This is a genomic window from Pseudomonas sp. 86_A, from assembly GCF_017491705.1.
GTDB classification, from domain to species: Bacteria; Pseudomonadota; Gammaproteobacteria; order Pseudomonadales; family Pseudomonadaceae; genus Aquipseudomonas; species Aquipseudomonas koreensis.
Map to the genome: position 1 here is coordinate 94,501 of NZ_JAFGYS010000006.1, position 56,508 is coordinate 151,008.

The 56,508-nt window shown below is 61.1% G+C and carries 52 protein-coding genes, 3 tRNA genes and 2 riboswitches (1 of these 57 only partly in view); of the genes, 26 read left to right on the top strand and 29 right to left on the bottom strand.

Features of this window, described 5'->3' with window-relative positions:
* From cobM to J5M57_RS10850, 4 genes are all read right to left on the bottom strand, one after another.
* Positions 1-246: the 5' portion of a precorrin-4 C(11)-methyltransferase gene (cobM, locus tag J5M57_RS10835; protein WP_064587736.1), read on the bottom strand. It extends 501 nt beyond the left edge of the window; 246 of the gene's 747 nt are visible here — the first part of the coding sequence; its start codon is at positions 244-246; the stop codon falls past the left edge of the window.
* An 81-nt stretch (positions 247-327) separates the two neighbouring features.
* Positions 328-741, bottom strand: a complete 414-nt coding sequence (locus J5M57_RS10840; RefSeq protein ID WP_064587735.1) for a cobalamin biosynthesis protein — start codon at positions 739-741, stop codon at positions 328-330.
* A complete protein-coding gene (locus J5M57_RS10845) occupies positions 738-1,436 on the bottom strand; it encodes a CbtA family protein (RefSeq protein ID WP_064587734.1) in 699 nt (232 codons plus the stop codon). Before J5M57_RS10845 ends, J5M57_RS10840 begins: the two co-directional genes overlap by 4 nt.
* Before the next feature lie 11 nt (positions 1,437-1,447).
* Positions 1,448-1,645, bottom strand: coding sequence for a CbtB domain-containing protein (locus J5M57_RS10850; protein ID WP_064587733.1), 198 nt, complete (start codon positions 1,643-1,645; stop codon positions 1,448-1,450).
* 120 nt (positions 1,646-1,765) lie between these two features.
* Positions 1,766-1,988, bottom strand: a riboswitch (cobalamin riboswitch).
* Positions 1,989-2,893: 905 nt separating this feature from the next.
* A riboswitch (cobalamin riboswitch) is annotated at positions 2,894-3,106 on the top strand.
* A gap of 97 nt (positions 3,107-3,203) precedes the next feature.
* Between J5M57_RS10850 and cobW the strand changes: the two genes are divergently transcribed.
* The 6 genes from cobW (at position 3,204) to J5M57_RS10880 (ending at position 13,608) form a co-directional block, all read left to right on the top strand.
* Positions 3,204-4,274 carry a cobalamin biosynthesis protein CobW gene (gene cobW, locus J5M57_RS10855; protein WP_083368951.1) on the top strand — a complete coding sequence of 357 codons (1,071 nt, stop codon included), beginning with the start codon at positions 3,204-3,206 and terminating at the stop codon, positions 4,272-4,274.
* A 3-nt stretch (positions 4,275-4,277) separates the two neighbouring features.
* Positions 4,278-8,126, top strand: coding sequence for a cobaltochelatase subunit CobN (gene cobN, locus J5M57_RS10860; RefSeq protein ID WP_207848553.1), 3,849 nt, complete (start codon positions 4,278-4,280; stop codon positions 8,124-8,126).
* 141 nt (positions 8,127-8,267) lie between these two features.
* A complete protein-coding gene (locus J5M57_RS10865) occupies positions 8,268-9,266 on the top strand; it encodes an AAA family ATPase (RefSeq protein ID WP_207848552.1) in 999 nt (332 codons plus the stop codon).
* 5 nt (positions 9,267-9,271) lie between these two features.
* Complete coding sequence (locus J5M57_RS10870; RefSeq protein ID WP_347709559.1) at positions 9,272-9,925, top strand: VWA domain-containing protein; 654 nt, start codon at positions 9,272-9,274, stop codon at positions 9,923-9,925.
* 100 nt (positions 9,926-10,025) lie between these two features.
* Positions 10,026-11,672 (top strand): phospholipase D-like domain-containing protein, encoded by a 1,647-nt coding sequence (locus J5M57_RS10875; RefSeq protein ID WP_207848551.1) that lies wholly within the window; start codon positions 10,026-10,028, stop codon positions 11,670-11,672.
* A gap of 376 nt (positions 11,673-12,048) precedes the next feature.
* Positions 12,049-13,608, top strand: coding sequence for a TerC family protein (locus tag J5M57_RS10880; protein WP_207848550.1), 1,560 nt, complete (start codon positions 12,049-12,051; stop codon positions 13,606-13,608).
* A gap of 89 nt (positions 13,609-13,697) precedes the next feature.
* Here J5M57_RS10880 and J5M57_RS10885 read toward each other — a convergent pair whose 3' ends face one another.
* Positions 13,698-14,141 carry a thioredoxin family protein gene (locus J5M57_RS10885; RefSeq protein WP_207848549.1) on the bottom strand — a complete coding sequence of 148 codons (444 nt, stop codon included), beginning with the start codon at positions 14,139-14,141 and terminating at the stop codon, positions 13,698-13,700.
* 277 nt (positions 14,142-14,418) lie between these two features.
* Here J5M57_RS10885 and J5M57_RS10890 point away from each other — a divergent pair, with 277 nt between their 5' ends.
* From J5M57_RS10890 to J5M57_RS10935, 10 genes are all read left to right on the top strand, one after another.
* Positions 14,419-14,667, top strand: a complete 249-nt coding sequence (locus J5M57_RS10890; protein ID WP_207848548.1) for a type II toxin-antitoxin system Phd/YefM family antitoxin — start codon at positions 14,419-14,421, stop codon at positions 14,665-14,667.
* The gene (locus J5M57_RS10895; RefSeq protein WP_207848547.1) at positions 14,657-14,938 is read left to right on the top strand and encodes a type II toxin-antitoxin system RelE/ParE family toxin; all 282 of its coding nucleotides are present in this window, start codon (positions 14,657-14,659) and stop codon (positions 14,936-14,938) included. Before J5M57_RS10890 ends, J5M57_RS10895 begins: the two co-directional genes overlap by 11 nt.
* A gap of 288 nt (positions 14,939-15,226) precedes the next feature.
* Positions 15,227-16,075, top strand: coding sequence for a transporter substrate-binding domain-containing protein (locus tag J5M57_RS10900; RefSeq protein WP_207848546.1), 849 nt, complete (start codon positions 15,227-15,229; stop codon positions 16,073-16,075).
* A gap of 50 nt (positions 16,076-16,125) precedes the next feature.
* Entirely contained in the window at positions 16,126-16,788 is a 663-nt protein-coding gene (locus tag J5M57_RS10905; protein WP_003225455.1) for an amino acid ABC transporter permease, read from the top strand.
* Positions 16,789-16,797: 9 nt separating this feature from the next.
* Positions 16,798-17,460 (top strand): amino acid ABC transporter permease, encoded by a 663-nt coding sequence (locus J5M57_RS10910; RefSeq protein ID WP_064587725.1) that lies wholly within the window; start codon positions 16,798-16,800, stop codon positions 17,458-17,460.
* Complete coding sequence (locus J5M57_RS10915; protein ID WP_169841547.1) at positions 17,457-18,254, top strand: amino acid ABC transporter ATP-binding protein; 798 nt, start codon at positions 17,457-17,459, stop codon at positions 18,252-18,254. Before J5M57_RS10910 ends, J5M57_RS10915 begins: the two co-directional genes overlap by 4 nt.
* A 29-nt stretch (positions 18,255-18,283) precedes the next feature.
* Entirely contained in the window at positions 18,284-18,673 is a 390-nt protein-coding gene (locus J5M57_RS10920) for a RidA family protein (protein WP_007912330.1), read from the top strand.
* Between the two features lie 130 nt (positions 18,674-18,803).
* Positions 18,804-19,568 (top strand): IclR family transcriptional regulator, encoded by a 765-nt coding sequence (locus tag J5M57_RS10925; RefSeq protein WP_047598577.1) that lies wholly within the window; start codon positions 18,804-18,806, stop codon positions 19,566-19,568.
* Between the two features lie 40 nt (positions 19,569-19,608).
* Positions 19,609-20,823, top strand: coding sequence for an amino acid deaminase (locus J5M57_RS10930; protein WP_207848545.1), 1,215 nt, complete (start codon positions 19,609-19,611; stop codon positions 20,821-20,823).
* 130 nt (positions 20,824-20,953) lie between these two features.
* The gene (locus J5M57_RS10935) at positions 20,954-21,889 is read left to right on the top strand and encodes a sugar kinase (RefSeq protein WP_207848544.1); all 936 of its coding nucleotides are present in this window, start codon (positions 20,954-20,956) and stop codon (positions 21,887-21,889) included.
* Positions 21,890-22,012: 123 nt separating this feature from the next.
* Here the strand turns inward: J5M57_RS10935 and J5M57_RS10940 are convergent, their stop codons facing one another.
* Together J5M57_RS10940 and J5M57_RS10945 are read right to left on the bottom strand one after the other, a co-directional pair.
* On the bottom strand, positions 22,013-22,288 hold the full coding sequence (locus J5M57_RS10940; RefSeq protein ID WP_003225447.1) for a peptidylprolyl isomerase: 276 nt from the start codon (positions 22,286-22,288) through the stop codon (positions 22,013-22,015).
* 39 nt (positions 22,289-22,327) lie between these two features.
* Complete coding sequence (locus tag J5M57_RS10945) at positions 22,328-24,877, bottom strand: PAS domain S-box protein (protein ID WP_207848543.1); 2,550 nt, start codon at positions 24,875-24,877, stop codon at positions 22,328-22,330.
* 133 nt (positions 24,878-25,010) lie between these two features.
* Between J5M57_RS10945 and J5M57_RS10950 the strand changes: the two genes are divergently transcribed.
* Positions 25,011-26,123, top strand: coding sequence for a PilT/PilU family type 4a pilus ATPase (locus tag J5M57_RS10950; RefSeq protein ID WP_064587720.1), 1,113 nt, complete (start codon positions 25,011-25,013; stop codon positions 26,121-26,123).
* 47 nt (positions 26,124-26,170) lie between these two features.
* Here the strand turns inward: J5M57_RS10950 and J5M57_RS10955 are convergent, their stop codons facing one another.
* From J5M57_RS10955 to J5M57_RS11000, 10 genes are all read right to left on the bottom strand, one after another.
* Complete coding sequence (locus J5M57_RS10955; RefSeq protein WP_207848542.1) at positions 26,171-28,126, bottom strand: acetoacetate--CoA ligase; 1,956 nt, start codon at positions 28,124-28,126, stop codon at positions 26,171-26,173.
* A 182-nt stretch (positions 28,127-28,308) separates the two neighbouring features.
* Positions 28,309-29,082 (bottom strand): 3-hydroxybutyrate dehydrogenase, encoded by a 774-nt coding sequence (hbdH, locus tag J5M57_RS10960; protein WP_027612662.1) that lies wholly within the window; start codon positions 29,080-29,082, stop codon positions 28,309-28,311.
* A 7-nt stretch (positions 29,083-29,089) separates the two neighbouring features.
* On the bottom strand, positions 29,090-30,481 hold the full coding sequence (locus tag J5M57_RS10965; protein WP_064587717.1) for a GntP family permease: 1,392 nt from the start codon (positions 30,479-30,481) through the stop codon (positions 29,090-29,092).
* A 275-nt stretch (positions 30,482-30,756) separates the two neighbouring features.
* On the bottom strand, positions 30,757-32,175 hold the full coding sequence (locus J5M57_RS10970) for a sigma 54-interacting transcriptional regulator (protein WP_207848541.1): 1,419 nt from the start codon (positions 32,173-32,175) through the stop codon (positions 30,757-30,759).
* A 141-nt stretch (positions 32,176-32,316) separates the two neighbouring features.
* Positions 32,317-33,891 carry an ABC transporter ATP-binding protein gene (locus J5M57_RS10975; RefSeq protein ID WP_207848540.1) on the bottom strand — a complete coding sequence of 525 codons (1,575 nt, stop codon included), beginning with the start codon at positions 33,889-33,891 and terminating at the stop codon, positions 32,317-32,319.
* Positions 33,892-33,900: 9 nt separating this feature from the next.
* The gene (locus tag J5M57_RS10980; protein WP_207848539.1) at positions 33,901-34,923 is read right to left on the bottom strand and encodes an ABC transporter permease; all 1,023 of its coding nucleotides are present in this window, start codon (positions 34,921-34,923) and stop codon (positions 33,901-33,903) included.
* Positions 34,923-35,984 (bottom strand): microcin C ABC transporter permease YejB, encoded by a 1,062-nt coding sequence (locus J5M57_RS10985; RefSeq protein WP_064587713.1) that lies wholly within the window; start codon positions 35,982-35,984, stop codon positions 34,923-34,925. The genes J5M57_RS10980 and J5M57_RS10985 overlap by 1 nt, the downstream gene beginning before the upstream one ends.
* The gene (locus J5M57_RS10990; RefSeq protein WP_207848538.1) at positions 35,984-37,852 is read right to left on the bottom strand and encodes an extracellular solute-binding protein; all 1,869 of its coding nucleotides are present in this window, start codon (positions 37,850-37,852) and stop codon (positions 35,984-35,986) included. Before J5M57_RS10990 ends, J5M57_RS10985 begins: the two co-directional genes overlap by 1 nt.
* A gap of 135 nt (positions 37,853-37,987) precedes the next feature.
* The gene (locus J5M57_RS10995; protein WP_007912303.1) at positions 37,988-38,269 is read right to left on the bottom strand and encodes a peptidylprolyl isomerase; all 282 of its coding nucleotides are present in this window, start codon (positions 38,267-38,269) and stop codon (positions 37,988-37,990) included.
* Positions 38,270-38,365: 96 nt separating this feature from the next.
* Positions 38,366-39,235, bottom strand: coding sequence for a triacylglycerol lipase (locus J5M57_RS11000; RefSeq protein ID WP_207848537.1), 870 nt, complete (start codon positions 39,233-39,235; stop codon positions 38,366-38,368).
* 337 nt (positions 39,236-39,572) lie between these two features.
* Here J5M57_RS11000 and J5M57_RS11005 point away from each other — a divergent pair, with 337 nt between their 5' ends.
* Positions 39,573-40,742 carry a hypothetical protein gene (locus J5M57_RS11005; RefSeq protein WP_207848536.1) on the top strand — a complete coding sequence of 390 codons (1,170 nt, stop codon included), beginning with the start codon at positions 39,573-39,575 and terminating at the stop codon, positions 40,740-40,742.
* Between the two features lie 72 nt (positions 40,743-40,814).
* On the opposite strand, the gene J5M57_RS11010 is transcribed toward J5M57_RS11005, so the two are convergent.
* A complete protein-coding gene (locus J5M57_RS11010; protein WP_207848535.1) occupies positions 40,815-41,879 on the bottom strand; it encodes a 3-deoxy-7-phosphoheptulonate synthase in 1,065 nt (354 codons plus the stop codon).
* A 620-nt stretch (positions 41,880-42,499) separates the two neighbouring features.
* On the opposite strand from J5M57_RS11010, the gene J5M57_RS11015 reads away from it, so the two are divergent.
* The 8 genes from J5M57_RS11015 to J5M57_RS11050 all read left to right on the top strand — a co-directional run bounded on the left by J5M57_RS11015 (position 42,500) and on the right by J5M57_RS11050 (position 47,426).
* On the top strand, positions 42,500-43,258 hold the full coding sequence (locus J5M57_RS11015) for a carbon-nitrogen hydrolase family protein (RefSeq protein WP_207848534.1): 759 nt from the start codon (positions 42,500-42,502) through the stop codon (positions 43,256-43,258).
* Positions 43,258-43,701 (top strand): GNAT family N-acetyltransferase, encoded by a 444-nt coding sequence (locus tag J5M57_RS11020; RefSeq protein WP_169841560.1) that lies wholly within the window; start codon positions 43,258-43,260, stop codon positions 43,699-43,701. Before J5M57_RS11015 ends, J5M57_RS11020 begins: the two co-directional genes overlap by 1 nt.
* 127 nt (positions 43,702-43,828) lie before the next feature.
* Entirely contained in the window at positions 43,829-44,470 is a 642-nt protein-coding gene (gene uvrY, locus J5M57_RS11025; RefSeq protein WP_024012761.1) for a UvrY/SirA/GacA family response regulator transcription factor, read from the top strand.
* A gap of 2 nt (positions 44,471-44,472) precedes the next feature.
* The gene (gene uvrC / locus J5M57_RS11030; RefSeq protein WP_207848533.1) at positions 44,473-46,296 is read left to right on the top strand and encodes an excinuclease ABC subunit UvrC; all 1,824 of its coding nucleotides are present in this window, start codon (positions 44,473-44,475) and stop codon (positions 46,294-46,296) included.
* Positions 46,297-46,328: 32 nt separating this feature from the next.
* Positions 46,329-46,889, top strand: a complete 561-nt coding sequence (gene pgsA, locus J5M57_RS11035; RefSeq protein WP_007965084.1) for a CDP-diacylglycerol--glycerol-3-phosphate 3-phosphatidyltransferase — start codon at positions 46,329-46,331, stop codon at positions 46,887-46,889.
* Between the two features lie 60 nt (positions 46,890-46,949).
* Positions 46,950-47,025: transfer RNA gene (locus J5M57_RS11040), tRNA-Gly, on the top strand.
* A 46-nt stretch (positions 47,026-47,071) separates the two neighbouring features.
* Positions 47,072-47,145, top strand: a tRNA-Cys gene (locus J5M57_RS11045).
* Positions 47,146-47,339: 194 nt separating this feature from the next.
* Positions 47,340-47,426, top strand: a tRNA-Leu gene (locus J5M57_RS11050).
* A 209-nt stretch (positions 47,427-47,635) separates the two neighbouring features.
* On the opposite strand, the gene J5M57_RS11055 is transcribed toward J5M57_RS11050, so the two are convergent.
* From J5M57_RS11055 to J5M57_RS11105, 11 genes are all read right to left on the bottom strand, one after another.
* Entirely contained in the window at positions 47,636-47,797 is a 162-nt protein-coding gene (locus tag J5M57_RS11055) for a hypothetical protein (RefSeq protein WP_169841590.1), read from the bottom strand.
* 263 nt (positions 47,798-48,060) lie between these two features.
* Positions 48,061-48,567, bottom strand: coding sequence for a peptide-methionine (S)-S-oxide reductase MsrA (msrA, locus tag J5M57_RS11060; RefSeq protein ID WP_064587705.1), 507 nt, complete (start codon positions 48,565-48,567; stop codon positions 48,061-48,063).
* A 199-nt stretch (positions 48,568-48,766) separates the two neighbouring features.
* Positions 48,767-49,051, bottom strand: coding sequence for a hypothetical protein (locus tag J5M57_RS11065; protein WP_083369001.1), 285 nt, complete (start codon positions 49,049-49,051; stop codon positions 48,767-48,769).
* 107 nt (positions 49,052-49,158) lie between these two features.
* Positions 49,159-49,389, bottom strand: coding sequence for a hypothetical protein (locus tag J5M57_RS11070; RefSeq protein ID WP_007964939.1), 231 nt, complete (start codon positions 49,387-49,389; stop codon positions 49,159-49,161).
* 123 nt (positions 49,390-49,512) lie between these two features.
* The gene (locus tag J5M57_RS11075; RefSeq protein ID WP_207848532.1) at positions 49,513-49,743 is read right to left on the bottom strand and encodes a hypothetical protein; all 231 of its coding nucleotides are present in this window, start codon (positions 49,741-49,743) and stop codon (positions 49,513-49,515) included.
* Between the two features lie 70 nt (positions 49,744-49,813).
* Positions 49,814-51,439: an ABC-F family ATP-binding cassette domain-containing protein gene (locus J5M57_RS11080; RefSeq protein WP_207848531.1), complete on the bottom strand. Its 1,626-nt coding sequence runs from the start codon at positions 51,437-51,439 to the stop codon at positions 49,814-49,816.
* A 146-nt stretch (positions 51,440-51,585) separates the two neighbouring features.
* The gene (locus tag J5M57_RS11085) at positions 51,586-52,614 is read right to left on the bottom strand and encodes a DNA topoisomerase IB (protein WP_083369004.1); all 1,029 of its coding nucleotides are present in this window, start codon (positions 52,612-52,614) and stop codon (positions 51,586-51,588) included.
* 69 nt (positions 52,615-52,683) lie between these two features.
* Entirely contained in the window at positions 52,684-53,763 is a 1,080-nt protein-coding gene (modC, locus tag J5M57_RS11090) for a molybdenum ABC transporter ATP-binding protein (protein ID WP_207848530.1), read from the bottom strand.
* 3 nt (positions 53,764-53,766) lie between these two features.
* Positions 53,767-54,447 (bottom strand): molybdate ABC transporter permease subunit, encoded by a 681-nt coding sequence (gene modB, locus J5M57_RS11095; protein ID WP_207848529.1) that lies wholly within the window; start codon positions 54,445-54,447, stop codon positions 53,767-53,769.
* A complete protein-coding gene (modA, locus tag J5M57_RS11100; protein WP_207848528.1) occupies positions 54,448-55,215 on the bottom strand; it encodes a molybdate ABC transporter substrate-binding protein in 768 nt (255 codons plus the stop codon).
* Between the two features lie 167 nt (positions 55,216-55,382).
* Complete coding sequence (locus tag J5M57_RS11105; RefSeq protein WP_207848527.1) at positions 55,383-56,447, bottom strand: nitronate monooxygenase; 1,065 nt, start codon at positions 56,445-56,447, stop codon at positions 55,383-55,385.
* Between the last annotated feature and the right edge of the window lie 61 nt (positions 56,448-56,508).

Below are 56,508 nucleotides of genomic sequence, written 5' to 3' on the forward strand. Positions count from 1 at the left end.
ATCCCCCGAATGCACCCGCGCCACATCCTGGCCCTTGGCATGGGCGGTCTTGATCAGATCGATGATCTGCTCCAGGTGCAACTCGGCACTGTTGACCACGGTGTCGGCCTGATGCCCCTCCAGCACCGCGGCCGGGACCAGCGAGCCTGCGTAGATGATCAGCGGGCAGCTGCGAATCAGCCGCTGGCCTTTGACAGTGATCAATTCCGGGTCCCCGGGGCCGGCGCCGATGAAGTAGACGGTCATGCAGACATCCTGTGAAAAAAGGGGCAGGGCAAGGCTTCAGATGAAGATTGCTCATGATCAAAGAGGGGGATTATCGGGATTTTACGCAGCACCGGCCAATGCCAACGTGGCCTGAGCGTATTTCTGCCGGGAAATCAGCAGTTTTGCCGGTGCCTGGATCAGTTGTTCAGCGAGGGCCAGCGCGGCACTTTCCGCCACACCGTAGCAGCCAGTGCGCTCATAGGCGATCTGTGAATGATGGCTTAGCCGCTGCTGGTAATTGGCCAATTCGTCGCTGCTGAAATACAACAGCGGCAAGGCCAGTTGGGCGGCCAGTTCCTGCAACCCCGGCTCATCGCGTTTCAAATCGATGCTGGCCAACGCCTTGACCGCTTCCAGCTCGATACGATGCGCCTGTAATGCCTGATCGAGTAACGCGCGCAGCGTACTGGCCGGGCAGCCGCGCTGGCAGCCCAGGCCGACCACGAAGGTCGGCGCTGCGCTGTCAGCGGTCATGCGTGGTATTGACCATCGCTTTTGCGGCGGAACAACCAGGCGCTGATCAGGCCCAGGGCCAGCCAGAACGCCACGTTGGTCAACTGCGAAGCGATTTTGAATTGAGCTTCCAACGCTTGCGGAGCGAGCATCGAATGCACTTCCGGTTGTGGCGCACCGATCACGTGCGGCACGGCGAGGATCGCCACGCCCAGCAGCTTCATCAGCCAGTGACGGCTGAACACGATCAGGGCCAGGCCGACCGCGGTAGAGGCGGCAGTGCCGATCCACCACGTCTGCCGCGAAGCCAGATCGGCCGCAGCAGTGCCAGGCAGCTCCGGCGGCAGGCCCAAGGTTGGCGCGAGGACGAACGTCGCGTAACCGGCCAGGCCCCAGAGCAGACCCTGCGAGGTTTTGGTCGGAGCACGCAGGGTGTACAGGCCGGCGAGCATCAGGGCGAACCCGACCGCCACCACCAGATTGCCACCGGTCGTCGAAAGCACACGCTGCCAGCCATCTTCCGGCTCCCAGGCTTCGGCGTCGTGGGTGTGCGCAGCCACGCCAGCGGCGTGTTCGTGAACCGCAACCGGCTCGGATTTCTCAAAGGTTTCGGCCTGCAGAATCAGCGGCGAGACCCAGAAGCTTTGCAGCAACGTCAGCAGCAGGGCGGCCAGCAGGCCGGTAAAACCTGCGGTTTGCGCGATACGCTTGATCATGTCGGCAGGTCTCAGTGGCACGGGAACGCGGCGCTGTGGCGAGTGTCGTGGGCGGCGTTGTGCACCGCTTCGATGTGCGAGAAACCGGCGAAGTAAACGAGGCTGGCACCGAGGATCGAGGCGAAGATCGCCGCCGTCAGGCGTTGGCTCAACGTGGCGGTGCTGGAGATTTTGTCGGTGGTGTTGCCGGTGCTGCTGATGATCGACATGGCGCTTCCCTCTGGAGTGTCAGCGGGTGAATAGAGCGCATGAAAACCCCTGCGAGTCAGGCACGCAGAGGTTCGAACAGCGCCCGCCCACCGCGGGTTTGTTATGTTCAGCGACGCAAATGCGCGCTGTGTGTTGCGGGCCGGTCTCCGGGCTCACGAGGGGTTGGCGCCAGGCCGACCTGCAAGCATCACCTTCCCATGCCGTACTGGCACAGTGGATCTGACGCTTCGCTCGCTTACCGTTGCGGGGGCAGCACCGGACTGACATGGCTTTGAGTAAAGCACATGATTCACCGGTTTCCCGTTTCACCCTGTGAAGGGCACCCGTAACAAGGTGTGTAGGAGAGCATGGGTTGGGGAATGTAGTCAATTTTGTGGGTGGATCCGTTGCTGCGGTAACGGCCACTTAGGGTTCCGCCCTTACGGCGGGTCACTTTTGGCAAACGCCCCAAAAGTAACCAAAGGTCTATGCCCTGACGTTCGGCCCTCGCCTAGGCTCGGGTTCCTTCGCTCCGGGATTCATCCGGGGGGCAGCGCCTACGGTTTGCTTCGCTGCACCTCCTCTCGCTGTGTTTGGCTGCGCCAAACGGTCGCTGCGCTCCCACCCCCGGATAAACCCCTCTACTCAGCCTGCCGACGGGCCCTGAGATCGAAAGCTTTACTCGAGCTAACGCTCATTGTGTTGAGTGGGGCGGCTGCGCCGCATGGGGCTGTACGCAATCTAAACTGTAGGAGCCGGCCTGCTGGCGATGGCGGCCTGACAGCCGACCAATCTCTAACTGAATACACCCACTCCCGTGTAGGAGCTGCCAAAGGCTGCGATCTTTTGATCTGCTTTGGCTTTGGCTTTGGCTTTGGCTTTGGCTTTGGCTTTGGCTTTGGCTTTGGCTTTGGCTTTTGATGTGGCTTTTGATCTTCAGCCCCTTCGGCAGGCCGAGCGTAGGTGTTCATCCGGGGGTTAGGCGCGCAGCGCCATGCGGCGAAGCCGCATACATCGAGAGGAGGTGCAGCGAAGCAAACCGGAGGCGATGCCCCCGGATGGACACCGTAGCGAGGGAACACTGAGCCTAAGCGAAGTGCCGTACGCCGGGGCAAAGCCTTTTGGGTTACCTTTTCGCTGGGCCGGCATTCCGGCGTTTGGAAAAGGTGACTCGCTGTAAGAGCGAAACCGCCAGCGGCGGCAACCGAACCAATGGATATGCTCACATAACCAAAACCCAACCCCATTGACCCATAACCACCCGATGCGTAGCCTTGCGCTTTCGAGGTTCTTCGGCCCACGCCGAAGCTAAGAAGGGAACGCGGTCAAAGCCGCGGCTGCCCCCGCAACTGTGAACGGTGATGTTCGCTGCCACGCCACTGCCAGCCCTGCCAAGGTGCCAGCGGGAAGGCGCAGCGAATGCCGGGCCCAAGGCCTGAACACCGTCAGCCAGGAGACCTGCCTCGTGACAGATTTCTCACTACAACCGGGCGGGGTGATCCGGTGGCGAATTCTTCCGCGCGCACGCTCGCAGCGGATCTCGTCCCGTATGCCCGCCACCTTGCCAAAGGGCATCCGATGAAAACACTGGCCAAACTCCCCGTCACCATCGTCACCGGTTTCCTCGGCTCGGGCAAAACCACCTTGCTGCGGCACATGCTCGACAACGCTCAGGGTCGTCGCATCGCGGTAATCGTCAACGAGTTTGGCGAGCTGGGCATCGACGGTGAAATCCTCAAGCAATGCACCATCGGCTGCACCGAAGAAGAAGCCAGCGGCCGCGTCTATGAACTGGCCAACGGCTGCCTGTGCTGCACGGTTCAGGAAGAATTCTTCCCGGTGATGCGCGAACTGGTCGCCCGTCGCGGCGATCTCGACCACATCCTCATCGAAACCTCTGGCCTGGCCCTGCCAAAACCACTGGTTCAAGCGTTCCAGTGGCCGGAAATCCGTAGCGCCTGCACCGTTGACGCGGTGATCACCGTGGTCGACAGCCCGGCCGTGGCCGCCGGCACCTTTGCCGCGTTCCCCGATCAGGTCGATGCCCAGCGCAAACTCGACCCGAACCTCGATCACGAATCGCCGCTGCACGAGCTGTTCGCCGATCAACTGGCCAGCGCCGACCTGGTGATCCTCAACAAGGCCGACCAGACCAGCGCCGAAGACCTGGCTCGGGTACGCGCTGAAGTCGCCGAAGAACTGCCGCCCGCCGTAAAAATCATCGAAGCCAGCAACGGTCGTCTGCCACTGGACGTGCTGATCGGTCTCGGCGCCGGTTCCGAAGAACACATCGACAGCCGCCACAGCCATCACGATCACCACCACGACGGTGATGACGATCACGATGACCACGATCACGACGCTTTCGATTCGATCTCCATCGAACTGCCGCAAGCCGACGAAAGCCTGCTGCTCGACGCCCTGACGCAACTGGTGGTGCAGCACGGCATCCTGCGGGTGAAGGGCTTCGCGGCCATTCCGAACAAGCCGATGCGCCTGTTGATTCAGGGTGTGGGCACGCGTTTCGACAAGCACTTCGACCGCCAGTGGGGCGCCGATGAAGCGCGCGTCACCCGTCTGGTGCTGATCGGTCAGGAACTCGACGCCGTGCAACTCGAAGCGCAACTGCGCGCTGCGCTCAGCGTTTAAGCCATGCACCTGCTCAGGACCCAGCCCGGCGGTTTCGTGTCGGATGACAACATTGCCGACCTTGGACAAACCCCCGCCGAGCTGGTGATCCTGTGCAGCGGCGACTCCAGCCTGGCGCTGCTCGCCGAAGCTGCGCAGCAACTGCCCGAGGATTACCCGAGCCTGCGCCTGGCCAATCCCATGCAGGTGCAGAATCACGCCTCGGTCGATCTGTATGTCGACGAGGTGCTGCGTCACGCCAAAGTCATTCTGATTTCCTTGCACGGCGGCATTGCCTATTGGCGTTATGGCGTCGAGCGGCTGATGGAACTGACCGAGCGCGGCGTGCAAGTGATTCTGGTGCCGGGCGATGACCGCCCCGACCCGGAACTCAGCGACCTGAGCACCGTGCCCGCCGAAGATCGCGACCGCCTCTGGCAGTTCCTGCGTCAGGGCGGCATGGGCAATGCGCTGGACTTCTTCCATTGCCTGGCCAGTCGTTGGCTGGCGCGGGATTACGCTTGGGGCGAGCCGCAAGCGCTGCCGCGCACGGCGATTTACCATCCACAGAAAAACACCGCCGCACTCAGCGACTGGCAAGCCGATTGGCAGCCGGATCGCCCGGTGACGGCGGTGTTGTTTTACCGCTCGCATTTGCAAGCGGCGAACACCGCGTTCATCGATGTGTTCTGCCAACGCTTGCAGGTCGCGGGTCTCAATCCGTTGCCGATCGCTGTCGCCAGCCTGAAAGAACCGGGCTGCCTGAGCGTGGTCGAGGACTGGCTGGATGAAGTCGAAGCGGCGGTGATTCTCAACACCACCGGGTTCGCCCAATCCAGCCCCGAAGCCCCGCATCTGCGCCCGTTCCGGCGCAATATTCCGGTGATTCAGGCGATCTGCGCCCAGGACAACGAGCCGGGCTGGCGCGACAGTGAGCAAGGCCTGGGGCCGCGAGATCTGGCGATGCACATCGCCTTGCCGGAACTCGACGGGCGTATCATCAGCCGCCCGATCAGCTTCAAGGATCTGGCCTGGCGCAGCGAGCGCAGTCAGTCCGATGTGGTCTGCTACCGGGCGCAACCCGAGCGCATGGATTTTGTCGCCGAACTGGCCCGGCGCTGGAGCGATCTGGCGCGGTTGCCGAACGCGGAAAAACGCATCGCGCTGATCCTCGCCAATTACCCGACCCGCGATGGTCGCATCGGCAATGGCGTCGGCCTCGACACGCCGGCGGCGGCGTTGAATATCCTTCGTGCGTTGCAGGTTGAAGGCTTTCCGCTGGCGGCCGAGTTGCCGGACAGCGGCACTGAGCTGATCCAGCAGTTGCTCGGCGGTGTCAGCAATGACCTCGACAGCATCGACCTGCGCCCGTGCCAGCAAAGCCTGGCGATGGACGCGTATCTGGCGATGTTCAACGCGCTGCCCGCCGCCAATCAAGCGGCGGTGGTCGAGCGCTGGGGCGCACCGCAAAACGATCCGATGTGCCGTGACGGACGGATGATGATCGCCGGTCTGCGCTTTGGCCTGACGTTCGTCGGCATTCAGCCGGCGCGCGGTTATCAAGTTGATCCGAGTGCGGTGTATCACGACCCGGATCTGGTGCCGCCGCACGGCTATCTGGCGTTTTATTTCTGGCTGCGCAACACCTACGGCGCGCACGCGGTGATTCACGTCGGCAAGCACGGCAATCTCGAATGGCTGCCGGGCAAGGGCGTCGGCCTGTCGGAGAACTGCTGGCCGGATGCGCTGCTCGGGCCGCTGCCGAACATCTATCCGTTTATCGTCAATGACCCGGGCGAGGGCGCCCAGGCCAAACGGCGCACGCAAGCGGTGATCATCGACCACCTGATGCCACCGCTGACCCGCGCCGAAACCTACGGGCCGCTGCGCAATCTGGAGTTGCTGGCCGACGAATATTACGAAGCCCAGTTGCTCGATCCGCGCCGTGCCCGCGAGCTGCAGCGCGATATCTTGCAACTGGTGCGCGAGACCCAGATCGACCGCGAACTGCAACTCGACGCCGGCCTGGACAGCGACGCCGATGCGGCGATCTGGCTGCCGCGGCTGGACACTTATCTGTGTGACCTGAAGGAATCGCAGATCCGCGATGGCCTGCACATTTTCGGCGAGTCACCCACCGGGCGTTTGCGCATCGACACGTTGCTGGCGCTGCTGCGCATTCCGCGTGGCGATGGCAAAGGCGCGCAGTCGAGTTTGTTGCGGGCGTTGGCCAAAGCGTTCGAACTGAGGTTTGATCCGCTGGATTGCGCGTTGGCCGATCCGTGGCTCGGCCCGCGTCCGCAGGAGCTGCTAAGCGTCAGCGATGAAGTCTGGCGCACCGCCGGCGATACCCGAGAACGCCTCGAGCTCTTCGCCTCCGACCTTATCTCCCAAACACTGCATATCCCCTGTGGGAGCGAGCCTGCTCGCGATAGCGGTGTGTCATTCAAAACTCAATTGTCCGACCTGACGCCATCGCGAGCAGGCTCACTCCTACAGGGGCCGCGCGGGGCTGAAGTCAATGCCATCCTCGAAAACCTGCGCGAAGTCGTCGCCCCACGCCTCGACGCCTGCGGCCCCGCTGAAATGCGTGGCTTGCTCGACGCCCTGAACGGCCGCTTTGTCCCCGCCGGCCCGAGCGGCGCCCCCAGCCGTGGCCGTCTCGACGTGTTGCCTACCGGACGCAACTTCTTCTCGGTGGACGTGCGCAACCTGCCGACCACCACCGCGTGGCGCATCGGTTTCCAGTCCGCCACGCTGATTCTCGAACGGCATTTGCAGGACCACGGCGATCATCTGCGCCAGCTCGGCCTGTCGGTATGGGGCACCGCAACCATGCGCACCGGCGGCGACGACATCGCCCAGGCCATGGCGTTGATGGGCGTGCGTCCGGTGTGGGCCACCGGCAGTCAGCGGGTCGATGACTTCGAGATTCTGCCGTTGAGCTTGCTGGACCGGCCCCGGGTCGATGTCACGCTGCGGGTGTCCGGGTTCTTCCGCGATGCGTTTGCCAACCTGATCCGCCTGTTCGACGCCGCGGTGCAAGCAGTGGCCGCGCTGGACGAACCGGACGACCTCAATCCGCTGGCGGCGAAAGTGCGCGCCGAGCGCGAGGCGCTGCTGCAATCGGGGCTGGATGAAGACGCGGCGCGGCGTCAGGCCGGCTGGCGAATTTTCGGGGCCAAACCCGGGGCGTACGGGGCGGGCGTGCAGGGCGCCATCGACGGGCGTCTGTGGCAAAGTCGCGAGGATCTGGCCGAGGTCTATCTGAACTGGGGCGCCTACGCTTACGGCGGTGCGGACGAGGGCACCGCCGCCCGCGAGCAGTTCGTCCAGCGCCTGAGCCAGGTGCAGGCCGTGTTGCAGAACCAGGACAACCGCGAGCACGACCTGCTCGATTCCAACGATTATTACCAGTTCCAGGGCGGCATGCTCGCGGCAGTGGAAACCCTGCGCGGGGAAGCGGCGGCCAGTTATCACGGTGATCACAGCCAGCCGGATCTGCCGAAAATCCGTACCCTGAAAGAAGAACTGAACCGGGTGATCCGTTCGCGGGCGGCCAATCCGAAATGGATCGACGGGGTCAAGCGTCACGGCTATAAAGGCGCGTTCGAAATGGCGGCGACGGTCGATAACCTGTTCGCCTTCGATGCCACCACGCAGTTGATCGACGATCATCAGTATGCGTTGCTGGCCGACGCCTACTTGCTTGACCCGGCAACCCGGGATTTTGTCCGCGAGCACAACCCGCATGCCCTGCGTGATATGACCGAACGCATGCTGGAGGCGCAGCAGCGGGGAATGTGGCAGGAACCGGGCGCGTATAAAGACGCGCTGGAAAACCTGCTGCTGGATATAGAAGAAGACACCTGACACACCACAATCCGCTGTAGGCCTTCGCCTGCTCGCGATAGCTGAGTGTCATTCAAAAGTGAGTTGCCTGACCTGACGCCATCGCGAGCAGGCGAAGGCCTACAGTTAAAGCAATTCACCGACCATGACCGAGTATTGAAGATGACCGACACCCCGCATTTCCCGCTCTCCGCCGTGGTCGGCGCCGATGACCTGAAACTCGCCCTGTACCTCACCGCCATCGACCCGAAAATCGGTGGTGTGCTGATCGAAGGCCCGCGCGGCATGGCCAAATCGACCCTGGCCCGTGGCCTCGCCGATCTGCTGGCGAGCGGTCAGTTCGTCACGCTGCCGCTGGGCGCCACCGAAGAGCGACTGGTCGGCACCCTCGATCTCGACGCCGCGCTGAGTGAAGGGCGTGCGCAGTTTTCCCCCGGCGTGCTGGCCAAGGCCGACGGCGGTGTGTTGTATGTCGATGAAGTGAACCTGCTGCCCGATCATCTGGTCGATCTGCTGCTCGATGTGGCAGCCAGCGGCACCAACCTGATCGAGCGCGACGGCATCTCCCATCGGCATTCGGCGCGTTTCGTATTGATCGGCACGATGAACCCGGAAGAGGGTGAACTGCGTCCGCAACTGCTCGACCGTTTCGGCCTGAATGTGGCCCTCAGCGGTCACACCGCGCCGGCCGAACGCGGGCAGATCATCCGCCGCCGACTGGACTTCGACAGCGAGCCGCAGGCGTTCTGCGCACAGTGGGAAGCACAGCAGCAAGCGCTGCGTGAGCGTTGCGAGCGGGCGCGTACTGCCTTGCCTAGCATTCCGCTGGACGATGATGCATTGGCGCTGATTACCGAACGGTGCTTTGCGGCCGGCGTCGATGGCTTGCGTGCCGATCTGGTCTGGCTGCGCGCCGCCCGGGCGCACGCGGCATGGCGCGGCGCCGCAGCGATTGCCGAGCAGGACATCGACGCGGTGGCTGAATTTGCCCTGCGTCACCGCCGTCGTGAATTGCCGTCGTCCAGTCCTCAGGCCCCCGCGCCGAACTCGGCCAATACCCAGGCTGAAACGAGCGAAGGGCAGGGGCAGTGGGGCGACATGCCTGCCCCGGCGCTGGCTAGTGGAGCACGCCGCGAAGTGCCGAGCTGGCCAAAAAAGTAACCGGCATTCGTCCCCGATCCGACGCGGGGGCGAATGCCAGACCCCGCGCCGGACGACTCGACCACGGACGCCAGGGCAAGCGCCACGCCGCGCGCAGCGGTTCGGTGAATTGGCCGGGGACACTGCTCAACGGTCGGCCGCAGACACGCGAGGACTTGCAGTTCCAACTGCGCACGCGTTCCCCCCATGAACTGTGGCTGGTGATCGTCGATGCATCGGCCTCCACCCGCCGGCATCAGGCGCTGAGCGATGCCAAGGGCTTACTCGCGCAACTGTTCGATGACGCCTATCGACAGCGCGCCCGTCTGGCCTTGCTGACCGCCAGCGGCAGGGCGCCGAAATGGCAGGTGCAGGGCTTGAAGGCATCGAATGGCTTGCGCACCTGGCTGGAGGCGTTGGGCGCGGGGGGCGGCACGCCGTTGGTGGCGGCGTTGGCCCAGGCGCAGCAATGGCTGGCGCAGCGACAAAAGCGCTTCCCGGCCGAGCAGCAGCGCGTGCTGCTGGTCACCGATGGGCGCTTGAAAGCCTTGCCGCCGATGGCGCCGCTGGAATGCCCGGGGTTGTTGATCGATATCGAACGTGGGCCGATCCGCCTGGCGCGGGCGCGGGAATTGGCGGCGGCGCTGAATGCGGACTATCGGCATATTGATGATGTGTGATGCCTGCACTGGCAATGGCATCCCCAAGGTTTCAGATCAACCTGTCAATCCTGCATCAACCCTCTATGCTCCACGCCAGCCCAATCACAAGGAGTGAATCATGCGGGTACTGGTCGCCAACCCTCAGGACGATTTTCGCGTCAAAGCCTACGCCGGCACCAACGGCGTGCTGCTGGCCATGGACCTTGCCGAACCCCGGCGCAAAGGCCTGCTTGGTTTTGCCATCGAGAAGCAGCAGGGCGACAAACCCTGGTTGTTCCTGTTCAACAGCCTGACGTTTCCCGGCAAGGCTCACACCTTTCCCCAATATCACGCGACGCCCAGCGATAAGGCGCCGTTGCAGAAATTCCGCTGGGCCGATTACGCGGTCAATCCGGGGACCACGATGCACTATCGCGTGCACCTGGCCTACGGCACGGCGGATGCGCCGCAACTGGGCGAGTCTCTGGCGCTGAGCATCACCTCCGATGATGGTCATCCGGCCAACCAGAGCGTGATTTTCAACCGCGCCGTGGCCGCCAGTCAGGCCTTCCAGCGCAAGTTTCCCGACCTCGACGCACAGATCAGCGCGAACAAGAACTTGCCGATCGAAGCCTGGCCCGACGCGGCTCGGCTGTGGCTGGAGAATGGCCTGCTGGAGCGCTTGCTCGGCTACATCGAGCGCGCAGTCGACGCCCAATGGGCGCTGGATATCGCGATTTACGAGTATCAGTTGCAAGCGATTGTCGATGCGGTGAATGCGGCATTCGCCCGAGGGGTTCAGGTGCGCGTGCTGTATCACGCCCAGCCTGATGATTCCGATACGACTTTGAACGAAACGAACCTTGCCAGGTTGCCGGCGGCGAACAAACGCGGGCGGGTCACCCACAACATCTTCCACGACAAATTCATTGTTCTCAGCCGTGTCGATGGCGCTGGTCAGCGGCAACCGGAGGCGGTGCTGTGCGGCAGTACCAATTTCACCGCCAATGGCGTGTATCGCCAGGCCAATGTGGTGCATACGCTCGACGACGTGACGATTGCCACGCGTTATTTGCAAACCTTCGAAGAAGTCTGGGCCAACCCTGCCGACGTCGCTGCGACGCGCAGCTGGATCACCGAGCACAATCCGATGGACCCGACGCAGCAGCTGTTTGCCGGGTTCTCGCCACGCAGCGGTGGTGGCGATTTGCGTGAGTTCGTCGAGATCATCGAGGCGGCCAAAAAGGATGTGCTATTCGTCACGGCGTTCAGCCTGCCGGATGCGATTCTCAACGCGCTGCTCGGCAAGCCTCACGACGACATCCTGCGCTACGGCCTGCAAAACACCGCCAGCCGCATTACTGGATTTCACGCGGATCGTACGGCTGAATTCGCCGCCACGGCCTTGCTCAACACCGGGCTGGAAGGCTGGCTGAAGGAAAACATGAAAGGCCAGAAGGGCAATCTGCTGGTGCACACCAAAGCGGTGATCGCCGATTTCACCACCGATGCACCGACCATCATCAGCGGCAGTCACAACCTCAGTACGTCAGCCAGTAACGGCAATGACGAGAACTTCCTGATCATTCGGGGTGACACCAACCTGGCCGACCGCTATGGCCTGGAATTGCTGCGCTTCTATGAGCATTACCGCTTTCGTTATTTCGCGAAAAAGCTGGCGCTGAAGCAGGTGAGTCCGCTGGCCGTGGATGACAGTTGGACCAACGATTATTACGTGGAGGGGGATTTGCGCCAGTTGTCGCGGTTGCGTTTTGCCGGGCGATGACAGCAACTGTAGGAGCTGCCGAAGGCTGCGATCTTTTGATCTTGATCTTAAAAAAAAGTCAAAAGATCGCAGCCTGCGGCAGCTCCTACAGGGGGCGGTGGCCAGTTGATACAGATTTTGAAATGATTTGCCGCTGTAGAAAATGTGCCTTGAGCCTGTACGCTCCAAGGCCATTTTTCATTCAGGATTTGCATGAACACCCTCTCGGAGCCTCCCAGTCGTACTTTCTCCTCGCGCCATGGCGCGGTCTTGACGCACTCGCAGCATCCGGTCTTCCGACTTCCGACTATCGTTGACAACGCGGCCTCAGCGCCTTCGCGTTGCGCTTTGCCGTGTCCGGCAGCCTGAATTCACTGACGAGAGATCGAGATATTTTATGGAATGGTTAGCGGATCCCACGGCCTGGTTAGGCTTGTTGACTCTGATCGTGCTGGAACTGGTACTGGGTATCGACAACCTGGTGTTCATCGCGATCCTGGCGGACAAACTGCCGCCGCATCAGCGCGATCGCGCGCGGATTATCGGCCTGTCGCTGGCGCTGATCATGCGCCTGGGCCTGTTGGCGAGTATTTCCTGGCTGGTCACCCTCACGCAGCCGTTATTCGAGGTGTTCGACAAGAGCTTCTCCGGCCGTGATCTGATCATGCTGTTCGGTGGTGTGTTCCTGTTGTTCAAGGCGACGATGGAGCTGCACGAACGACTCGAAGGCCACGTCGGCCAGCGCTCGAGCAACACCGCTTACGCGCTGTTCTGGCCGATCGTGGCGCAGATTGTCGTGCTCGACGCGGTGTTCTCGCTGGACGCGGTCATCACCGCAGTCGGTATGGTCGATGAGTTGGCGGTGATGATGATCGCGGTGATCATTTCCATCGGTCTGATGATCGTGGCCAGCAAGCCGCTGACCCGTTTCGTCAATGCCCACCCGACGGTGATCATGTTGTGTCTGGGCTTCCTGATGATGATCGGTTTTGCCCTGACGGCCGAAGGCCTGGGCTTCCACATCCCGAAAGGCTATCTGTATGCGGCGATCGGTTTTTCGATCCTGATCGAGGTGTTCAACCAGATCGCCCGGGCCCGGCGCAAACGTTCGATGCAAGGCCTGCGTCCCATACGTGAGCGCACGGCCCACGCGGTGATGCGTCTGCTGGGCGGGCGCAAGTTGGAAGTGGAAGAGGTCGGCGAGGAAATTTCCGATCTGCTGGACGACGGCGAAGCCCCAATTACGGAGCTGTTCGACCGCCGCGAGCGAGTGATGATCAGTGGCGTGCTGCAACTGGCCGAGCGCCCGATTCGAAACCTGATGACCGTACGTGCCGACGTCGACACCATTGATCTGGCCGACGACGCCGAGACAATTCGCACAAAATTGATGCACTCGTCGTATTCGCGTCTGCCGCTGATTCGCGACGGCGCGGTCGATGAACCGCTGGGCTTCGTGCACAAGAAGGAATTGCTCAAGGAGTATCTGGCCGGTACCGAGCCGAACCTGGAGCACTTGGCGCGCAAGACCATCAACCTGCTCGACAGCTATTCGATTCTCAATGCGCTGGAACAGATGCGCGCGGCGTCGACTCACATCGCTTTCGTGGTCAACGAGTTCGGTGACTTTGTCGGCGTGCTGACCATGACTGACATCCTTGAATCGATTGCCGGCGAACTGCCCGACGCCAGCGAAATCGAAGGCCCGGACGTGGTCGAGGAGCAGGGCGGCTTTGTGGTCAGCGGCGCGTTGAACCTGACCCGTGTTCGCCAGCGCACCGGATTTGGCGCCGAACCGACCGAGGACTATCAGACCTTGGCCGGACTGGTGATGAGCCTGCTGGATCGCTTGCCGGTGATTGGCGATCGGCTGCAGTACGCAGGCTGGCAAATGACCGTCAAAGACGTTGAGGAACGACGGGTGACGCGGGTGTTGTTGGTGCGCGATCCCGCTTGAATAAGGATCTCCCCCTGTAGGAGCTGCGGTACGCTGCGATCTTTTGATTCTGTTTTTTAAGACCCAAAGATCGCAGCGTGCCGCAGCGCCTACATCGATATCGCGTGGTGTCGAAGTAACTGAGCGCGCGGGACGGTGCAAAGGTTACGCAAAGTGCGACGAAGCCATCCCAGGTCATGTCGTGGTTTCTGCAGCACCACCGGTGCCCTGGTCCTGCCAATATGCCGGGCAAAGTCCGCCGCCAATGTTTCCTCCGTGCCGATGCCCTTGAGCTTTTTCAGCAACTTGCCGTGCCTGTAGAACAGCACCGTCGGCGTGCCGGTCACCAGCGGATGGCGCGGCGATTGGCTGGTATTGAGCATGTAGATATTGGCGCGATGCCGATACGGCTCGGCGATCTCACGAAATACCGGCCCGGCCCATTCGCAGGCGGGGCAGTGTTCGTTGGCGAAGTACAGGATCACCGGGCGCCAGGTTTTCAGGGCTTTGCGGTAGACCGGTGCCAGATTGGAAATTGTATTTGCAGCACTCATTGAAAACTCCTTTTCAACGACCTCGAAGGTTCGGTGACGTTAAAGGAGCGTGCAAACTGGGTCTACTGTCAGAAATTACAGGTGGCCCGTGGATTCGCGAGATTTTTCCCACTTTTATGAAAGACCGGCCCGACACGAAACCCGGAATTGTGGAATGTCGCGACGTGGTACCTTTTTTCACTCATCAAAAAGCGAAGCGGGAATAAAAGGATAGAAGTCGAACATCTCCTGGAGTGCTATTTTAAGCACCATTATTAGCACTCCAAGGAGCACCATCATGACTCATCTAGTTCTTTCTAATGTCGTAGCGAGTATTTCTGAATTGAAAAGAAATCCCATGGGTACTGTGGCCGCCGGTTGCGGTCAATCTGTTGCAATCCTCAATCGAAATGAGCCTGCGTTTTATTGTGTACCTGCAAAGGAGTATGAGGCGATGATGAATCGCCTTGAGGACCTGGAACTGATCGCACTCTGCAAGGAGCGAGAAAACGATCCAACCATCAAGGTTTCTATTGATGACCTATGAGCTGGAGTTTTCCGAGAAAGCCTGGAAGGAATGGAAAAAGCTTGATTCAGCACTACGGGATCAGTTCAAGAAAAAGCTCGCTACACGTCTGGTCAATCCTCATGTTCCTGCTGATCGACTCCGAGGGCTGGAAAACGCCTACAAAATCAAGCTTCGCAGTGCGGGCTTCAGGCTGGTCTACCGCGTAACGAACGAGGTGCTGGTTGTTACGGTGATCGCAGTAGGTAAAAGAGAGCGGGGGGAGATCTACGACAAGGCCGCCAGCCGTTAGATATTTCGAGAGTGCACGTTTTCAAGTACTAACCCCATTGCACCGAAGTAGCTCGTCCATGCGCCGATTGGGAACCTGCTACTCGCGCTGTGTAGCCTACGGTAGCGCAATCCCTCTGTAACCGGCGAAACACCATTCTTCGCATTTCCCACATCTCCTTGATTCCAAAAACATTTCAGCCCCCTACAGATTCCCTGCGTTTCCTGTGGCACACTTTCTGCTGTCTATTCCTTAGTAACAAACCGTGTTCCGGTATAGCGGAATAAACATCACCGTGGAGTGCTTGCCATGCATCGCCGTCCTTCTTTGTTCAAAGCGTGTGTTTTTGTTCTTGCGGCTTCGTCCGCTGTCATGGGTATGGCCCAGGCAGCCGACAGCAAGCTCGACAGTGTTCTGGCCCGGGGCAAGCTGATTGTCGGTACCGGCAGCACAAATGCGCCATGGCACTTTCAGGGCGCCGACGGCAAGTTGCAGGGTTTTGATATCGACATCGCCAGGATGGTGGCCAAGGGGCTGTTCAATGACCCGAACAAAGTCGAGTTCGTGGTGCAGTCGTCCGATGCGCGGATTCCCAATCTGCTGACCGACAAAGTCGACATGAGCTGCCAGTTCATCACCGTCACCGCCAGCCGTGCGCAGCAAGTGGCGTTCACCTTGCCGTACTACCGCGAAGGCGTCGGCCTGCTGCTGCCGACCAACAGCAAGTACAAGGAAATCGAAGACCTGCAGGCCGCTGGCGACAGCGTCACCGTGGCGGTGCTGCAAAACGTGTATGCCGAAGAACTGGTGCACCAGGCCTTGCCCAAAGCCAAGGTCGATCAGTACGACAGCGTCGACCTGATGTATCAGGCGGTGAACTCCGGCCGCGCCGATGCGGCCGCCACCGATCAGTCGTCGGTCAAATACCTGATGGTGCAGAACCCTGGCCGCTATCGCAGCCCGACTTACGCCTGGAGCCCGCAGACCTACGCCTGCGCGGTCAAACGCGGCGATCAGGACTGGCTGAACTTCGTCAACACCACCCTGCATGAGGCCATGACCGGCGTCGAGTTCCCGACCTATGCCGCTTCGTTCAAGCAATGGTTCGGTGTCGATCTGCCGTCGCCGGCCATCGGTTTCCCAGTCGAATTCAAATGATCCCGTGAGAGCGGGGCGCCTGAATCGCCCCGCTCAAGGTACTGCTGACCATGAACTATCAGTTGAACTTTGCCGCCGTATGGCGCGATTTCGACACCTTGCTGGCGGGGCTCGGTCTGGGCCTTGAACTGGCGCTGGTGTCGATCGCCATCGGCTGCGTGATCGGCCTGCTGATGGCGTTTGCCTTGCTGTCGAAGCACCGCGCCTTGCGGGTGCTGGCTTCGGTGTACGTCACGGTGGTGCGCAACACGCCGATTCTGGTGTTGATTCTGTTGATCTACTTTGCCTTGCCGAGCCTGGGGATCCGCCTGGACAAGATCCCGTCGTTCATCATCACCTTGTCGCTGTATGCCGGTGCCTATCTGACCGAAGTGTTCCGTGGTGGTTTGCTGAGCATCCCCAAAGGCCAGCGTGAAGCGGGGCTGGCCATCGGTCTCGGTGAATGGCAGGTCAAGGCCTACGTCACCGTGCCGGTGATGCTGCGCAATGTGTTGCCGGCGCTGTCGAACAACTTCATTTCGCTGTTCAAGGACACCTCGCTGGCCGCCGCGATTGCGGTGCCGGAGCTGACCTATTACGCGCGCAAGATCAACGTCGAGAGCTACCGGGTGATTGAAACCTGGCTGGTGACCACGGCGTTGTATGTCGCGGCCTGTTACCTCATTGCCATGCTGCTGCGTTACCTCGAGCAGCGTCTGGCGATCCGCCGATAGGAGGCTGCGATGTACGAATCCCCCAGTTGGTTGCATGAATTATGGGTGGCCCGCGAGACGTTGCTGCAGGGTTTCCTGACCAGTGTGCAGGTGTCGGCGCTGGCGATTCTGTTCGGTACGCTGCTCGGCGTTGTCACCGGTCTGGTGCTGACTTACGGCAGGTTCTGGATGCGCGCGCCGTTCCGTTTTTACGTCGACCTGATTCGCGGCACACCGGTGTTTGTGCTGGTGCTGGCCTGCTTTTATATGGCGCCGGCGCTGGGCTGGCAGATCAGCGCATTTCAGGCCGGTGCATTGGGCCTGACGCTGTTTTGCGGCTCGCACGTTGCCGAGATTGTGCGCGGGGCCTTGCAGGCACTGCCACGCGGGCAGATGGAAGCGAGCAAGGCAATCGGCCTGACGTTTTATCAGTCCCTCGGTTACGTGCTGCTGCCCCAGGCACTGCGGCAGATCCTGCCGACGTGGGTCAACTCGTCCACCGAAATCGTCAAGGCTTCGACCTTGCTCTCGGTGATCGGCGTGGCCGAATTGCTGCTCAGCACCCAACAGATCATCGCCCGGACCTTCATGACTCTGGAGTTCTACCTGTTCGCCGGTTTTCTGTTTTTCGTCATCAACTACGGCATCGAATTACTCGGCCGGCACATTGAAAAGCGGGTGGCCCTGCCATGACTCAAGCTCAAGTTTCCAACGTTCAGAACGACCAGCCGCTGCTGGACATCCGTGGCCTGCACAAGCAATACGGTGCAGTCGAAGTGCTCAAGGGCGTCGACCTGAGCATGCAGCGCGGCAACGTCGTGACGTTGATCGGCTCCAGCGGCTCGGGCAAGACCACGCTGCTGCGCTGCGTGAACATGCTCGAAGAATTCCAGGGCGGGCAGATCCTGCTCGACGGCGAGTCCATCGGCTACGACGAAGTCGCTGGCAAACGCGTGCGTCACGCGGAAAAAGTCATCGCCCGCCATCGCGCAATGACCGGCATGGCCTTCCAGCAATTCAATCTGTTTCCGCACCTCAGCGCGTTGCAGAACGTCACCCTGGGGCTGCTCAAGGTGAAGAAGATGCACAAGGACGAAGCCGTGGTGCTGGCCGAGAAATGGCTCGAACGCGTCGGCCTGCTGGAACGGCGCAATCACTTTCCCGGGCAGTTGTCCGGCGGTCAGCAACAGCGCGTGGCGATTGCCCGGGCGATCGCGATGAACCCGAGCCTGATGCTGTTCGACGAAGTCACCTCAGCCCTCGATCCGGAGCTGGTCGGCGAAGTGCTCAACGTGATCAAGGGCCTGGCCGAGGACGGCATGACCATGCTGCTGGTGACCCACGAGATGCGATTTGCCTTTGAGGTTTCGGACAAGATCGTTTTCATGAATCAGGGGCGGATCGAAGAGCAGGGGCCTCCCAAGGAACTGTTCGAACGCCCGCAATCGCCGCGCCTGGCTGAGTTTCTCAAGAGCACGCGGTTTTAATTTTTGCTTTGTAATCAGGAGAAGTACCCATGAGCATTACCCGTTACGGTACCGGCAGCACCGCCGCCGGCGGCCAGCCCCGTCCATTCGCTCGCGCCGTTGAAGCGGATGGCTGGCTGCACGTGTCCGGCCAGGTGCCGGCGGTGGATGGCGAGATCATCGTTGGCGGCATCGTCGAGCAGACCCACCAGACCATGAAAAACCTGATCGCGATTCTCGAAGAGGCCGGTTATGGCCTGGAAGACGTGGTGCGGGCCGGGGTGTGGCTGGATGATCCGCGGGATTTCAGCAGCTTCAACAAGGTCTTCGGCGAATACTTCAAACCTGAACACGCCCCGGCACGGGCCTGTGTGCAGGCGAGCATGATGGTCGATTGCAAGGTCGAGATCGATTGCATCGCCTACAAGAAAAAGGCCTGATTCTCGCTGGCTCTTGTAGGAGCTGCCGAAGGCTGCGATCTTTTGGCAATTTTGGATGCACCACAAAGGCAAGATCAAAAGATCGCAGCCTGCGGCAGCTCCTGCAAAGGAATTTTAAGTGAGTACTGACATGACCGAAGACACCATCAAACGCCGGGCCCGCGGTCTGGATAGGGCGTTCGATATTCTCGATTTCCTCAAGGAAATCGGCCAGCCGCTGCGCCCCAACGACATCGCCAACGGCATCGGCAGCCCGAAATCCACGGTCTACGAACTGGTGGCCTCGCTGCTCGAACGACGGATTCTGGAACCGGTGGGCAAGGACGGTCACGTCTATCTCGGTCGCCAGTTGTACTTCCTCGGGCAGGCGCATCTGCGTCATTTCGACCTCAGTCGCGAGGCCGATCACGCCTTGCAGGAGATCGTCAGCCAGACCCGGGAAACCGCGCAGATGTGCCTGCTCAACGGGCGCAAATACACGGTGGCGCTGATGAAGGAGGGCGAGCGGCATTTCCGCATTTCGTCCGACATCGGCGAAAACGCGCCGATCCCGTGGACCGCTTCCGGGCGCCTGCTGCTGGCGCACCTTAGTGATCAACAGATCATCGACCTGATCGACGAAGACGACTACATCCTGCCCGACGGCGAACGCCTGCCGCTGGAGCGCTTTCTGGCGGAGATCCGTCAGGCCGGCATCGACGGCTTCTTCTCGTTCGACAGCGTCGCCGACACCTTCACCCATTGCTTCGCCGCGCCGGTCAAAGATCCCGGCGGCGTTGCCATTTGCACCCTGTGCATCGTCGCCCCACGGGCCGATGCGAAGAACAATTACGACGACTATCGCCGAGTGCTGATCGAGAGCGCCAACAGCCTCGCCCGGCGAATCAACGAATAACCGCGGCTGCCTGCCGGCCGCGACAGTGAGGAGTTCGACCATGACGACTGCCATCAATTCTGCTGTGGAAAAGGGCGACGCCGCCATCGGCGCGCATCTGGTGCGTGACGTCAGCCTGCCGGCGCTGGTGCTGCACCGCGAGGCGCTGGAGCACAACATTCGCTGGATGCAGACGTTCGTCAGCGACAGCGGCGCGGAGCTGGCGCCCCACGGCAAGACCAGCATGACCCCGGCCCTGTTCCAGCGTCAGCTCGACGCCGGGGCCTGGGGCATCACCCTCGCCAGCGCCACGCAGACCCGCGCCGCGTATGCCCACGGCGTGCGCCGGGTGTTGATGGCCAACCAACTGGTCGGCACGCCGAACATGGCGCTGATTGCCGATCTGCTGGCGGACCCGGCGTTCGAGTTCTATTGCATGGTCGATCACCCGGACAACGTTGCCGACCTCGGCGCCTACTTCGCCTCGCGCGGGGTCAAGTTGAACGTGATGATCGAATACGGCGTGGTCGGCGGCCGTTGCGGTTGCCGCAGCGAGCAGGAAGTCATCGAACTGGCCAAGGCGATCAACGCGCAACCGGCGCTGGCCCTGACGGGCATCGAAGGCTACGAAGGGGTGATCCACGGCGATCACGCCGTCAGTGGCATTCGCGAATTTGCCGCGTCGCTGGTGCGCCTGGCGGTGCAACTGCAAGACAGCGGCGCATTCGCCATTCCCAAGCCGATCATCACCGCCTCGGGTTCGGCGTGGTACGACCTGATCGCCGAGTCGTTCGAAACACAGAACGCGAGCGGACGCTTCCTCAGCGTGCTGCGCCCGGGCAGTTATGTGGCCCACGACCATGGCATCTACAAGGAAGCGCAGTGCTGCGTGCTTGATCGTCGCAGCGACCTGCATGAAGGCCTGCGCCCGGCGCTGGAAGTCTGGGCGCATGTGCAATCGCTGCCGCAGCCGGGGTTTGCGGTGATCGCCCTCGGCAAGCGCGACGTGGCGTTCGACGCCGGCCTGCCGGTGCCGTTGCTGCGCTACAAGGCCGGTGTGCTGCCGGCGCTGGGCGACGATGTCGGTGCGTGCAAGGTCACGGCGGTGATGGACCAGCACGCGTTCATGACCGTGGCGCCTGGGGTTGAGCTGCGGGTGGGCGATATCATTGCCTTCGGCACTTCGCACCCGTGCCTGACGTTCGACAAGTGGCGGGTGGGGTTGCTGGTGGATGAGCAGTTGACGGTGGTCGAGAGCATGGAGACCTGTTTCTGAGGTCCGATACCGAGGCGCGGCCAATCGCGAGCAGGCTCACTCCTACAGTTGAAACGCGTTCCCCTGTAGGAGTGAGCCTGCTCGCGATGAGGGCCGCTCAAACACCAGCGAATCAGCAGAGACACACCCGATGACCACCCTCAGCCCCCTGGGCCCGAACACCCCGCGCATCGCCCTGATCGGCGAGTGCATGATCGAACTCCAGCACCGTGCAGACGGCAGCCTGCAGCAAAGCTTCGGTGGCGACACGTTGAACACCGCGGTCTATCTGTCCCGCGCCCTCGGCGATCAAGCGCAGGTCGATTACGTCACCGCGCTCGGCGATGACAGTTTCAGCGACGCCATGTGCCAGAGCTGGGCCGAAGAAGGCATTGGCCTCGAGTTAGTGCAGCGTCTGCCCGGTCGTTTGCCGGGCCTGTACTGCATTCAGACCGATGCCAACGGCGAGCGGCGTTTCCTCTACTGGCGCAATGAAGCGGCCGTGCGCGATTGCTTCACCACCCCGGCGGCCGAGCCGATTCTGGCGGCGCTGGCCGATTACGACGTGGTGTATTTCAGCGGCATCACCCTCGCGGTGCTGGGCGTCAAGGGCCGCGAGCGCTTGATCCAGACGTTGATCGAAGCCCGACAGCGTGATGCGCGGATCGTCTTCGACAACAACTATCGACCGCGTTTGTGGGCGTCACAGGAAGAGGCCCGGGCGGCGTATCGCAGCGTGTTGCCGTATGTTGATCTGGCGTTGCTGACGGTGGAGGACGAGCAGGCGTTGTTCCATTTTGCTGACTGCGAGGCGGTATTCGAGGCGTATGCGCAGATCGGCACGCCGGAAGTGGTGCTCAAGCGCGGCGCCGAGGCGTGCCTGATTCGCTGTGATGGCGAGGCGTTCGAAGTGCCGGCGCAGCAGGTCGACAAGGTCGTGGACACCACGGCGGCGGGTGATTCGTTCAGTGCGGCGTATCTGGCGAGGCGGTTGCTGGGGGGCAGTCCCGCAGAGGCGGCGGAGGCTGGGCATTTGCTGGCGAGCAAGGTGATTCAAGTGCCGGGGGCATTGATTCCGAAAGAATGAGTGTTCTTGTGGCGAGGGAGCTTGCTCCCGCTCGACTGCGCAGCAGGCGCAAGCCTTATTGGGGCGGCTCCGCCACCCAGCGGGAGCAAGCTCCCTCGCCACAAACGCCCGAAAGCAAAGCCTTCAGTCGCGGAAAAACACTTGCACCAGGTGATAACCGAACTTGCTCTTGATCGGCCCGTGCACCGTACGCAACGGCTTCTTGAAGATCACCGCATCAATCGCGCCGACCATCTGCCCCGGCCGCACTTCACCCAAGTCGCCGCCACGTTTGCCGGACGGGCAGGTCGAGTATTTCTTCGCCAGCACATCAAACGCTTCGCCCTTGGCAATGCGTTGTTTGAGCTGTTCGGCCTCTTCGGCGGTTTTCACCAGAATGTGGCGGGCTTGGGCTTTCATCGTGCGATACCTGTAACGGGGTGACGGCGGGGCGCGGGATTATGCCTCAAGTGACGGCGTCTGGTTGATCATCGTGCGGATCTTATTCGCCAGCTCATCAACCGAAAACGGCTTGGCGACCATGTCCATGCCATCCTCGAGAAAACCTTGGCGCTCGGCGGCTTTCTGCGCATAACCGGTCATGAACAGCACTTTCAGCCCCGGTCGATGCTGACGGGCGATCTCCGCCAGTTGCCGGCCATTCATGCCCGGCAGGCCGACGTCGGTCACCAGCAGGTCCACGCGCAGCTCCGACTCCAGCAGCGGCAGGGCGGCGCTGGCGTCGGCGGCTTCGTGGGCGAGGTAACCCAGTTCCTTGAGCAGGTCGAGGACCAGCATGCGCACGGCCGGGTCATCTTCGACCACCACCACGGTTTCGCCACAGGTGGCCGTCGGCGCGGCGCTGACGGTTTCGACGACTGGCCGCTCCGGCTCCATCAGGTTCAGGCGCGGCAGGTACAGGCGCACGCAGGTGCCCTGATCCGGCAGGCTGTCGAGGCTGACATGGCCGCCGGACTGCTGGGCGAAACCATAAATCATCGACAGCCCCAGGCCGGTGCCCTGGCCGATCGGTTTGGTGGTGAAGAACGGATCGAACGCCTTGGCGCGCACCGACGGGGTCATGCCGCTGCCATTGTCGCTGACCGCCAGCATCAAGTAGTCGCCGGCCTTGACCGGTTCGAGGGTGGTGATGTCGTTGCCGTCGAGGTAGACGTTGCGGGTTTCGATCAGCAGTTCGCCGCCGTTGGGCATCGCATCCCGGGCATTGATCACCAGGTTGAGCAGGGCGTTTTCCAACTGGCTGACGTCGGTGCTGATCGGCCACACATCCTCGGCCAGACGCAGGGTGAGGCGGATCGGATCGCCCTTGGTGCGGCGGATCAAGTCCTCCAGCGAATGAATCAGCTCGTTGACGTCGAGGGTCTTGCGGTCCAGCGACTGCCGACGCGAGAACGCCAGCAGGCGATGGGTCAGCGCGGCGGCCCGATTGGCCGATGACACCGCCGCTTCGGTAAAACGCCCGATTTCATGCGAGCGGCCATCGGCGATGTAGCGCTGCATCAGGTCGAGGCTGCCGATGATCCCGGTGAGCATGTTGTTGAAGTCGTGGGCAATGCCGCCGGTGAGCTGGCCGACGGCTTCCATCTTCTGTGCATGGCGCAGCGCATCTTCGGCGCGCTCGCGTTCGAACATTTCGTTCTGCAGGCGCTGATTGGCCTGGGCCAGTTGTTCGGTGCGGGCGCTGACCCGTTCCTCAAGCGTTTCGTTGAGATTGCGCAGGGCTTCTTCGGTCTTTTTCCGTTCGCTCTCGTCGATCACGAAAATGTAGAAACCGTTGACCGCGCCATCGGCACCGTGGCGCGGCAGGTAATTCATCAGTGCGTGGCGGTTGCTGCCATCGCGGTGCTGGGTGTACAGGCTGAAGGAGCAGGGCCGCCCGGCCAGCGCTTCGGCGATGTACGGCAAGCGCAGGAAGTAGGCTTCTTCGCCGATCACTTCGCGAATGGTCCGGCCATACAGTTCCTGCGGCGTGAGGCCGTACCAGTCCAGGTAGGCCGCGTTGTTCAGGCGGAAGCGTTCCTCATGGTCGACGTAACTGATGAGGATCGGCATGGCGTTGATGATCAGTTGCAATTCGGTCTGGCTTTGACGCAGCGCCTGCTCGGTGTGTTTGCGCTCGGTCAGGTCCAGCGCCGCGCCCAGAAAGCGCACCGGCCGACCGTGGTGATCCTTATAGCAGCGCCCCCGGGCAAACACCCAGCGCAGTTCGCCATCGGCGCGCAGCAGGCGATATTCCTCGGCGTATTCGGTGCCATGGGTGATGCAGTGCTTGATGCTGCGGGCGATCAGGGCGCGATCTTCGGGATGCACGCCTTGCAGGTAATCGCTGATCGGCAACTGGCTGGCCAATGCCGGGTCGACGCCGTGCAGTTGCGCGAAATGGGCGTCGGCGATGAAGCGGTCTTCGCCGATGTCCCAGTCCCAGGTGCCGACCGCATCGGTCGCGGCCAGTGCCAGTTGCAGGCGCTCTTCGGTGTTGCGCTGGGACTCGAGGCTTTCTTCGGAGCGGCGTTGCAGCTCGAGGGCAATGCGCCGGCGTTCGTTGGTTTCGATGGCCGTTACCAGAATGCCCGCCACGTGCGCGTTCTCGTCACGGATAGGGCTGTAGGTCAGGTCCAGCCAGAAGTCGGATTCCTTGCCGTCGCGCTGCAGGGTAAATCGGCGTTCGCTGTAGGTGCGCACCTGGCCTTGTAGGACGGCTCGATAAATCGGGTCGGTAAACTCTTCAAGTTCCGGCCATATAAGGTGCGCCGGCTGTCCGAAAGCGTGCGGATGCTTGCTTCCGGCCAGCATCGCAAAGCCATTGTTATAGATCTGCGTGAGTTGCGGCCCCCACAACAGCAGCATCGGCATCGGCGAGTGAATCACAATGTCCACCGCGGTGCGCAGGCTTTGCGGCCAGGTGCCAGCGGCGCCCAGCGGAGTCCGACTCCAGTCGGTGCGGGCGATCAAGGCTTGGGCATCATCGGGGGTGGGAGCTGCGTTCATCACATCTATCCTGAGCGTCGGTCAGTGCGGCGGCGTCGACTATTCTTGCACTTGCGGTAGACGCTGTATGGCCCGTTACGTCACGACACTGGGTCATTTCTGTTCATTGAAGGCTTCGCGGGTGCTTTTTGCCATGGAAATCGATGCACTGTTGATCCGCCTGTCGAGCCAGCACGGCTCCGACCTGTTTCTGTCCACGGGCGCGCCACCGAGTGCGCGCATCGACGGGGTGCTGACGCCGTTCAGCGAGCGACCGTTCAAGCCCGGTGAAGTCCAGGCCATCGCCCACTCCCTGATGGACGCCGAGCAGCGGCGCGAGTTCGATCGGGATCTGGAAATGAACCTGGCGATTTCACGCACCGGCATCGGGCGCTTTCGGGTGAACATCTTCAAGCAACGCAACGACGTGTCGATTGTGATCCGTAACGTCAAACTTGATATCCCGCGCTTCGAAGACCTCAAACTGCCGCCGGTGCTGCTGGAAACGGTGATGCTCAAACAGGGGTTGATCCTGTTCGTCGGCGCCACCGATTCCGGCAAATCCACCTCGCTGGCCGCGCTGATCGATCACCGCAACCGGCACAGCAGCGGGCACATCATCACCATCGAAGATCCGGTGGAGTATATCCATCGCCACAAGCGTTCGATCATCAATCAGCGTGAGGTCGGCGTCGATACCCGCAGTTTCCAGGCCGCGCTGAAGAACACCCTGCGCCAGGCCCCGGACGTGGTGTTGATCGGCGAAATCCGCGACCGCGAAACCATGGAGCATGCCCTGACGTTCGCCGATACCGGGCATCTGGTGCTGTCGACCCTGCACGCGCACAACGCCAATCAGGCGCTGGACCGAATCGTCAATCTGTTCCCTGAAGAGCGCCGCCCGCAGCTGCTGCATGCGCTGGGCAACAATCTCAAGGCGTTTGTCTCGCAACGGCTGGTGCGCACGCTGGACGGTCAGCGGCGGGCGGCGGTCGAAGTGATGCTGGGCACACCGACCATCGCCGACCTGATCCGCCGCAACGAGCTGGGCGAACTCAAGGCCATCATGGACAAGTCTGCCGAGGTCGGCATGCAGACCTTCGATGCGGCGCTGTACGCGCTGGTGGTGGAGGGGGTGATCAGCGAAGACGAGGCGCTCAAGCATGCCGATTCACAAAACAATCTGCGCCTGCGTCTGAAGCTGCATGCCGAAGCGGCGCCAACGCCTCAACCTCCATCATCGGGCGACTGGGGCTTGATGGACTGACGCTTCAGCCCTGTGGGAGCAGGCTCGCTCCCACAAGGGATTGGCGGTCAGTCCGACAGCTCCGGGCGATTGCGAAACTGCTCCAATGCCTCAGGATTGGCCAATGCATCGGTGTTTTTCACCGGCTCACCGTGCACCACATTGCGCACGGCGAGTTCGACCACTTTGCCGCTGATGGTGCGTGGAATGTCGGTGACGGCAACGATCTTCGCCGGCACATGACGCGGGGTGGTGTTGGCGCGGATCACTTGGCGGATCTGCTGTTGCAGGGTTTCATCCAGCGCCATGCCCTCCTGCAAACGCACGAACAGCACCACACGCACATCGTCCTGCCATTGCTGCCCGATGGCGACGCTGTCCAGCACCTGCGGGACTTTCTCCACCTGACGATAGATTTCCGCGGTGCCGATACGCACGCCGCCGGGGTTGAGCACGGCGTCGGAGCGGCCGTGAATCAGCATCGCGCCGTGGGGCAATTGTTCGGCGTAATCGCCTTGGGCCCAGACCCCGGGGAACAGGCTGAAATAGGATTTGCGCAGCTTTTCGCCATCCTCATCGTGCCAAAGCCCGATGGGCATCGCCGGGAAGTGCAGGGTGCAGACCAGTTCACCTTTCTCGCCAACCACGGCGACGCCCGCGTCATTCCACACCTCTACCGCCATGCCCAGGCTCTTGCCCATGATTTCGCCGCGACGCACCGCTGACATCGGGTTGCCGTTGACGAAGCACGACACCACATCGGTGCCGCCCGACATCGACGCCAGGCACACATCGCGCTTGAAGTCGCGGTAGACGAAGTCGTAGCTCTGCGGCGACAGCGCGGAACCGGTACAGAGCAAGGTCTTCAGGCTGCTCAGGTCATGGCTTTGAGCAGGCTTGATGCCGCTGCTTTCCAGTGTCGCGAGAAACTTGGGGCTGGTGCCGAACACGCTGATGCGCTCATCGTCGATCAAGTCGAGCAGGCGTTGGTTATCCAGATGAAACGGCGAACCGTCATACAGCACCACCGCGCTGCCGACCGCGAGGGCCGAGACCAGCCAGTTCCACATCATCCAGCCGCAGGTGGTGTAGTAAAACAACCGGTCACCGGGGCCGAGATCGACGTGCAGACCGTGCTCCTTGGCATGCTGCAACAGCACGCCGCCGGTGCTGTGCACAATGCATTTCGGCACGCCGGTGGTGCCGCTGGAATACAGCACGTACAGCGGATGATTGAACGGCACCGGGACGAAATGCGGTGCGCTGCCGGGTTGGTAGAAATCGTCCCACAACGTGACGTTGGCGCGGGTGTGATAGTCCTCGGCACGGGCCTGCGGGCGGGCGTAGGGCACGATGATCAACTGTTGCAGCGACGGCAGTTGCGCGAGGATTTCGTTGACCTTGGTGGTCTGGTCGATGTCTTTGCCGGCGTAACGGTAGCCGGCGCAGGTGATCAGCGCCTTGGGTTCGATCTGGCCGAAACGGTCTATGACGCCGTGGGTGCCGAAGTCGGGCGACGAGCACGACCAGATCGCGCCGAGGCTGGTGGTCGCGAGCATCGCCACCAGGGTCTGCCAGGTGTTGGGCATGCAGGCGGCCACGCGGTCGCCGAGGCCGACACCGGCGGCTTGCAGGCTGGCCTGAAAACCGCCGACCTGCTCGGCCAGTTCGGCCCAGGTCAGTTGTTCGCGCTGACCGTTTTCCGCCACGGCGATCACCGCTACGGCATCGTCGCGGCGGCGCAGCAGGTGTTCGGCGAAGTTCAGGGTCGCGCCGGGAAACCACTCGGCGCTGGGCATTTGCGCGCCTTTACGCAGGACGGCGTCGGGCCGGGTGTGAAAGCAGATATCGAAAAAGTCGACGATGGCCTGCCAGAACGCCTCGCGTTGTTCGACGCTCCAGCGGTGCAGGTCGCTGTAGCTGCTCAGGGCCAGGCCATGCCGCTGATTGATCGCGCGGCGGAACTGGTCCATGCGCGATTGGGCGATACGCTCGGCGTCGGGTTGCCAGAGGATGTCGGACATTGGGTTGCCTCTTGTTGTATTGGTCAAGCACATAGACCTGGGTGCAGCACTTGCTTCTGTGGCGAGGGAGCTTGCTCCCGATCGGCTGCGCAGCAGTCGTCACTGGCCGGGGGGCGGCTTCGCCACCCAGCGGGAGCAAGCTCCCTCGCCACAGCGGTTTGCTCGGCAAAATCGGCGCAGCATTACTGCGCCAACCACCCCCCATCAATATTCCACGCCGCCCCGCGCACCTGGCTCCCAGCTTCGCTGCACAAGAACAGCACCAGTTCCCCCAGATGCTGCGGCGTGACGAATTCCAGCGACGGCTGTTTTTCGGCGAGCAGATCATGCTGCGCCTGTTGAGGGTCGACGCCCTTGGCTGCCCGGTCGTCGATCTGTTTCTGCACCAGCGGCGTCAGCACCCAGCCCGGGCAGATGGCGTTGCAGGTGACGTTGCTGGTGGCCGTTTCCAGTCCGACCACTTTGGTCAAACCGATCACCCCGTGCTTGGCCGCGACATACGCGGCTTTGCCGGTCGATCCCACTTGGCCGTGCACCGAGGCAATATTGACGATCCGCCCCCAGCCCTTGGCGCGCATTCCCGGCAGGCTCAGGCGGGTGCTGTGAAACACCGACGACAGGTTGATCGCGATGATCGAGTCCCAGCGCTCTACCGGAAACTCCTCCACCGCGGCCACGTGCTGAATCCCGGCGTTGTTGACCAGAATGTCGACACCACCGAATTCGCGCTCGGCGTAAGCGATCATCTCGGCAATCTGTGCCGGATCGCTGACGTCGGCCGGGTGATGGCCGACCTTGCCCCCGAACTGGCCGACTTCGGCGATCACGCTCGAGGCATCGCCGAAACCGTTGAGAATCAGGTTGGCGCCGGCCTTGGCCAGGCTCAGGGCGATGCCCAGGCCGATGCCGCTGGTGGAACCGGTAACCAGTGCGGTCTTGCCGGAAAGAGTGGTCATGAATACCTCACACAATGCCAGTGGCGTAGAAAGTGCCGATCACGACGAAGACCGCCAGGGTCTTGATCAGCGTAATACAGAAAATGTCTTTGTAGGCTTCGCGGTGGGTCAGGCCGGTGACCGCCAGCAAGGTGATCACCGCGCCGTTGTGCGGCAGCGTATCCATGCCGCCGCTGGCCATCGCGGCCACGCGGTGCAGCACTTCCAGCGGAATGTTCGCCGCATGCGCCGCGGCAATGAACTGCTCGGACATCGCCGCCAGCGCGATGCTCATGCCGCCCGACGCCGAACCGGTAATCCCGGCCAGCAGGGTGACCGTGATCGCTTCGTTGACCAGTGGATTGGGAATTTGCTTGAGCCAGTCGGCCAGCACCAGGAAACCCGGCAACGAGGCGATCACCGCGCCGAAACCGTATTCGGAAGCGGTGTTCATCGCCGCCAGCAACGCGCCGCTGACCGCGCTTTTGCTGCCCTCGGCGAGTTTGCTGCGGATCGCTTTAAAGCCGAACGCCAGTACCATCAGGATGCCGATCAGCAAGGCCGCTTGCACCGCCCAGATCGCGGTGAGTTTGGCGATTTCCGTGGTCACCGGCGTGGCCATCCCCGGCAGCGCGAGGCTGTGAGTCTTGCCGTACCACTGCGGAATCCACTGGGTGAACAGCAGGTTCATGATGCCCACTGCCAGCAGCGGCGACAGGGCGATCCACGGGTTCGGCAACTTGAGGTCCTCAGCCGTTTCCGGTTCGTTACGCAACTCGGTGCCATAACCTTCGCCGGCGCGCTGGGCCTTGTTGCGCTGGCGCTGCAGGAACAGCATGCCGGCGCAGAACACGAAAATCGTACCGATCACGCCCAGCCACGGCGCCGCCCACGCGGTGGTGTTGAAAAAGGTGCTGGGGATGATGTTCTGAATCTGCGGGGTGCCGGGCAGGGCGTCCATGGTGAACGAGAACGCGCCGAGGGCAATGGTCGCCGGAATCAGCCGCTTGGGAATGTTGCTCTGGCGGAACATCTCCGCGGCAAACGGATACACCGCAAACACCACCACGAACAGCGACACGCCGCCGTAGGTAAGCAGGGCGCAGACCAGCACGATCACCAGCATCGCCTGGCGGGTGCCAAGCAGGCGAATCGCCGCCGCAACGATCGAACGGGAGAACCCCGACAACTCGATCAACTTGCCGAACACGGCGCCGAGCAGGAATACCGGGAAATACAGTTTGATGAAGCCGACCATTTTTTCCATGAACACCCCGGTAAAGGCGGGGGCGACGGCAGAAGGATCGGTGAGCAGAACAGCGCCGAGCGCGGCGATCGGGGCGAAGAGGATAACGCTGTAGCCACGGTACGCGGCGAGCATCAGCAGCGCGAGGGCGGCCAAGGCAATGATCACACTCATGGAGTGTCTCCAGGGATTGTTATTTTTGTGGGTGTTGCGGGTGTAGGAGAGGCGTTAGCGAGATCTGTGCCAGATATTCAAGTTGTTGAAATATAAGGGTTTATTGTTTTTCTGAAGATGTATTTGAAAAATTTGTCTCTGTTTTGAGATTGTAGCGGCCGATGCGGCGCCATCGCGAGCAGGCTCACTCCTACAAGTTGCGGAACAAACCGATCAAATGTAGGAGTGAGCCTGCTCGCGATGCTTTTAATCTCATAATCGAGATTTGAATCTCTCTATTGAGACTCAGCGATGCCCAAGGCCAACATTTTTTTGTACAGCGTCGACCGACCCAACCCCAGGCGAGCCGCCGCCTCTGGCACCTTGCCCGCGCATTGCGCGAGGGCGGACTGGATCAGTTGCCGGTCGAACCGCTGGCGCGCCTGGGCGAATGTCTCGTCGGCCAAAGTCTCCAGCGCCGGTGCTGCCGACGGGCGTTCAACCGGGGTAAACGTGCCGATGGAACTGCGAATATCCTCTTCGGTGAGGATCAGGTCGTCACTGAGCAGTGCCGCCCGTTCCAGCACGTTGCGCAACTCACGGATGTTCCCCGGCCAGGCGTGCTGGCCGAGCAGATCCAGCGCCGCGCGGCTCAGTTCATGCTGACTACGCAGCTCTTCAAGGATCGCTTCGCTGAGCGCCGGCAAATCATCGAGGCGTTCACGCAGCGGCGGAACATGGATCGGCAGTACGTTGAGGCGGTAATACAGGTCGGCGCGGAACTCGCCGCGCTTTATCGCGGCTTGCAGATCAGTCGATGTCGCCGCGATCACCCGCACATCGCTTTGAATCACATCGTTGGAGCCGACCGGTTCGAATTCCTTTTCCTGCAATACCCGCAGCAGTTTGCTTTGTAGCGGGAGCGGCATGTCGCCAATCTCGTCGAGAAACAGCGTGCCGCCCTGGGCGATCTGCAACTTGCCGCTGCGACCCTTGCGGTCAGCGCCGGTAAACGCCCCGGGTGCAGTGCCGAAAAATTCCGCCTCAAGCAACGCTTCGGGAATCGCTGCACTGTTGATGCTGACGAAGGCTTTATGGGCGCGAGGCGAGGCGCCGTGAATTGCCTGGGCCAGCAGCTCCTTGCCGGTGCCGGTCTCGCCGAGCAGCAGCACCGGCGAGTCGGTGCTGGCACTGCGCCGGGCGCGGCGTTTGACTTCAAGGCTGGCGGTGCTGGTGCCGATGAAATGGGCGAAATTGTATTTGGTCTGCCGGGCCCGAAGCAGGGAACGGGTCGAGGCCAGCTCTTCCTGCATGCTCAGGTAGCGCTTGAGCATCGGCGACAGCGTGCGCAATTCATCGAACAGGGCAAAACCGATAGCGCCGATCACTGCCCCAGCGTCGTCATGGATCGGCAGGCGCATCACCACCAGCGGCTCTTTCGGCGTGTCCTGCATGTCCAGCAGGATCGGCCGGCCGGTGCGTACCACTTCGCGTAGCAAACTGCCGGGGATCACGCTTTCGCAGGGTTGGCCGATGGCTTTTTTCGCCGACTCAAGACCAAAACGCCGGGCATATCGCTCATTCATCCAGACGATATTGGCATCCCGGTCAACAATCACCGTGCCTTCGCTGGACTGCTCGATGATCTCGAACAGCGAGCGGATCGCCAGCGTGCGAACGCGTTGGTAGTCCTTGAGGCTTTCGGTGCTGTTCATCTGACAGATCCTGAATGTGTTTCGGCTGTGGCGACGCCATCGCGAGCAGGCTCACTCCTGCATTTGAAATGCGTTCCACTGTAGGAGTGAGCCTGCTCGCGATAGATGTGACTCGGTATCAAGGCATGCGCCAGATTATGCCTACCCCGGATGTGCCGCCGCCAACAGCTCTTTGGTGTAAGGATGCTGCGGCGAATCGAATACCTCATGGCTGGCGCCGCGCTCGACCACCTTGCCGTCCTTGATCACGATCATGTCGTGGGCCAGCGCCCGCACCACTGCCAGGTCGTGGCTGATGAACAGATAGGTCAAACCGTGTTTTTCCTGCAGGTCGCGGAGCAGGGCGACCACTTGTTTCTGCACGGTACGGTCGAGGGCCGAGGTCGGCTCGTCGAGCAGGATCAGCGCCGGTTTCAGCACCAGTGCCCGGGCGATGGCGATGCGCTGGCGCTGGCCGCCGGAAAACTCGTGCGGGTAACGGTGACGACTGTCGGGGTCGAGACCGACTTCCTTGAGCACGCGGATCACCTGTTCATCGCACTCTTCGGCGCTGGACTGACAGTGCACCTCCAGCCCTTCGCTGATGATCTGCGCCACCGACATCCGTGGGCTGAGGCTGCCGAACGGGTCTTGAAACACCACCTGCATCTGCCGGCGCCACGGTCGCAACTGCTTCTGGTCGAGGCCGTCGAGGGCGGCGCCCTGAAAGCGGATACTGCCCTCGGAGTCGAGCAGCCGCAGAATCGCCTGGCCCAAGGTCGATTTGCCCGAGCCGGATTCGCCGACAATGCCCAGGGTTTTGCCGCGCTGGATATTCAGGCTGATGCCGTCCACCGCCCGCAGGTATTGTTTGCGCTCGAACAGCCCGCCACCGACGACGAATTCGACTCGCAGGTCATCGACTTCCAACACGTTCTCACGCTCGTCCCGGGGCAATGCTTCGCCCTCCGGTTCGGCGTTGAGCAGCACGCAGCTGTAAGGGTGCTTCGGCTCGGTGAACAGGGTTTCGCACGGCGCCTGCTCGACGATTTCGCCAGCCTTCATCACGCACACCCGTTGCGCAATGCTGCGCACCAGATTGAGATCGTGGCTGATCAGCAGCAGCGACATGCCCAGACGCTGCTGCAAGGATTTGAGCAGCAGCAGGATCTTGCGCTGCACCGTCACGTCGAGCGCGGTGGTCGGCTCGTCGGCAATCAGTAGCTCCGGTTCGCAGGCCAGAGCCATGGCGATCATCACCCGTTGCCGTTGCCCGCCGGACAGTTGGTGCGGGTATGCCTTGAGGCGCTCTGTGGGTTTCTGAATGCCCACCAGTTCCAGCAGTTCGAGAATCCGCTGTTGCGCCGCTTTACCGCCCAGGCCGCGATGCACCAGCAGGGTTTCGCCGATCTGCTTTTCGATAGTGTGCAGAGGGTTGAGCGAGGTCATCGGCTCCTGGAAGATCATCGCGATGCGATTGCCGCGCAGTTCGCGCAGCACCTTCGGATCGGCGCCGACCAGCTCCTGACCGCGATAGCGAATGCTGCCGCTGGTTTGCGCATCACCTTGCGGGAGCAATTGCAGGATCGAATGCGCGGTCACCGATTTGCCCGAGCCCGACTCGCCCACCAGGGCCAGGCATTCGCCGGGGCGGATGTCCAGGCACAGGTTGCGCACCGCTGGCTGGCCATGGAAGGCGACATTGAGGTCACGGATTTCGATCAGGTTATCAGTCATGGTCGCACTTCAGGATCGTGGATCGAACGCGTCGCGTAACGCTTCGCCAATGAACACCAGCAAGGAAAGAATCAACGCCAGGGTAAAGAATGCCGTCAGCCCGAGCCACGGCGCTTGCAGGTTCTGCTTGCCCTGGCCGATCAATTCGCCCAGCGAGGCACTGCCGGCGGGCATGCCGAAACCGAGGAAGTCGAGGGCGGTGAGGGTGGAAATGGCCCCGGTCAGAATGAACGGCAAGTAACTCAACGTCGCGTTCATCGCATTGGGCAGGATGTGTCGGACAATCACCTTGCGGTCACTCAGGCCGAGGGCTCGCGCCGCCTTGACGTATTCCAGATTGCGCCCGCGCAGGAACTCGGCGCGCACCACATCCACCAGCGCCAGCCACGAAAACAGCGCCATGATGCCCAGCAGCCACCAGAAATTCGGCTCGACGAAACCAGACAGGATGATCAGCAGGTACAACACCGGCAACCCGCTCCAGACTTCCAGCAGACGCTGTCCGAGCAGATCGACCCAGCCGCCGTAATAGCCTTGCAGGGCGCCGGCGGCAATGCCGATCAGGGCGCTGATGGCGGTCAGCATCAAGGCAAACAGGATCGACACCCTGGCGCCGAAAATCACCCGTGCCAACACGTCACGGGCCTGATCGTCCGTGCCCAGCCAGTTGACCTTTGATGGTGGGCTCGGGGCCGGTTGGTTGAGGTCGTAGTTAGGTGTGTCGTCGCTGAACGGGATCGGCGGGAACAGCAGCCAGCCGCCGTCCTTGCGGATCAGGTTCTGCACATAGTCACTGCGATAATCGGCCTGGAACGGCAGTTGTCCGCCAAATTCCTGCTCGGTGTAACGCTTGAACACCGGGAAATAGAACTGGCCCTGATAGCTGACGACCAGCGGTTTGTCGTTGGCGATCAGTTCACCGCCCAGCGTCACGATGAACAGTCCGATGAACAGCCATAGCGACCACCAGCCACGGCGGTTTTTCTTGAAGCGCGCAAAACGGCGACGGCCCAGAGGCGAGAGCTTGAACATCAGGCGTTCCTCGCGGCGAAGTCGATGCGTGGATCGACCAGGGTGTAGCACAGGTCGCCGATCAGTTTTATCAAGAGGCCAAACAGGGTAAAGATGAACAGCGACCCGAACACCACCGGATAGTCCCGGGAAACCGCCGCTTCGTAACTCATGCGACCGAGACCGTCGAGGGAGAAGATCACTTCGATCAGCAGCGAGCCGGCAAAGAACACGCTGATGAACGCCTGCGGAATCCCCGACACCACCAGCAGCATTGCATTGCGGAAGACGTGACCGTAGAGCACGCGGCGTTCGCTCAGGCCTTTGGCACGGGCAGTCACCACATACTGGCGGGTGATTTCATTGAGGAACGAGTTCTTGGTGAGAATCGTCAGCGTGGCGAAACCGCCAATCACCAGTGCGGTCACCGGCAACACCAGGTGCCAGAAGTAATCGGCGATCTTGCCCAGGGTCGACAGTGATTCGAAGTTGTCGGAGACCAGCCCGCGCACCGGGAACCAGTTCAGTGAGGTGCCGCCGGCAAATACCACGATCAGAAACATCGCAAACAGAAACGCCGGCATCGCGTAGCCGATGATGATCGCGGTGCTGCTCCAGATGTCGAAATGGCTGCCGTGATGCACCGCCTTGCGAATGCCCAACGGGATCGACACCAGATAGGTGATCAGCGTCGCCCACAGACCCAGGGAGATGGTCACCGGCATTTTTTCCAGGATCAGGTCGGTGACCGTGGCGCCGCGGAAGAAGCTTTTGCCGAAGTCCAGCTGCGCGTAGTTCTTGAGCATCAGCCACAGGCGTTCGTGCGCCGGTTTGTCGAAACCGTACTGCTTTTCGATGTCCTTGATCAGTTGCGGATCGAGGCCTCGGCTGGCACGTGAGGTGCTGCTCATGGTTTCGCTGGAACCGCCGCCGACACTGGCGCCGCCAATCCCCTGCAGATGCGCGATGGCCTGTTCGACCGGGCCGCCGGGTGCTGCCTGAATGATCACGAAATTGACCAGCAGGATGATCACCAGCGTCGGAATGATCAGCAGCAGGCGCCGCAGAATGTATGCCCACATCAGTGCGGTCCTCCGGGTCTGCCACGGCTGATCTTTTCGGCGGTCATCTGCTGGTTGGTCAGCGGGGTGCTGCTGATCTCCCACCAGCTCTCGATCGCTTCATCATTGCTCGCCTGTATCGCCGGCATGCCGAAGCGGTTCCACCAGACGGTGGAGGTGCCCGGCGGGTAATAATTGGGAATCCAGTAGTAGTTCCACTGCAGCACCCGGTCCAGCGCATGGGCGTAGTGCAGCATGTCGCTCTGGGTCGAGGCGCGGATCAGGCCGTTGATCAAGGTGTCGACCGCCGGATTCTTCAGCACCATATAGTTGTTGGCGCCGGGATCGTTGGCGGAAATCGAACCGAAGTAATTGAGCAGTTCACCACCCGGGGACGTGGTGACCGGATAACCGGTGACGATCATGTCGTAGTCGCGGCTCATCAGGCGGTTGACGTATTGCGAAGAATCGATGCGGCGGATATTGAGGTCGATGCCGATCTGCTTCAGCGTACGCTTGTAAGGCAGGAGCAGGCGGTCCATGCCGTTCTGGCTGACCAGAAAGGTGAAGCTCAAGGGCTCGCCCTCGGCGTTGACCAGTTGGTCGCCATCGGGTTTCCAGCCAGCCTGTTCAAGCAATGCCAGCGCTTGCAGCTGTTTATCGCGGATCAAGCCGCTGCCGTCGGTTTTCGGCGCCTCGAAGACCCGAGTGAAGACTTCATCGGGAATCTGCCCGCGCAGCGGCTCAAGGATCCTCAGCTCTGCGGCATCCGGCAGTTCGCGGGCTGCCAGTGCGGAATTGGAGAAGTAGCTCTGCTGGCGGATGTACATGTTGCGCATCATCTGCCGGTTGCTCCACTCGAAATCCCAGAGCATCGCCAGCGCCTGGCGCACCCGGCGATCCTGGAACATCGGCTTTTGCAGATTGAACACGAAGCCCTGGGCCGATTGCGGGGCTTCGGTGGCAAGGTGGGCCTTTTGCAGGCGGCCGTCACTCAGCGCCGGGCTGTCATAGCCAATCGAGTAGCCGGTCGCAGAAAACTCGCGATTGTAATCATAGGCACCGCCACGCAGCACTTGGCGCGCGACGTCGGTGTCGCCGAAATACTCGATGCTGAAGTGATCGAAGTTGTACAGGCCGCGGCTGACTGGCAGGTCCTTGCCCCACCAGTCGGGATTGCGCTCGAAGGTGATGCTGCGCCCGGAGTCGACCTTGCCGACCCGGTACGGGCCGCTGCCCAATGGCGGTTCATAGCCGCCCCCACCCGCGAAGTCGCGGGTTTTCCACCAATGCTCGGGAAACACCGGCAGGGTGGCGATGTCCAGCGGCAAGGTGCGGTTCTCGTTGCTTTTGAAGTCGAAGCGCACAGTCAGCGGCGCTTCCACTTCCACGCCTTTGACGTCGGCGAACTGCGTGCGATAACGCAGGCTGCCTTGGGTCATCAACAAATCGTAGGTATAGCGCACGTCTTCGGCAGTGATCGGCTGGCCGTTGGCGAAACGCGCCTTGGGATTGATGAAGAAGCGCAGCGACAGCCCGTCCTCCGAGCGTTCCATCTTCTGCGCCACCAGACCGTAGACCGTGTAGGGCTCGTCCATCGAACGCTGGGCCAGCGGCGAATAGAGCATGCCGTCGATCTGTGTGACGCCGATGCCTTTGTCTATATAAGGCAGGATGTGATCGAAATGACCGATTTCTATCGCCGAGCGGCGCATTGTGCCGCCCTTGGGCGCCTGCGGATTGGTGTAGTCGAAGTGGCTGAAGCCGGCCGGGTATTTGGCAGGTTCACCATAGACGGTCAACGCGTGTTGCGGGGTGGCGTCCACACCAGCGGCACCCAACAGCAGGGCCACGGCAGTGAACAGCAGAGAAGGGAAAGCCAGTCGCATTTTCAGCCTTAAAGCCGGGTGATCGATAAGCGCAATTTGTACGCGAGCGGCGCGTCAGTCGCCAGCCGTATCCTGTAACCAAAACACAACGGCCCACCAAAAGGCGGGCCGTTGGGGCAGCAACCAGGCGACGGATCAGTCCTGGCGGCTGGTGACTTCGAGCAGGTGATAACCGAACTGGGTCTTCACCGGACCTTGCACGACGTTGATCGGCGCGCTGAAGACCACGGTGTCGAATTCCTTGACCATCTGGCCAGGACCGAACGAACCCAGATCACCGCCCTGACGGCTGGACGGGCAGGTGGAGTTGGCCTTGGCGACTTCGGCGAAATCAGCACCGCCTTCGATCTGGGCCTTGAGTTCGTTGCACTTGTCTTCGCTGGAAACCAGGATGTGGCGGGCAGTGGCTTTAGCCATGGGGAAACTCTCCAATCTATTTCAGTAAAGTGTGGAGCCTACCGGATTCAGTAAGCGATTTCTCGGCAAAGTTCCGCTCGGTGCGTTGGCCTGCGCTTACAACTGCGCGGCCTTCAGACGCATGGCGTGCTCGACATAGAGTTCGACGGGATCATCAGCGAGTTTTCGCAGCCCGCCGGGGCGCCGCAGGCTGGCGAGATGGTCGAAGGGGTAGTCGGAGCGGATCACCGTGCCCAGGTGCGAGCTGTAGCGACCGACGAAACCATCATTCTGCCCGGCCTCCACGACAAAATGTCCCGACAATCCCCGGCACACCGCATGCACCGGATCAAGTGGTTGCATCAGATCGTCTTGCAGGGTGCCGCTCCAGGAATAGTAATGAACGCCATTGACCTGTTCCGCACCCTGACCGCCCCAGGTCAAAGGCAGGCCTTGAGGGTACTTGTTGTTGAATTGGCCGACGCCGACGGTGGTAAGGGCGTTAAGCGCTGCGACGGCTTGCTGCGGCAGCCTGGGTTGACCGCTGAGCAGTGACAGCAGGTCGGCGAATTGGGTTGCGAGCAGTTCTGCCAGTTGCTCAGGCAGACGCCCCGGAATCAGTGCCATGCGTAAGGCATCGGCAAGCTCCGAACCGTGATTGGGGCCGCTGACCGACGTGACCGAGGCGACGTGTTCCGGTGCCAGCGCCGCGGCATAACGGCAGGCCAGCGCGCCTTGGCTATGCCCGATCAGGTTGACCTTGCTGGCGCCGGTACCTTGCAACACGCGCTCGATTTGCAGCATCAACTGCTGGCCGCGCACTTCATTGTCATGGGTTGCCGACAGCTGCGGCACAAACACTTGGCCGCCTGCCTCACGCAGTGCTTGCTTGACATCATGAAAAAGCTCGAAACGACCGATGCGGTCAAACCCGAACAGGCCATGGACTAAAAGGATGGGGTGGCGCGTTGTCGCATTCCGTTGCATGTTCCTGCCTCTTTTGCAGATGCTTGTCGGTGGTTGATGCGTGCCACTGTAAAACACGGCTGCGGGCTGGCGATGTCTGAAAAATCCGCGGAATTGCGAGGAATCTGGACTAAAAACTGTGCGATTTTTCAGTTCTGCTTGAGGGGGTAGTCGGAACATTTGGCAATCTTTTGTCCCGTTTTTTCATATTTGCTGCCGGATGCCTACGCTCTGCGGTGTGTTTGCCCTCGGTTCGCAAGGCTCTGAGCTGACTTCGTTCAGGCGCTTGATGGTGTTCAATGGGCTTCGTTCGACGCTGCCTCGATGGCGGCGTTTTTTCCAAGGAATGGAGCCGCGAATGTCTATTAACGAAGTCACTGCCAGCACCTCTGCAATACCGATGGAAAATGCTGCCCCACTTTCGAATGTCGCCGACGGCGGCCATCTGCATGTGAAGGTGGCGGGTGAAAGCCTTGAATTCAGCTACCGGCCAGCGCTCTCGCCGAGGCCATCTTCAGCGTTGAGACTGCCCGCTCCGATGCTGGAGGTATTGGATGAAGCGATGCTCGACCCCAATCTGAGCCATGCGTATGTCAGGGTGGCGCCTTACCCTGACATGCTGTGCGGTGACAAGGTGGTGCTGAGCTGGCACGGGCTAGATGCCGAAGGATTGCCTTATCGTCATGACGTTTCGCGCTCTGTCACCGAAGCACAGATCGGTCAGGACATCGTCTTCGTCATCAAGGGCGCGCACGTCGCGGCACTGGAGCGCGGTTCGCTGGAGCTTTACTGGACGCTCTACAGTGTCTGCCTGTCGGAACCAGTGCCATCCAGTCGCTTGCAACTGAATGTGGGCGATCCCGCCCCCGAGCTGCTTGCACCGTTCATTGAAGAGACGGTGGGCGGCACACTTGATCCCGATCGTGTTCCGCACGGCACAAGTGTCACTGTGCGACCCTATGCGCGGATGGCTGCCGGGGACCGGGTCATCCTGTCCTGGCAAGGCGCGGAACCGACGTTCACTGACGCGTTGATCGTTGAGCCGTTTGCTGTCGGCGAAGCACTGTCCTTCTGGATAAACGCTGAGCGCATCGTTCCCTATTCCCAACAAGAGGTGATGGTCAGCTATCAGGTCGAGTCAATGGATGCGCCGGTGAGACGCTCGGCAACGGCGAAAATCCTGATCGCGCCGTTGATTCGCGGCGATCTGGCGGCACCGCAGGTGCTGGAGGCGCCGGACGGCGAACTGGACGCAGCGGACACCGTGGATGGTGTGACCGTGGTGATCAGCAATGCCCAGGCTGAGGAGGGCGAGTTGGTGTATCTCAAATGCGACGGGGAATATTTCAGTCATCGCGATGATCGCGATATCACCCGGGAAACCGCTGGTCAGCCACTGGTCTTCATCGTGCCTTACCGGTTCTGGCAAGAGCATCGTGAAACCGTGGTCCAGGTGTCGTACCAGGTGGAGCGGCTGGATGACGTCAGCCAGGTCTCCTGCGTTGCCCGCATTCGCGTGCGAGCCTGACGCCGTTTTGCAGTCTGAACGGCGAATCAGCCTTTGCGGGAAGTTCAGGCATCCCGCAAAGGCTGGTGATGATCAGGTCCGCAGACGTGCAGCTGCACTCGACAGTAACTGTTCCGTCGCACTGAATCCCAGGCAACCATCGGTGATCGATACGCCATAACGCAAAGCTGGGTTTAGCGGCTGGCAACCCTCGAACAGATGGGACTCGATCATCATGCCGATCAGGGAGCGATCACCCTGTAGGCGTTGCTCGAGCACTTCGTTGAACACCTCGGGTTGACGCAGGGGATCCTTGCCGCTGTTGGCGTGACTGCAGTCGACCATGATCCGGCTCGGAATCTTCAAGCGGGTCAAGTCAGCATGCACCCGGGCCACGCTCTCGCTATCGTAGTTCGGACCCTTGTGGCCACCGCGCAGTACCAGATGTGTGTCGGGGTTCCCCGGGGTCTGAATAATCGCCGGGTGCCCTTGGCTGTCGACGCCGAAGTGACGATGCGGGTGCGCTGCCGAACGCATGGCGTCGACGGCTACGCTAACACCACCGTCCGTGCCGTTCTTGAACCCCACGGGCATGTTCAGGCCGCTGGCCATTTCCCGGTGGATCTGCGATTCGGTGGTGCGTGCGCCGATGGCGACCCAGCTCAGCAGGTCGTCGAAATAGCCGGCAGCCATGGGCTGCAGCAGCTCGGTGGCGATGGGCAGGCCCAGACGGATCATCTCGAGCATCAGTTCGCGGGACAGGGTCAGACCGCTGGCCATGTCATCGCTGCCGTCCAGATGCGGATCGTAGGCGAGGCCTTTCCAGCCGACAGTGGTACGTGGTTTTTCGACGTAGGCGCGCATGACCAGGAGCATTTCGTCGCTGACATCACGTGCCAGTCGGGAAAGCTTTTCGGCGTATTCGAGCGCAGAGCGCGGGTCGTGAATCGAGCAGGGACCGACAACAACCAGCAGGCGATGGTCTTCGCCGTTGAGAATCGCGCGGACCGCCTGGCGGTGGGCAGCGACTTGCTGGGCGAGGGCATTGCTCAGGGGCAATTGCTGTTTGAGCTGCAACGAGCTGGGCAGACGCAGGGTCAGTGCTTCGTTGGCAGAATTGAGGGTGGACAGTGGCAGAGCAGAAACAGACGAGTTCATATTCGGGATTCCTGGGCTGGCGGCGGGTGCTTCCCGCTCACTCGGCCCTACTGGGGTGTTCGACAATTGGCCGTATTGGCTGCGTGTATGTGCTTGCCACCTGTGGGTGACCGATCGGAGGCGGCAGGCTGTCCCGAGCGGGGGCTGGTAAATCGCCAGGCGGTAAAACTGTCGTAACGGTAATAAGTGGCGTAGTTCATTTCGTGATTCCTCAAAGTGTCTGGTGTGTTGCTGTAAAAAATGTTGGGCCTGAAAAAACAAAACCCCCGGTCGGGAGGCCGACCGGGGGTTGAGAATTCTCTGGTAGGCGACCCGTTTTCATGGGCGCCGGTGGGTATCAGGCGCGCCAGTGGCTAAACCAATACCCAAAATAAAAGCTGGCTGGAGCGCAGACGCCATTCACCCGGGCAGCCGCAACCGAGCGCAGGGCGCTGGCGGAACGAAACTGTGAGAGGGCGTTGAACATGGTCTGTCTCCGATGAATGCGCCGAGCTTACTAGAGGCTCGTAGGCCTGAGCAATCAGAAAATGCTATCGCTCATTCAGCGCGTTACCTATCGCTTGAGTGCCACAGGCGTTGTGACACACTGGGTGTTTTGTCAGAGGCCACAAGGAGGAATCATGTCAACGCTCACTGTCGCTGCAGCACAGTCGTTTTCCATTGCTGGTGATCTGGCCGCGAACATTGCCGCTCATTTGCGTTTCATGACCGTGGCGGCGGAGCAGGGGGTGGAGCTTTTGGTGTTCCCCGAGCTGTCCCTGACGGGCTACGAAGGCCAGTTGGCCGCTGACATGGCGATCGACCCGCAGGACGCGGTGCTGCAACCCTTGCGCGAACGGGCTCAAGAGTTGGGTATCAACGCTGTCGTCGGCATGCCGATTCGTCTGAAAGAGGGTTCGCAGGCGCTGATCGGTGCTTTGACGTTAGGCGGGGACGGCTCTCTTGAGGTCTACAGCAAACAACATTTGCACACCGGTGAAGAGCGTTGCTTTGCACCCGGTTCCGGTGGCTCGTTTCTGCGTGTAGGCAGTGACAGCGTGGCACTGGCTGTCTGCGCTGATTTTTCCCACGCCAGCCACGCAGCAACCGCCGCCGGCCATGGTGCCAACCTGTATGCGGCAGGGGTGCTGATCGGAGAAAGCGGCTATAACGCGGACAGCGCGCTGCTGCAGGGGTACGCCGAAAAACACTCGATGGCGGTGCTGATGGCCAACCATGCCGGGCTTACGGGCGGGTGGCAGTCGGCCGGGCGTAGCGCAATCTGGTCTGAAAACGGCTCGCTGGTGGTGGCTGCGCCGGGGCCGGGCGAACTGTTGGTGATAGCGCGGCGTGATGCCGGCGAATGGCAAGGACGGGTGGTTTCCGTGGCGGTGGAGTGATGGCGTACTGTTTGCGGCGCGCGGAACCTGATGATCTGGAGTTTGCCCGAGCGCTGGCGTGTCGGAACATGCTGCGCTATTACATTGACCACGATCTGCTATGGCAGGACGAAGCGTTCGATGTTGGTTGGACCGGACGTGACAACTGGCTGATTTTGCTGGATGACGTCACCGTGGGCTTTTTCAGCCTCAGTCGTGATCGTCAGGCGTTGTACATTCGCGAGCTGCAAGTTGCTGAAGATTTTCACCGGCAGGGCGCAGGATCCTGGGCGATTGATCAGGTTATCGCCATGGTTCGCGCAGAAGGACGCCCGGCGTTGCGCCTGACCGTATTCAAAAATAATCCGGCGCAATATCTGTATAAGAGAAAAGGCTTGCAGGTGTGCGGCGAGGACGAGTGTTTCCTGAGGATGCAGCTCGATTTCAGTACACCTGTGCTCTGAAACCCACGGCTGGCAAGCCCTCGATGATGAATTGAAACTTTTTAAATGACGCTTGCCGCTAGGTCTGTCGGGCACTTTTTGCTAAGGTGTCGGGCATCCCAATAAGACCATATCGCGAGGTGTCTGCTTGATTAGGGTGCTAGTGGTCGATGACCATGATCTCGTTCGTACAGGCATTACACGTATGCTGGCCGATATCGATGGCTTGCAGGTGGTTGGCCAGGCCGAATCCGGGGAAGAATCCCTGATCAAGGCCCGTGAGTTGAAACCCGATGTGGTCCTGATGGACGTCAAGATGCCCGGTATCGGTGGTCTTGAGGCCACACGCAAGCTGTTGCGCAGTCATCCGGACATCAAGGTCGTTGCTGTCACGGTATGTGAGGAAGATCCGTTTCCTACGCGTCTGCTGCAGGCCGGTGCCGCCGGTTACCTGACCAAGGGCGCGGGTCTGCCGGAAATGGTCCAGGCCATTCGGCTGGTCTTTGCCGGGCAGCGCTACATCAGTCCGCAGATTGCCCAGCAACTGGCGATCAAATCGTTCCAGCCCACCAACGATTCGCCTTTCGATGCCCTGTCCGAACGAGAAATCCAGATCGCATTGATGATTGTCGGCTGTCAGAAGGTGCAGATTATTTCCGACAAGCTCTGCCTGTCGCCGAAAACGGTGAACACCTACCGCTACCGGATCTTTGAAAAGCTGTCGATCAGCAGCGATGTCGAGTTGACCTTGCTGGCTGTACGCCACGGCATGGTTGATGCCAGCGCCTGACCATGACTGAAACATTCGATTCCGGCGCCTTCCTGGCGACTGTCAGTGGGCGTCCCGGCGTTTATCGCATGTTCGACAGCGATGCGCGCCTGCTGTACGTCGGCAAGGCCAAGAACCTCAAGAAGCGCCTTGCGAGCTATTTTCGCAAGACCGGTCTGGCGCCGAAAACCGCTGCACTGGTCGGGCGTATCGCTCAGGTCGAAACGACCATCACCGCCAACGAAACCGAGGCGTTACTGCTTGAGCAGACGCTGATCAAGGAATGGCGTCCGCCGTACAACATTCTGTTGCGCGACGATAAGTCCTACCCCTACGTGTTTCTTTCCGACGGCCAATTCCCGCGCTTGAGCATTCATCGCGGCGCGAAAAAGGCCAAGGGCAAGTATTTCGGCCCTTACCCGAGCGCCGGGGCCATCCGCGAAAGTCTCAGTCTGCTGCAAAAGACCTTTTTCGTCCGTCAGTGCGAAGACAGCTATTACAAGAACCGCACGCGCCCGTGCCTTCAGTATCAGATCAAACGCTGCAAGGCGCCTTGTGTCGGACTGGTCGAGCCTGAGGTCTACGCCGAGGATGTTCGCCATTCGGTGATGTTTCTAGAGGGGCGCAGTCACGCGCTCACCAATGAGCTCTCTACGGCGATGGAAGAGGCCGCGATCAATCTCGAGTTTGAGCGTGCCGCCGAACTGCGCGACCAGATTGCCTTGCTGCGCCGGGTTCAGGATCAGCAAAGCATGGAAGGCGGCACTGGCGACATCGACGTAGTTGCCGCCTTCGTCAATCCGGGTGGCGCCTGCGTTCATTTGATCAGCGTGCGCGGCGGACGAGTGCTGGGCAGCAAGAACTTCTTCCCGCAGGTGGGTATCGAAGAGGACGTTGCGGAAGTCATGGCGGCGTTTCTTGGTCAGTACTTCATCAGCAGTCCGGAACGCGACCTGCCGAGCGAACTGATCGTCAACGTGGTCCCCGAAGACGCGACGGCACTGATCGATGCCATCCACGAGTTGCGCGGTCGCGAACTGTCCATCAGCCACCGGGTGCGTGGTACGCGGGCACGCTGGCAGCAGTTGGCGGTCACCAATGCCGAGCAGGCGCTGGGGGCGCGTCTGGCCAACCGCCAACACACCGCCGCGCGTTTCGATGCGCTGGCGGAAGTGCTGAACCTGGATGAGCCGCCGCAGCGCCTGGAATGCTATGACATCAGTCATTCCAGCGGCGAGGCCACCGTGGCCTCCTGTGTCGTGTTCGGCCCGGAAGGCGCGATCAAGTCCGACTATCGCCGCTACAACATTGAAGGCGTCACGGCGGGCGATGACTATGCGGCCATGCATCAGGCGTTGACCCGGCGCTTCAGCAAACTGAAGGACGGGGAGGGCAAGTTGCCGGACATCCTGTTGGTGGACGGCGGTAAGGGTCAGTTGTCGATGGCTCGCGACGTGTTGAATGAACTGGCGGTGCCTGATCTCATCCTTTTGGGTGTGGCGAAGGGCGCAACGCGCAAGGCAGGCTTCGAAACTTTGTATCTTAATGATGCCGCGCACGAGTTCACGTTGCGTGGTGATTCGCCTGCGCTGCACCTGATCCAGCAGATTCGTGACGAAGCTCACCGCTTCGCGATTACCGGACACCGCGCCCGGCGCGGTAAAACCCGCCGCACTTCGACGCTCGAAGGCGTCGCGGGCGTGGGACCGACCCGACGTCGGGACTTGTTGAAACATTTTGGTGGATTGCAGGAGCTGTCTCGTGCAAGCATCGAAGAGATCGCCAAAGCACCGGGGATCAGTAAAAAGCTCGCAGAGTCGATTTATGCAAACCTGCATAGCGAGTAGAATGCCAACTCACCTCGTAGCCAGTTGTGCCGATGAATATCCCTAATCTGATTACCGTTCTACGCGTCCTGCTCATCCCGATCTTCATATTGCTGTTCTATCTGCCTTACCAGTGGAGTTACATGGCGTCCGCCTCGGTATTCGCCTTTGCGGCGGCCACTGACTGGCTGGATGGCTACCTGGCGCGTCGCCTGGAACAAAGCACGCCGTTCGGCGCCTTCCTCGATCCGGTCGCCGACAAGCTGATGGTGGCCGTGGCATTGGTGCTGTTGGTGCAGGAACACGGCAACTTGTGGCTGACGCTGCCAGCTGCAGTCATCATTGGCCGAGAGATCGTCGTCTCGGCCTTGCGTGAGTGGATGGCCGAACTCGGCGCCCGTGCCCACGTAGCGGTGTCCAATCTCGGCAAGTGGAAAACTGCGGCGCAGATGCTGGCGCTGGTGATCCTGCTGGCCAATCCTCGCGACTTCAGCTTCTGGGTCTTGCTGGGTTACTCGTTGCTGATGATCTCGGCAGGCCTGACATTGTGGTCGATGGTTCAATACCTGCGGGCTGCCTGGCCACATCTGAAAACCGACGTTGAAAAGAAATAAAACTTTTTTGAATCAAAGGGTTGACGGGGCATCTGAAATCTATAGAATGCGCCACACCAAGCGGGAATAGCTCAGTTGGTAGAGCACGACCTTGCCAAGGTCGGGGTCGCGAGTTCGAGTCTCGTTTCCCGCTCCAAGTTTGTACGCGGTTGTTGTTGTGCTACTAGACAGCGATCGTTTGAGGCCGAGTAGCAAAATGGTTATGCAGTGGATTGCAAATCCACCTACGCCGGTTCGATTCCGACCTCGGCCTCCACTATAAACAAGCTCCGTAGATCGATGATTTACGGAGCTTTTTTATTTCCAGTGCGCTGCAAGATTTAGTCTTGAAATCAGCCACTGCGAACTTGCTTCAACGGGACGTGATGTATATATTTCCCGCTCTGCTTCACAAGGCTCAATACGGTCAAGTACGTTGAATGACTGATATGAGCGCCGCACCGCGCTACCGCCCGAATGGCGAAACTGGTAGACGCATGGGACTTAAAATCCCCCGCTCGTAAGGGCGTGCCGGTTCGATTCCGGCTTCGGGCACCATCTTAAATCAAGGGTTTGCGAGCGAAAGCTGATGCAAGCCCTTGTTTGTTTCCGGGGCGCCACTTTCAATGGACTTTACTTCATAAAGGCCCGGATGCTTATACCGTTGACAAAAAAACAAGCCCAGCCCGCGCTGGGCTTTTTTGTGGCTGTTGTTCAGACAGAAAACAGAAAGCCCGGAGGTATCCGGGCTTGTCAGGGACAGACATTCAGCGCGAATCTACCTCTTCTGCAGTGCGGGCGTTTGATCTGTCCTTGCGCCTGCGCAGCCAACTGAAGAACGCGTGTACCGGGTGTAAAAACGCCGCCAGCACGCATAGCAGCAAGATGGTGAAAATGGCAATCAGCGGGAGGCTTTCGTGCGAGAACATGGTGGGGTACTCCTGTAGTCACTATGTCGGAACCCGCAGAGTAGACGCCTCGAGTCATGCTTGCGATGAACGTATGTTCATCTTTAGGTGCTTGAACTGTGCTACGGCGGGGTCGCCAAAATGATCGATTCCAGAGCTGCGCAAACAAGGTCTGCGCAGTCATCCAGAGATCTTTTGCGATACAGGAGGGTTTCGTCATTCGGTGAATCGAAGCGTCAGACGCTGGCCTTGATCGAGGCCAACGCTGCGCCTGGTGGGCTTTATCAGCCGCGCTTCGGCAGCTTCCAGTTCGGGCGGATGAAGTGGCAGGTGTAGCCATTCGGGATCCGTTCCAGGTAATCCTGATGCTCGGGTTCGGCTTCCCAGAACGGACCAGCCGGTTCGATTTCGGTGACCACTCGGCCCGGCCACAACCCGGATGCGTCGACGTCGGCAGCGGTGTCTTCGGCGATGTCGCGTTGCTGTTCGTTGAGGTAATAAATCGCCGAACGATAGCTGGCACCGCGATCGTTGCCTTGACGGTTGGGCGTGCTGGGGTCGTGGATCTGGAAGAAGAACTCAAGGATCTGCCGGTAGCTGATCACGGCCGGGTCGAAGACGATTTCGATGGCTTCAGCGTGGGTGCCGTGGTTGCGATAGGTGGCATTGGGTACATCGCCGCCGCTGTAGCCGACTCGGGTGTGCAACACGCCGGGATAGCGGCGCAGCAGGTCCTGCATGCCCCAGAAGCAGCCGCCGGCAAGAATGGCGGTTTCGGTTTGTCCGGTCATGATCTGTGCTTCCTCTCGGTGACAGTGGGTAAGGCCATTGTTATGAGGGCGCGCTGGCCAATTCCAAGGGAGTCAGCGTGACCTGACATAAAAAAGCCCCGGCGATTCAGACCAGGGCTACAGGGGGCGGACCGAGAATTCGGATCAGTTCAGGCACGGGTGAATGTTTAAAACGGGCACTGAACTGTCCCTGAAGTCTCTAGACAAACGCCTGTCCGTGAAAACCTCGTGGCAGGCGCTGCGGCCCGACCAGAGCGGTCAAGCGCTCGATCCATTCCGATCGCCAGTCCGACGCGCCGTGGTCGGCTCCGGCATGCCGGGCGACGCGGCGGGCGGCATTACGCTGGGTTTTGCGCGCTTCTTTGTAGGCCTCGGTGTTGCGGCAACTGCGGCACTTGACGCGATTGAGTTCCTGGCTCGAGGCAAGGTTGCTGCCCTTGTGACCACAAGCCAGATGTCCGTCTGTTTTGAAATGGATAACCATGAACCGTCTCCTGAGTGACGTGTACAGGTTATGACCTCCCGCACCCATGGGCGTTCGGTGCATCGGCCAGACGGTAGGCCGACTGGCTGTCGTTTATCACGCTGCAGTCATCTGAAACGCGGCAGAGGCCGTTCGACCGGTTGCAGCGAAGACAATGTGCTGCGGATCAGCGGCGTGTCTTTTTCGATGTCGTTCAAGCGATCACGGATGCGCAGGGCGGTCGGATGTCCGCCCTGGTGATCGACCCAGTCGGCGATCTCCTTGCAGGCCGCGGCCAGTCGCGCCTGACGCGAGTCGAGCAAGGTGAGGAGGGTGGTGATGGACTCTTTCTCGGACATGGAACACCTCCGTTCAGACAAACCGTTGAGAGGCAGCAAAAAGCTCGCGGGCTGCGAGCTCTCTGCCGTTGGGGCGCTGGTCCGTCAGCTGAAGTTGAGTATAGACCCGAGCTGTCACTTGCATCAGCCGGACGACTGTCGCGCCGCAACCGGTGCGCTGGCCGCATTGAGCCGACGACATTCGCGGCGCGCATCTTCTTCGAGGTCGTAGCCATCGCCGATGAAGCCGCCCGTGCGGGTGTCGTTGATTCGATACCAACAGCTGGCCTCGGCGGGTTCATGCAGGCTTTCCCCGGCGCGGCGACCGTGGATGATGATCTTGTTGCAGCGCTTGACGACAAAAATGTCTTCCATGGCATCACCCCAGCAAATAGGTGTCAGATCAACTATAGAAGCCTTGGCCAATCGTGCAAAAAATAGACAGTCAGTTCGTCGGTTGCAGCCGCCATTCCTGGTGATGCCAATCCAGGCGATGCGTCGGTTTCAAAGCCTGCAGAAAGTCCGCATCGTGGGAAACCGCGACAATTGCCCCGGGAAACGTCTGCAAGGCCTGTTCGAAAGCCTCTACCGAAGCCAGGTCCAGATGATTGCTCGGCTCATCGAGCAGCAACAGTTGCGCCGGTGTCTGGCGCCACAACGCCACCGCCAGCGCCGCTTTCAAGCGCTCGCCACCGCTCAACGAGCCGCTCGGTCGGGTCACCCGCTGCGCGTCCAGCTGCAGATGCGCCAGATGGCTGCGCAATTGGCTTTCACTCAACGGACTGTGTAGCGCAATCAGCTGATCGATGACGCTGAGGTGGTCATCCAGCAGTTTCAGTGGCTGGTCCAGATAGACCACGGGCACATGCGTGGTGCACTCGCCACTCACGGGGGGCAGATCGCCGGCGAGCAGTCTGAGCAGGGTCGATTTGCCGCAGCCGTTGGGGCCATTGACTGCGACGCGCACAGGACCGCTCAGCGTCAGGTTGAGCGCCTGCGTGGGCAACCATGGCACACGCACCTCCTGCAAGGTGCAGACTTTGCGTGAGGTCGGGACTGCGCTGCCGGGCAGATTCATCAACACTCCATCGTCTGGGAGTACGTTGGCGTAGGCCTCACGCACCCGAGCATCGAGGTCCGATTTACGCTGCTGGTGACCTTGACGCACCTGTCCCATGATCTGCCGGGCGGCACGTTTAAGGCTGGCGCGTTCGAAGCCCGCAACGTTGGCGGTTTTTGCGTTGCGCAAGGAGCGCGCGGCATGGCGCTGGATGGTGTCGTGTTCGCTTTTCAGGCGCTGGTGTTCACGGCGGCGTTCGGTTCGGCTTTGATCGAGTGTCGCTTGCGCCGCCGCCTGATGGATTTGCCGCTGCTGTTGATACGCGGAAAAGTTGCCGCCGAACACCGTGGCGCCGAATGGCGTCAGCTCGACGATGCGCTGCATGCGTTCGAGCAATTGCCGGTCATGGCTGACGACGATCAGTCCGCCGCGCCAGCGTTGCAGCTGACTCATCAGCCAGTGCCGGCCGGCGGTGTCCAGATGGTTGGTCGGTTCATCCAGAACCAGCAGGTGCGCCGAACTCAGGAAGGCGCCGATCAACGCCAGCCGGGCTTGCTGGCCGCCGCTCAGCGACTGGGTCAAATCCGCAGGTGCAACATCCACCAGTCCGGCGTCATCCAGCCATTGCCGCAGGCGTTCGGGCAAGTCCCAGCGTTCGCCGAGGCAGTCGAAATCTTCCGCCGCCGCCTCGCCTCGGTGCAGGCGTTCCAGTGCTCGAAGGGCGGCAGCGGTGCCGGTGGCGTCGGCCACGGTCTGTCCCGGTTCGGCGATGAATGTTTGCGCCACATAAGCCGCGGCCGCCGTGCAGGTGACGCTGCCGGCAGTCGGTTGCAGGCGTCCGGCAATCAGCCTGGCCAGCACGCTTTTACCGACGCCATTGCGGCCGACGATGGCGGTGGGGGTGTGATCGAATTGCAGATTCAAGTTGTTGAAAATCGTCTCGCCATTGGCGAACTGAAAAGCCGTTTGATGCAGGGAGACGAGGGCAGGCGTACGCGAGACGTGAGTCATCGGCACCTCCGAAAAATGTCGTGAACAGTGACAGGCGCGCTTCAGCGCATGTCGCGATTACATTTTCAGAAGGCTTGATTGTTCACTTTCTGCGGTTGTCCTGAAGAGGGGAAAGGTGGCTAGCCTAGATCAGCTGTGCGCCTTGATCAAGGCGCGTCCAGCATCTGCTCCAGAAACATTGCCAGGGCGACCTCCTCGGAGCGCAGGCCTTTTCGCACTCTGGGGCGCGGCAGTTCGGCCAGCGCTCCCAGCAGGAACCTTTCGACCACCGCCGGATGGATGTAGCACTTGCGGCATACCGCCGGGGTGTTGCCCAGTTGCCTGGCGACGTTCTTCACCATGTCCACCACATGCCGTTTGGCCTCGGCCTCCGACTCCCATTGCAATTCGCGCAACACCGACAGGGCCAGTGCGCTGCCGGCCCAGGTGCGGTAGTCCTTGGCGGTGAAATCGGCGCCGGTGAGGGTTTGCAGGTAGGTGTTGACGTCGTGTGAACTGACGGTGTGTCGCTCGCCGTTTTCGTCGAGATACTGGAACAGATTCTGCCCGGGAATTTCCAGGCAGCGCTTGATGATGCGCGCCAGGCGGCGATCCTTGACGGTGATCTGATGCTCGACGCCGCTTTTGCCGCGGAACTGGAACAGGATCGCACTGCCATTGACCTCGACATGCCGGCTGCGCAGGGTGGTCAGACCGTAGGAGCGGTTGTCGCGCGCGTACTGCGTGTTGCCGACGCGGATCAACGTGGCGTCAAGCAAGGTGATCACGGTGGCCATCACCTTGTCGCGGCTGAAACCGGGCGCGTCCAGTAAGGTTTCGAGTTGTTTGCGCAGCTTTGGCAACGCCAGGCCGAATTCCCGCAGGCGCGAGTATTTGTCGGCATCGCGCACCTCGCGCCAGCGCGGGTGATAGCGATATTGTTTGCGGCCCCGGGCATCGCGGCCGGTGGCTTGCAAGTGGCCGCGCGGGTCGGCGCAGATCCACACGTCGGTATAGGCCGGTGGCACCGCCAGTGAATTGATCCGTTTGATCTCGTCGGGGTCGGTGATGCGCTGGCCGGCCGGATCGAAATAGGCGAACTTGCCGCGCAGTTTTTTGCGGGTGAGGCCGGGTTGGGTGTCGTCGACGTAATGCAGGTCCGGTGGGAGCACGTCGGCAATGGCAGTGTCGGGCATGGCGGTGTCCTTGACGAATCGCTCTGTTACAGCGATTGACCGCGCGCCGTGGCGGTCGTGCCAACGAATTCAGGCCAGCACTGCGACGGCCTTGATCTGCGCCCACAAACGCTGGCCCGGGTGGATGCCGAGCTGATCCCGAGAGTAACGGGTAATCCGCGCCAACAGCGGGGTGCCGCCGGCATCCAGGCGAATCAGCACATGCGCGCTGTTGTCTGCCGCCTGCTCGCTGACGACGGTGACCGGCAGGCGATTGAGGATGCTGCTGGCCTCGCTGTTGTGCTGACTCAGGCTGATGTCGCGGGCGTGCACCTTGGCGCGCAGGGTCTGACCCACTGCCATCGGCGCGTGCGTCACGCGAAGGTTCATCTCGGTCGCCGGCAGTTGCAGGCTGAGCAACTGGTAGTCGGCATCGTAGGCACTCACCAGGCCTTCGATGATCACCCCGGCGTCATCGCCCAGCGCCATGGGCAGGTCGAGGCGGGCGAGGGTTTCGCCAATCGGCCCGCTGGCCAGGGCCTTGCCGTCGCTCAGCAAAACCAGGTGGTCGGCCAGCCGCGCGACTTCATCCTGCGCGTGGCTGACGTAGAGCACGGGAATGTCCAGTTCATCGTGCAGACGTTGCAAGTACGGCAGGATTTCGCTTTTGCGCTGGCTGTCGAGGGCAGCCAACGGCTCATCCATCAGCAGCAGCCTGGGGCTGGTCAACAGGGCACGGGCGATGCCGACACGCTGGCGTTCGCCGCCGGACAGGTGCTGCGGATGCCGCTCCAGCAGATGACCGATGCCCAGCAGTTCGGTGGCTTGCGCCATGTCGACCCGGCGCTGGGCCTTGGCGATACGCTTGAGGCCGAACTGCAGGTTGGTCAGCACCGACAGGTGCGCAAACAGGCTGGCTTCCTGAAACACATAACCCAGCGCCCGTTTGTGTGGCGGGACAAATATGCGCCGTTCGCTGTCCTGCCAGACTTCGTCGTTGACCTGGATGAATCCCTGTTCGGCGCGTTCAAGGCCGGCAATGCAACGCAGGCAGGTGGTTTTGCCCGAACCGGAATGACCGTACAACGCGGTCACGCCGCGCCCCGGCAAGCGCAGATCGACATCCAGGCTAAACCCCGGATAAGCGATTTTCAGACGTGCATCAATCATCGATCAGCTCCAGCCCACGCGGGTCTTGCGGCTGGAGTACAGCGCCAGCAACACCAGAAACGAAAACACCAGCATGGCCCCGGCCAGCCAATGCGCCTGCGCGTATTCCATGGCCTCGACGTGGTCGTAGATCTGCACCGAGACCACCCGAGTCTTGTTGGGAATGTTGCCGCCGATCATCAGCACCACGCCAAATTCGCCGACGGTATGCGCGAAACCGAGGATCGCTGCCGTGACAAAACCGGGGCGCGCCAAGGGCAATATCACGCTGAAAAAAGTGTCCCACGGATTGGCGCGCAAGGTCGCGGCCACTTCCAGCGGGCGAGTGCCGATGGCGGAGAACGCGTTCTGCAACGGTTGCACCACAAACGGCATGGAATAGATCACCGAGCCGATCACCAGCCCGGTGAAGCTGAACGTCAGGGTGCCCAGGCCCAGCCACTGGGTGAACTGCCCGAGAAAACCATTGGGGCCCATCATCAGCAACAGATAGAAACCAATCACGGTCGGTGGCAGCACCAGGGGCAGGGCGACGATTGCCCCAATCGGCCCGCGCAGCCAGGAACGGCTGCGCGACAGCCACAGGGCAATCGGAGTGCCGACGACCAGCAGGATGGCGGTGGTCAGGGACGCCAGTTTCAGGGTCAGCCAGATCGCCGCGAAGTCGGCACTCGAGAGCGACATTTAGAGCTGGTAACCGTAAGACTTGATGACCGCAGCGGCTTTCGGGCCTTTGAGGTATTCGACCAGCGCTTTGGCGGCGGCGCTGTCCTTGCCTTTGTTCAGAATCACCGCGTCCTGTTTGATCGGGTCGTGCATGCTCGCCGGAACGATCCATGCCGAACCGCCGGTGACCTTGCCGTCCTTGTAGATCTGCGACAATGCGACAAAGCCCAGTTCGGCGTTGCCGGTGGACACGAACTGGTACGCCTGGGTGATGTTCTGGCCTTCGACGATCTTGGCTTTGGTCGCTTCAGTCAGCTTGAGCTTTTCCAGCACCTGAGTGGCGGCCAGGCCGTAAGGCGCGGCTTTCGGGTTGGCGATCGACAAGTGCTGATATTCGTTTTTTTTCAGCACCTCACCTTTGGCGTCGACATAACCTTCTTTCGCCGACCACAGTGCCAGGGTGCCGATGGCATAGGTGAAGCGCGAGCCTTTGACCGTGTCGCCTTCTTTTTCCAGTTTTTCCGGGGTGGTGTCGTCAGCCGAGAGGAACACTTCGAACGGCGCGCCGTTCTTGATCTGGGTGTAGAACTGGCCGGTGGCACCGTAGGCGGCGACCAGTTTGTGCCCAGTGTCTTTCTCAAAATCGGCTGCAATCGCCTGGATCGGTGCGGTGAAGTTGGCGGCAACCGCCACCTGCACTTCATCGGCCTGAACGGCGCTGCAAGCGAATACCGCCAGCAAAGAGGCCAGGCAAGTGGGGGCAAAACGTGAGGCACGAGTGGTCATGTAACAGCTCCGTCATGGGCGAGTGCAGAGGGCAGTTATTGTTAGGCGTGGACTGCACCGATGCGAGGGGTAAACGCTATATAGCGAAATATATAGCGAAACGCCGCTAAACAGGAAGTGCTGATGAAAACCGGGTGAGGTTCGGCCATCGCTCACCCTTTGCCAGATCAGCGCCGAGTCAGTTTTGCCAGGCCGCCTTCGGCCAGTTGCCGGGTCAGATCAGCGCTGCTCAGCTCCTCGCCCAGCGGAAACGCCTGACCGGCCCACAGGTTGCTGAACTGCGCTTCACTTTTGGCGCGCAACGGCATCAACGCGCCACCGGCCAGGGGGAACGCCGGGGCTTTGGGCGACATTGGCCCGATCTCGCGCATGACCCGATTGAGAATGCCGCGCGCCGGACGTCCGGTGAACAGGTTAGTCACGGCGGTTTCGCTTTCCTTGGCGCTGCGCAACGCGTGGTGATGGGAGGCGCTGACTTTCGCTTCCGGCGTGAACAGATACGCCGTGCCGACCTGCACCGCCGAGGCACCGAGCATCAATGCCGCCGCCACACCACGGCCATCGGCAATCGCGCCAGCAGCAATCACCGGGACGTTGACCGCATCGACGATCTGCGGCACCAGGGCAAAGGTGCCGACCTGGCTGCTCAAGTCATCGCTGAGAAACATCCCACGGTGCCCGCCCGCCTCGTAACCCATCGCGATAATCGCATCGCAGCCATGCTGCTCGAGCCACACCGCTTCCTCGACGGTGGTGGCGGAGGAGAGGATTTTTGCTCCGGTGGCCTTGACCCGATCCAGCAGGGATTTTTCTGGCAGACCAAAATGAAAGCTCACCACTTCCGGGCGAAATTCTTCCAGCACAGCGCACGCTGCCGCGTCGAAGGGCGCCCGGTTGGAAACCGGTGTCGGCGCCTCGAAATCGACGCCCAGTTCGCGGTAGTACGGCTCCAGCAGAAGTTTCCATTCACGCGCTCGCTGTTCATCGGCGGCCGGCGGCTGATGGCAGAAGAAATTGACGTTGAACGGTTTGCGGGTCTGCTCGCGAATGGTCTTCAGTTCTTCGCGCAACTGCTCGATGCTCAGCATCGCCGCAGGCATCGACCCCAGGCCGCCCGCGTTGCACACGGCGATCACCATGGACGAGTTCGTGGCACCGGCCATGGGGGCCTGGATGATCGGCAGTTCAATGCCCAACAGATCAAGGATACGGGTGTCAGGCCATTGGCTCATGGAAGCGGTTCTCCGAACGATGAAGCGGGGCAGGGACGGTAGAACCGGTTTTTTAACAGTA

What these genes read in the sequence shown, in the direction of transcription:
- J5M57_RS10840 (WP_064587735.1), bottom strand. Translation starts at nt 741, where the DNA reads ATGACCGCTGACAGCGCAGCGCCGACCTTCGTGGTCGGCCTGGGCTGC.
- J5M57_RS10845 (WP_064587734.1), bottom strand. Translation starts at nt 1,436, where the DNA reads ATGATCAAGCGTATCGCGCAAACCGCAGGTTTTACCGGCCTGCTGGCC.
- J5M57_RS10850 (WP_064587733.1), bottom strand. Translation starts at nt 1,645, where the DNA reads ATGTCGATCATCAGCAGCACCGGCAACACCACCGACAAAATCTCCAGC.
- cobW (WP_083368951.1), top strand. Translation starts at nt 3,204, where the DNA reads ATGAAAACACTGGCCAAACTCCCCGTCACCATCGTCACCGGTTTCCTC.
- cobN (WP_207848553.1), top strand. Translation starts at nt 4,278, where the DNA reads ATGCACCTGCTCAGGACCCAGCCCGGCGGTTTCGTGTCGGATGACAAC.
- J5M57_RS10865 (WP_207848552.1), top strand. Translation starts at nt 8,268, where the DNA reads ATGACCGACACCCCGCATTTCCCGCTCTCCGCCGTGGTCGGCGCCGAT.
- J5M57_RS10875 (WP_207848551.1), top strand. Translation starts at nt 10,026, where the DNA reads ATGCGGGTACTGGTCGCCAACCCTCAGGACGATTTTCGCGTCAAAGCC.
- J5M57_RS10880 (WP_207848550.1), top strand. Translation starts at nt 12,049, where the DNA reads ATGGAATGGTTAGCGGATCCCACGGCCTGGTTAGGCTTGTTGACTCTG.
- J5M57_RS10885 (WP_207848549.1), bottom strand. Translation starts at nt 14,141, where the DNA reads ATGAGTGCTGCAAATACAATTTCCAATCTGGCACCGGTCTACCGCAAA.
- J5M57_RS10890 (WP_207848548.1), top strand. Translation starts at nt 14,419, where the DNA reads ATGACTCATCTAGTTCTTTCTAATGTCGTAGCGAGTATTTCTGAATTG.
- J5M57_RS10895 (WP_207848547.1), top strand. Translation starts at nt 14,657, where the DNA reads ATGACCTATGAGCTGGAGTTTTCCGAGAAAGCCTGGAAGGAATGGAAA.
- J5M57_RS10900 (WP_207848546.1), top strand. Translation starts at nt 15,227, where the DNA reads ATGCATCGCCGTCCTTCTTTGTTCAAAGCGTGTGTTTTTGTTCTTGCG.
- J5M57_RS10905 (WP_003225455.1), top strand. Translation starts at nt 16,126, where the DNA reads ATGAACTATCAGTTGAACTTTGCCGCCGTATGGCGCGATTTCGACACC.
- J5M57_RS10910 (WP_064587725.1), top strand. Translation starts at nt 16,798, where the DNA reads ATGTACGAATCCCCCAGTTGGTTGCATGAATTATGGGTGGCCCGCGAG.
- J5M57_RS10915 (WP_169841547.1), top strand. Translation starts at nt 17,457, where the DNA reads ATGACTCAAGCTCAAGTTTCCAACGTTCAGAACGACCAGCCGCTGCTG.
- J5M57_RS10920 (WP_007912330.1), top strand. Translation starts at nt 18,284, where the DNA reads ATGAGCATTACCCGTTACGGTACCGGCAGCACCGCCGCCGGCGGCCAG.
- J5M57_RS10925 (WP_047598577.1), top strand. Translation starts at nt 18,804, where the DNA reads ATGACCGAAGACACCATCAAACGCCGGGCCCGCGGTCTGGATAGGGCG.
- J5M57_RS10930 (WP_207848545.1), top strand. Translation starts at nt 19,609, where the DNA reads ATGACGACTGCCATCAATTCTGCTGTGGAAAAGGGCGACGCCGCCATC.
- J5M57_RS10935 (WP_207848544.1), top strand. Translation starts at nt 20,954, where the DNA reads ATGACCACCCTCAGCCCCCTGGGCCCGAACACCCCGCGCATCGCCCTG.
- J5M57_RS10940 (WP_003225447.1), bottom strand. Translation starts at nt 22,288, where the DNA reads ATGAAAGCCCAAGCCCGCCACATTCTGGTGAAAACCGCCGAAGAGGCC.
- J5M57_RS10945 (WP_207848543.1), bottom strand. Translation starts at nt 24,877, where the DNA reads ATGAACGCAGCTCCCACCCCCGATGATGCCCAAGCCTTGATCGCCCGC.
- J5M57_RS10950 (WP_064587720.1), top strand. Translation starts at nt 25,011, where the DNA reads ATGGAAATCGATGCACTGTTGATCCGCCTGTCGAGCCAGCACGGCTCC.
- J5M57_RS10955 (WP_207848542.1), bottom strand. Translation starts at nt 28,126, where the DNA reads ATGTCCGACATCCTCTGGCAACCCGACGCCGAGCGTATCGCCCAATCG.
- hbdH (WP_027612662.1), bottom strand. Translation starts at nt 29,082, where the DNA reads ATGACCACTCTTTCCGGCAAGACCGCACTGGTTACCGGTTCCACCAGC.
- J5M57_RS10965 (WP_064587717.1), bottom strand. Translation starts at nt 30,481, where the DNA reads ATGAGTGTGATCATTGCCTTGGCCGCCCTCGCGCTGCTGATGCTCGCC.
- J5M57_RS10970 (WP_207848541.1), bottom strand. Translation starts at nt 32,175, where the DNA reads ATGAACAGCACCGAAAGCCTCAAGGACTACCAACGCGTTCGCACGCTG.
- J5M57_RS10975 (WP_207848540.1), bottom strand. Translation starts at nt 33,891, where the DNA reads ATGACTGATAACCTGATCGAAATCCGTGACCTCAATGTCGCCTTCCAT.
- J5M57_RS10980 (WP_207848539.1), bottom strand. Translation starts at nt 34,923, where the DNA reads ATGTTCAAGCTCTCGCCTCTGGGCCGTCGCCGTTTTGCGCGCTTCAAG.
- J5M57_RS10985 (WP_064587713.1), bottom strand. Translation starts at nt 35,984, where the DNA reads ATGTGGGCATACATTCTGCGGCGCCTGCTGCTGATCATTCCGACGCTG.
- J5M57_RS10990 (WP_207848538.1), bottom strand. Translation starts at nt 37,852, where the DNA reads ATGCGACTGGCTTTCCCTTCTCTGCTGTTCACTGCCGTGGCCCTGCTG.
- J5M57_RS10995 (WP_007912303.1), bottom strand. Translation starts at nt 38,269, where the DNA reads ATGGCTAAAGCCACTGCCCGCCACATCCTGGTTTCCAGCGAAGACAAG.
- J5M57_RS11000 (WP_207848537.1), bottom strand. Translation starts at nt 39,235, where the DNA reads ATGCAACGGAATGCGACAACGCGCCACCCCATCCTTTTAGTCCATGGC.
- J5M57_RS11005 (WP_207848536.1), top strand. Translation starts at nt 39,573, where the DNA reads ATGTCTATTAACGAAGTCACTGCCAGCACCTCTGCAATACCGATGGAA.
- J5M57_RS11010 (WP_207848535.1), bottom strand. Translation starts at nt 41,879, where the DNA reads ATGAACTCGTCTGTTTCTGCTCTGCCACTGTCCACCCTCAATTCTGCC.
- J5M57_RS11015 (WP_207848534.1), top strand. Translation starts at nt 42,500, where the DNA reads ATGTCAACGCTCACTGTCGCTGCAGCACAGTCGTTTTCCATTGCTGGT.
- J5M57_RS11020 (WP_169841560.1), top strand. Translation starts at nt 43,258, where the DNA reads ATGGCGTACTGTTTGCGGCGCGCGGAACCTGATGATCTGGAGTTTGCC.
- uvrC (WP_207848533.1), top strand. Translation starts at nt 44,473, where the DNA reads ATGACTGAAACATTCGATTCCGGCGCCTTCCTGGCGACTGTCAGTGGG.
- pgsA (WP_007965084.1), top strand. Translation starts at nt 46,329, where the DNA reads ATGAATATCCCTAATCTGATTACCGTTCTACGCGTCCTGCTCATCCCG.
- J5M57_RS11055 (WP_169841590.1), bottom strand. Translation starts at nt 47,797, where the DNA reads ATGTTCTCGCACGAAAGCCTCCCGCTGATTGCCATTTTCACCATCTTG.
- msrA (WP_064587705.1), bottom strand. Translation starts at nt 48,567, where the DNA reads ATGACCGGACAAACCGAAACCGCCATTCTTGCCGGCGGCTGCTTCTGG.
- J5M57_RS11065 (WP_083369001.1), bottom strand. Translation starts at nt 49,051, where the DNA reads ATGGTTATCCATTTCAAAACAGACGGACATCTGGCTTGTGGTCACAAG.
- J5M57_RS11070 (WP_007964939.1), bottom strand. Translation starts at nt 49,389, where the DNA reads ATGTCCGAGAAAGAGTCCATCACCACCCTCCTCACCTTGCTCGACTCG.
- J5M57_RS11075 (WP_207848532.1), bottom strand. Translation starts at nt 49,743, where the DNA reads ATGGAAGACATTTTTGTCGTCAAGCGCTGCAACAAGATCATCATCCAC.
- J5M57_RS11080 (WP_207848531.1), bottom strand. Translation starts at nt 51,439, where the DNA reads ATGACTCACGTCTCGCGTACGCCTGCCCTCGTCTCCCTGCATCAAACG.
- J5M57_RS11085 (WP_083369004.1), bottom strand. Translation starts at nt 52,614, where the DNA reads ATGCCCGACACTGCCATTGCCGACGTGCTCCCACCGGACCTGCATTAC.
- modC (WP_207848530.1), bottom strand. Translation starts at nt 53,763, where the DNA reads ATGATTGATGCACGTCTGAAAATCGCTTATCCGGGGTTTAGCCTGGAT.
- modB (WP_207848529.1), bottom strand. Translation starts at nt 54,447, where the DNA reads ATGTCGCTCTCGAGTGCCGACTTCGCGGCGATCTGGCTGACCCTGAAA.
- modA (WP_207848528.1), bottom strand. Translation starts at nt 55,215, where the DNA reads ATGACCACTCGTGCCTCACGTTTTGCCCCCACTTGCCTGGCCTCTTTG.
- J5M57_RS11105 (WP_207848527.1), bottom strand. Translation starts at nt 56,447, where the DNA reads ATGAGCCAATGGCCTGACACCCGTATCCTTGATCTGTTGGGCATTGAA.